This is a genomic window from Dactylosporangium sp. NPDC049742 (assembly GCF_040674675.1).
Taxonomy (GTDB): Bacteria; Actinomycetota; Actinomycetes; order Mycobacteriales; family Micromonosporaceae; genus Dactylosporangium; species Dactylosporangium maewongense.
In genome coordinates this window covers 114858-170610 of sequence record NZ_JBFANF010000022.1, presented here as the reverse complement: position 1 = coordinate 170610, position 55753 = coordinate 114858, and the positions used below count along the sequence as shown (strand labels likewise).

Here is a 55753-nt window from a genome sequence, read left to right as displayed (position 1 = left end):
GGTTGCCGGAGGCGTGCATGACGATGTCGTGGAAGGCGCGGTCGTGCTCCTCGTACGTGACGTGGTCGTCGACGAGCTCGTCCATGCGGTCCAGCAGCGGGGCGGCCGCGGCGAGCGGCAACCCGTCGGCCGCCTCCCAGCCGGACAGGGTCGACACCAGCATGCCACCGTCCGTACACCGCTGCGCAACCTCCTGCGCCAGCCGGGACTTGCCGACGCCGGCCTCGCCGATGAGCAGGACGCCCGCCTCGTCGGTGGTGCAGAGCAGCGCGGACAGGTGCTGTACCTCGGTCGATCGGCCCACGAGCGGCCAGTGCACCGCCGTGGTGGCAAGCGTCGTCGCAGTCACGGTGGCTCCCACGCGTGTCGGCGGCGACGCGCGGTGTGCGACACCATCGGTGCGGTGCCAGAATGTCGCCGCGCCTCATGCTCGCCGCCGGAATTGATCCGCGCAACCGCAGGGACGGATTCACTCTGAGCAATGGATACTCATGCGCGGTGCCCGAGGCCGGGCCTACGGTCCGCTCATGAGGCCCACCACGCGGCGACGCCCGGCGCACTGCTGCCGGCCGCCACCGGCCTCCTGCTGACCCTCGCCGCGCCGCCGGCCTCCCCGCGCCGTCGGCGTTCACCCCGGTCGCGGCCCAGGTCAGCGTCGTCGCCGAGGACGTCGCGCAGATCGCCGGGGTCCGGGCGAGCGCCACCACCCGCCGCCCGACGTTGCCCGTCGCACCGGTGACCAGGATCATGATGTCCTCCGTGAGCATCCTCGTGAACCCGACCGGCTGACCGTAGGACCTCAACACCGCTCGAGGTCAAGATCGAGTCTCTGGTCGCGGGAGCGTCCCCCTGTCCAGGACGTTGTCGTAGATGTGCTCGAGCGCCTCACTGAACGGGGCGAGCAGGTGCGCTGGCAGGCCGTCGAAGAACAGGCCGTGGACCAGGTCGACGTGGCCCGGCGCGGCCGCCTCGAGGGCGTGCCGGCCTGCGGTGGTGAGCGACACCTCGGTCACCCGCCGGTCGGCGAGCGCGGGGTCGAGGCTGACCAGGCCCCGCGCGGCCATCCGCCTGGCATGGTGCGACAGCCGGCTGCGCTCCCAGCCGAGCTGCGTCGCCAGCGTACTGACGGCCAGGCAGGATGCCGGCGCGACGCTCAACGCGGTGAGCACATCGTAGTCGGACAGCGAAAGCTCGTGGTCCGCCTGCAGCTGGCGGTTGATCTCGTACGAGAGCCGTAGCTGCAGGCGGATGTACGCGAGCCAGGCACGCTGCTGGTCCTGGTCGAGCCAGCCTCGGGCCGGACGTCTGGCGGTCATACCACCATCGTGCCAGTTACGTGAACTGTCACGGATGTCAGATCTGCTCCGCGCCGCCGTCGACGAAGAGCTCCGCGCCGGTCATGAAGCTGCTGTCGTCGGACGCCAGGAACGCCGCGGCGGCCGCGATCTCCTCCGGCGCGCCCAGGCGGCCGAGCGGTACATCAGCGGCCAGCGACGCAAACATTGGCTCGACGCCCGCGGGGTCGCCGGCCAGCCCGGCGAGCCCCGGTGTCCGCACCGGACCCGGGACCAGCGTGTTGACCCGGATGTTCCGGCCGGCAAGCTCGGCGGCCCAGGTGCGTCCGAACGACCGGATCGCCGCCTTCGTCGCCGCGTAGAGCCCGAACGCCGCCGTGCCGTTGGAGGCGGCGGTGGAACCGGTCAGGATGATCGACGAACCCGGCTTGAGCAACGGCAACGCCTTCTGCACGGTGAAGAGCGTGCCGCCGACGTTGCGGTCGAACGTCGCGCGGTAGTCCTCGGCGGTGATCGCCTCCAGCGGGGCGAAGGAGCCGCCCCCGGCATTGGCCATCAGCACATCGAGGCCGGCGCCGCGCTGTTCGACGGCCGCGAAGAGCCGGTCCAGATCGTGCGGGTCGCCGACGTCGCCGGCGACGCCGGTGGCGGACGAGCCGATCAGGGCGACCGCTTCGTCGACGGCCTCCTTCCTGCGTCCGGTCACGAAGACGTGCGCGCCCTCGTCGGCGAAGCGCCGCGCGGCCGCCAGCCCGATCCCCGAGGTGCCGCCCGTCACCAGTGCCGTCCTGCCCTGCAGTCGGTTCATGTCTCTGCTCCTTCGCCCGTGAACGACTTACCGCCCTCGTCAACTCACGTGACATGTCACGTATTCCGATCGTGAGCGTCGCCACATGCCCCAGGGGCCGCACACGGCCGAGCCCGACGCGCCTTCTACCCGCCGGCACGGGGAGTACACCCGCCCAGGCGCGCCGCACGATCCCCCGCCACGGCCCCTACCGCATCCAGCGGCGCGGCAAGTCAAGATCACCGGCAGTTTGCGAAAGATGCAGAGCCGGCTTTCCAGCCGTCTGCGGCAAACCTGCTGGTCAGCGACCTACGTCAGTCCGACGAACATGTTCGTCGAAGCGCTTCGATTGACCTCTCGCACACCTGTGGCGAAACTCCTCGCCAGGTTCGGACCGGAGACGCCGCCGCATCCGGCGCTCGCAACCACAGGAGAGGAAACTCATGAGTTCGACAGTCAGGAGGGCCGGGCTCGCAGTCGTTGCCGCCACCCTGGTCCTCGCCGGAGCCGTGTACGGCGTGACGAGGTCAACCGTGGCCAACGCCGCGGTGCAGCTGACCGGTCCTCAACTGGTCGCCGACATGGGCGCCGGGTGGAACCTCGGCAACCAGCTGGAGGCCAGCGCCAACGGCATTCCCAGCGAGACGGCCTGGGGCAACCCGGTCATCACCCAGGCCCTCATCGACCGGGTCAAGGCATCGGGCTTCAAGACGATCCGCATCCCCATCTCGTACCTCGGCAAGATCGGGGCCGCCCCGAACTACACCGTCGACGCGGCCTGGCTGAGCCGGATCCAGGAGGTCGTCAACTACGCCTACAACTCCGGCCTGTACGTGCTGATCAACATGCACGGCGACGGCTTCAAAAGCGTGACCGGCTCCTGGCTGGTCTGCGACGCGTCGGACCAGACCACGATCAAGGCCAAGTACCAGAAGGTCTGGCAGCAGGTCGCGACGAAGTTCGCGAGCTACAACGACCACCTGATCTTCGAGTCGATGAACGAGGAGTTCGACGGGCAGTACGGCAACCCCACCCAGCCGTGCTACTCGAACATCGTCGCCTACAACCAGATCTTCGTCGACACCGTCCGGCGGACCGGCGGCACCAACGCCTCGCGCTGGCTGCTCATCCCGGGCTGGAACACCAACATCGAGTACACGACCGGCAGCTACGGCTTCTCGCTGCCCACCGACACCTACCGGTCGTCCTCCATCCCCAGCGGGGAGCAGCGGCTCATGATCTCCGTGCACTACTACGACCCGTGGGACTTCGCGGGCCAGGAGGACGGCAACATCACGCAGTGGGGTGCGGCCGCGACCAACCCGGCCAAGAAGTCGACCTGGGGTCAGGAAGACTACATGGACCAGATGCTGAAGAAGATGCGCGACACCTTCGTCACCAAGGGCTATCCGTTCTTCGTCGGTGAGTACGGCTCGATCGACAAGACGTCGGCCGACCCGGCGAACAACACCTACCGCGCGAACTTCGCCAAAGCACTGGTCAGCACCGCGAAGAAGTACGGCGGGGCGACCGCCTACTGGGACAACGGATACAACGGCCAGTACGGCTTCGGCCTGTTCAACCGCAGCTCCAACACCGTGACCCAGCAGGGCATCATCAGCGCCATCATCACCGCCGCCGGCGGCACGTCCCCCACCACCCCGCCCGTCTCGCCGTCGCCGTCCAAGACACCCGGCAGCCCGTCGCCCACGCCCTCGACGAGCAGCCCAACCGGCACCGGCACCTGCCAGGTCGTCAACGCGGTCAACGCCTGGAACACCGGCCTGACCAACAGCATCACCATCACCAACACCGGCAAGACCGCCATCAACGGCTGGAGCCTCGTCTTCAACCTGCCCGCCGGGCAGACCATCACCGGCGGCTGGAGCGCCACCTACTCCCCGACCAGCGGCACGGTGACCGCGACCAACGTCAGCTACAACGGCAACCTCGCCCCGGGCGGCTCCACCACCATCGGCTACCAGGCCAACCACACCGGCAACGCCGGCGCCCCCACCGGCTTCAAGCTCAACGGCTCCACCTGCAGCTGAACCCCCGCGTCGGAACAGTTCTGCGCGCCCCGAGGGGCTGTAAGAAGTCCGGCTCTGACGCAAGGACGGTGGTTGCTTTCCGTCGCTCATGCGAGCGGGATTCTGTGTCGTAGCGACGGGAATCCCGCTCGCCGCACATCTGGCGCTTCCGCTGTTAGCGCCCGCTCGCGGCGGCGGGCCCGTGATCGACAACACCGCGCGGAGTGAATGTGCCTGACTGATCCGCGGCCCGGCTGTCGTCGCCGGTGGCACGGGTCGCGCGGGCGAACGTGACCGCTCCGCTGATGAGCGTGCGTCGCCACATGGTGACGAGGACCGACTGACAGGCCGGGAAACGCCTGGGGCCGGTTGCGTGACTGCGGCGGGTGGGGATAATCGGCGAACTCATGGCGGCCGCTGCCCGAAGGAGACCCGGTGAACCGCGACTCGGCCTCGACTCAGTATGAGCGGCTGCGCGGCGACATCGTCGCCGGTCGGATCGCGCCGGGCACGGTGCTGCTCGAAACCGTGCTCGCGGAACGGCTCGGGGTGTCGCGGACGCCGGTACGTGAGGCGCTCGCGATGCTGGAGCGGGACGCGTTGCTGGAGCGGGACCGGCGTGGGTACCGGGTGCGGACGCGGAGTCCGGAGGAGCTGCTGGAGATCTACGAGGCCCGTATCGCGCTCGAGTCGACGTGCGCGGCCGCGGCGGCCGGGCGACGCTCGGCGTTCGATCTGGCCCGGCTGCGCCACCTGACCGGCGAGGCCGCCACGGCCGGCGATCCGGCGCAGCTGCGCGAGTCGCACGCGGCCTGGCACAGGGCGCTGCGCGCCGCGGCGGGCAACGCCACGATCATCGAGCTGCTGGAGCGGCTCGACACGCTGCTGGCCGTGTACGACGACGCGGAGCCGACGCTGACCGACCGGGATGAAGCCGCGGCCGAGCACCGGCGGGTGGTCGACGCGATCGAGGCCGGTGACGCCGAAGCGGCGCGGCGCACCCTGGCCGCCCACCTGGACCGGTCCCGCGAGGCCCGCCTGGCGCGGCTCGCCGCCGGGTCGTAGTCCGGCCGAGCAAGAAACGTCACAGGTCAAAGCCTCTTGCCCGAGCGTCGACGCGTGTATACGCTCGCGCTAATTTCCTAGCAAACAAGTCTGAATAATGGAGTTAACATGTTCCGCAGGCTGGTCGTGGCGGTGGCGTCGGCGACGCTGCTGGCCGCATGCAGCAGCACCGGCTCGCCCGGCGACGGCGCGGCGTCCGGCGCCCCCGTGCGCGGCGGCACGGTCGTATTCGCCACCGACGTCGAACCCACCTGCCTCGACCCGGCGGCACCGAGCCAGATCGCCACCCAGATCCTGCAGCGCAACGTGTACGACTCGCTGATCCAGCAGGACGCGAAGGGTGCCTTCCACCCCTGGCTGGCCAGCTCCTGGGACGTCTCGGCCGACGGCACGACGTACACCTTCCACCTGCGCGACGGCGTGACGTTCCACGACGGCACGAAGTTCGACGCGACCGCCGCCAAGGCGACCTTCGACCACTTCACCGACCCTGCGACCAAGGCGCCGCTGGCCGGCTCGCTGCCGTTCGCCTCGGCGACCGCGACCGACCCGAGCACGCTGGTGGTCAAGCTCAAGTCGCCATTCGCCCCGTTCCTGCAGCTGGTGTCGTTCTCCGTGCTCGGCATCCAGTCTCCGGCGGCTCTCGCGAAGGGGCAGGCTGCCCTGTGCGCCGGCGGGCCGGGAGCGGCCGTGGGCACCGGGCCGTTCACCACGGCCGCGTACTCCAAGGGGCAGAGCCTCACCTTCGCGCGGTACGACGCCTACAACTGGCCGCCCGAGGGCTCGCCGCACCAGGGCGCCGCGTACCTGGACAAGGTCGAGGTCCGGTTCCTGCCGGAGAACGCCATCCGGGTCGGCGCGGTCAGCAGCGGCCAGGCCCAGCTCGCCGCGAACGTGCCGCCGGTGACCGCGGCCGCGTTCGAGGCCGGTGGCGGGGTGCGGGTGCTCAGCGCGGCCGCGGCCGGCACGCCGTTCACCGCGTACCTCAACACCAAGCGGGCACCGTTCGACGACGTCAAGGTGCGCCAGGCGTTCCAGCGTGGCATCGACATCGAGAACATCGTCAAGTCGGTCTACGCGGGCCGCTTCCCGCGCGCCTGGAGCCCGCTCACGCCGAGCACGCCGAACTCGTACGACAGCACGCTGGAGAACAGCTGGCCACAGGACCTGACGCTGGCCAACCGGCTGCTCGACGAGGCCGGCTGGAACCAGAAGGACGCGCAGGGGTACCGCATCAAGGACGGCAAGCGCCTGAGCACCGTCTGGGTCCAGAACAGCACCGTCATGCGCGAGCAGCGCGACGTCGTCGCCCAGGCCGTCGCCGACAACGCCAAGAAGCTCGGCTTCGAGGTGACCGTGCAGGGCCTCGACGCCGGCACCTTCTCGGCCCGGACGAAGGCCGGCGACTACGACATCACCGACCAGAGCAACCAGCGGGCCGACCCGGACATGCTCTACAACGTGTGGTCGTCGAAGTTCGCGGCGACCAGCGGTGGTGCCAACTACGCCAACGTCACGGACCCGCAGGTCGACCAGTGGCTCAGCCAGGGCACCACGGCGCTGCGGCAGGAGGACCGGCCGGCGGCCTACAAGCCGCTGCAGAAGTGGGTCGTCGACAACGCCGCGGCGGTGCCGATCTACGTCCCGCAGTACCTCCTCGGCGCCTCCAACGCCGTGCAGGGCGTGCAGTTCACCGTCTCCGGGTACCCGGACTCCTTCTACACCGTGTGGCGGACCAAGTGAGCGACGACGACTTCGAGGCCTGGCTGGCCGCGCGCGCCGAGGAGGTGGCCGGCCCGGCCGGCCACACCGCCCTGACCGGCACGTACCCGGTCGACGAGCCGCTCGTCGTCGACGGCGTGCCCGGCACCTGGAGGGTCCAGGACGGCCGGCTCGCCGTCACCGTCGAGCCGGGCGCGCCGCTGACCAAGGACGGCGTGCCGGTGACCGGTACCGCCTTCGTCGAGGGCGACCTCGAGGCGCCCGGCGTGACGATCCGGACGTTCGTGCGGGAGGACGGGCCGGTGGTGCGCACGTACGAACACGCCGCGCCCGGCCGGACGGGTTTCGCCGGCATCGACCGGTACCCGTACGACGAGCGCTTCCAGGTCCCGGCGACGTTCGAGCCGTTCGCCGTGCCCGAGGCCACCCCGATCCCCTACCAGCGCGACGACGTCCGGCGCGCGCACGTCGTGCCGGGTGAACTGGCGTTCGCCGTCGACGGCACCGAGCACCGGGTGCGGGCGTTCGAGGGCCACGGCGGCCTGTGGTTCGTGTTCGCCGACGCGACGACCGGCGTGAGCACGTACCGGCCCGGTCGCTTCGTCGAGGCCCGGGCGGCACCGGAGGGGTACGTGGTGGACTTCAACCGCGCGTACCTGCCGCCGTGCGCGTTCTCGGACTGGTACAACTGCCCGCTGCCGCCCCGGGAGAACGTGCTGACGACCGCGGTCGAGGCGGGCGAGCGGTCGGTGCGGCGCCGTGCGCACCCGGCCTGACGGCGGCCACCTCGCCCGCCGGGCGGCGATCGCGGTCGTGCAGCTGTGGGGCGCCGCCACGCTGTGCTTCGCGATGCTGCACCTGATCCCGGGCGACCCGGTCGACATCATCATGGGCAACCAGGCGCTGGTGTCGCCGGAGCTCAAGGCTCAGGTGCGCGCCGGGTACGGGCTGGACGACCCGGTGGCGGTGCAGTACCTGCGGCTGCTGGGCGAGCTGGTCCGCGGCGATCTCGGCACCTCCTACCAGCTGCAGCGGCCGGTGTGGGGCGCCCTTGCCGAGCAGGTGCTGCCCACCGCCGAGCTCGCGGGGGCGGCGCTGCTGCTCGCGGTCCTGCTGGCGGTGGGCGCGGCGGTGCTGGTCCCGGAGCGCAGCCGGGTCGCCCGGGCGGTGTTCTCCGGGCTGGAGATGGTCGCCGTGTCGCTGCCGCAGTACTGGCTGGGCATCCTGCTCATCACGTTCCTGTCGCTGCGCTGGCACCTGTTCCCGGTCATCGAGGCCGGCACCTGGCGCAGTCTCGTGCTGCCGGCCGTCGCGGTCGCCCTGCCGATCGCCGGCACCCTCGCCCAGGTGCTGCGCGAGGAGATGGACACCGCCCTCGCCCAGCCGTTCGTGACCGCGGCCAGGGCCCGCGGGGCCGGCGCGCTGGCCGCACGGACCGGCCACGCGCTGCGGCACTGCCTGGTCCCGGCCACGACGCTCACCGGCTGGTTCATCGGCAGCCTCCTCGGCGGGTCGGTCCTCATCGAGCAGGTGTTCGGCCGACCCGGGCTCGGGCAGGTCGCGCTGACCGCGGTGACGAACAAGGACCTGCCGATGGTCACCGGCGTCGTCATGCTGGCGGCCGCCGTGTTCGTGGTCGTCAACCTGCTCGTCGAGGTCTCCTACCTCGTCATCGACCCGAGGGTGCGTCGCGATGGGACGTAGGCTCACCGTCGCCGCGGCGGCAGTGCTCGTGCTGGCCGCCGTGGCCGCCGCGCTGTGGCCGCAGCTGTTCACCGGCCACGATCCGAACGCGACCGATCCCCTGGCCTCGTTCCGGCCGCCCGGCGCCGGGCACTGGTTCGGCACCGACCAGCTCGGCCGGGACCTGTTCGCCCGGGCCGTCTACGGCGCCCGGCACTCGCTGCGGATCGCCGCCGGTGCGACCCTCGTCGCGCTGCTCGTGGCCGTGCCGGTCAGCGTCCTGGCCGCACTCGGCGGCCGGTTCGCCGACAGCGTCATCAGCCGCGTCCTCGACGTGCTGCTGTCGTTCCCGGCGCTGCTGCTGGCCCTCGTCGTCGTCACCATCGTCGGCCGCGGCGAGCTGAGCCTGCTCCTGGCGATCGGCCTGGCCGACATGCCCGGCTACGCCCGCCTGCTCCGATCCCGGCTGCTCGTGGTCCGGACCGCCGGCTACGTCGAGGCGGCCACCGGACTCGGCGTCGGCCCGTGGACGTCGCTGTGGCGGCACATCCTGCCCAACGCGGCAGGCCCGCTGCTGGTGACCGCCACCCTCGGCCTGGGCGTGGCCGTCATCTTCGCCTCCGGGCTGAGCTTCCTCGGCCTCGGCACCCAGCCACCGACCCCGGAGTGGGGCGCGATGCTCGCCGAGGGCCGCTCGACGCTCGCCGTCGCCTGGTGGGCCGGGGTCTTCCCGGGTCTGCTCATCACCGTCACCGCGGTCGCCGTCACCATCCTCGGCCGCGATCTGCGCAACCGCTTCGGCGTCGGCTCGATCCGGCCGTGAACGAACCTGGAGGTACCCCCGTGCAGACCGACCGCTACGGGCAGCGCGTGTCCACAGTGGACGCGAAGGCCGCCGCGGCCTACTTCGACGCCGTCGACGCGTACCTGGCCCTCGACGACACCGCCGTCGAGGGCTTCGCCCAGGCGATCGCGCTCGACCCCGGACTCGCCGTCGCGCACCTCGGGCTCGGGCTGAGCCTGGCCTCGGCCGGCCGCGACGCCGAGGCCCGGGAGGCGCTCACCGCCGCCATCCGGCTGCGCCGCGAGCGTCCCGACCAGCTGGGCCCGCGCGAGGCCCGCCAGATCGACCTCGTCACCGCGCCGCCCGCCAACCTGGCCGCCTACGCCGAGCATCTGGAGGCGCACCCCGGCGACCTGCTGGTGCTCGGGTTCGCCGCCGGGCTGCTCAGCGGCCGGCGCATCGCCGCGGGCACCGGCCGCGACGGCGTGCTCGCGCTGGCTGCGCCGTCGGCGGCCGCGTTCCCGGACGACTGGGCGCTGGCCGGGATCTGTGCGCTGGAGCTGGAGGAGGCCTGGCAGTTCGCGGAGGCCGAGGCGGCGGCCGAGCGCTCGCTGCTGGGCCGGCCGGACAACCGCGCCGCCTGCCACGGGTACGTCCACGTCCTGCACGAGACCGGGCGCATCGCCACCGTGGAGTCGTTCCTCGACGGCTGGTTCGACACCCGGCATCCACGTTCGCCGCTGCAGACGCACCTGCGCTGGCATCACGCGCTCGTGGCGCTGGAGAACGACGACGCCGAGCTCGGCCTGCGGCGCTACCACGACGCCATCGACCCCCGCGTCTCCACCCGCCGCACCACGCTCGTCGACGCCGCCGCCGTGCTGTGGCGGCTGCGGATCGACGGCCACACCGGCCTGCCGTGGCACCCGGTCGCCGAGCTTGCCCGCGCCCAGCTCGCGGCCGCGCGCGGCGCGCTGTTCGACGTGCACGCCGCCCTCGCCCTGGCCGCCGCCGACCGGGGAGGCCTCGTCACCCTCCGCGCCGCCTGGGCCGCCGAGACCACCCGGCCCAACCGCGACGTCGTCCTCGCCGTCCTCGACGGCATCACCGCGCACGCCGACGGCCGCTACGACGTGGCCGCGCAGCACCTCGGCGGCGTGGTGGCGGCGATGGCGCTGGTCGGCGGGAGCCGCCTGCAGCAGGACATCGTCGTGGACACGCTGTGCGACGCGCTGGCCCGCAGCGGGGACCCCGCCCGGGCCGCCGACATCCTGGCGGACCGCAAGCACCGGCGCCGGTCGCGGCGGGACGAGCGCTGGATCGCCGACCTGCGCCGCAATTCCGCGGCGGTACCGCGATGAGCCCCGACCCGGTCCTGGCCGCCGACGACCTGCGCGTCACGTTCCGCACTGCTCGCGGTTCCGTCGAAGCGGTCCGGGGCATCTCCTTCACCCTCCACAAGGGACAGTTCCTGGCCGTCGTCGGCGAGTCCGGGTCCGGCAAGAGCGCCACCGCCCGTGCCCTGCTCGGCCTGGCCGGCCCGGCCGCCACCGTCACCGCCGCCGCGCTGCGGCTCTCCGGCCGGGACCTGACCACGCTGACCGAAGCCCAGTGGCGACACCTGCGCGGCCGCGACATCGGGCTCGTCCCGCAGGACGCGCTCGGCTCGCTCAACCCGCTGCACCGGGTCCGCCGCGACGTCGGGGAGCCGCTGCGCCGGCACCGGCTGGTCCCGCGTGCGCTGCGGCCTGCCCGGGTGGTCGAGGCACTCGCCGGCGCCGGGGTGCCAGAGGCGGCCGTGCGGGCGCAGCAGTACCCCCACCAGCTCTCCGGCGGTCTGCGCCAGCGGGCCCTGATCGCCTCGGCCACCATCGCCGGCCCGCCGGTCCTCGTCATCGACGAACCGACCACGGCCCTCGACGTCACCGTGCAGGCCCAAGTGCTCCTCGAGCTGGAGGGCCTGAAGGCCAGGGGCACCGCGCTGCTCATGATCAGCCACGACCTGGCCGTGGTGGCCCGGATGGCCGACCACATCCTGGTGATGCGCGAGGGCGTCGTCGTGGAGTCGGGACCGCCGGCAGCGGTGCTCGGGGCAGCTCGCCACCCGTACACGCGCCAGCTCCTCGCCGCGGTCCCCACCGGCCGGCCCCACCGCACCCCGGGCGCGGAAGCCGGTCCGGCCCTGCTGGAGGTGCGGGCGGTCAGCAAACGGTACCGCCGCCCCGACGGCACCGACCACGCCGCCGTGCGCGACGTCTCGTTCACCGTCACCGCCGGGCGAACGCTCGGCGTCGTCGGCGAGTCCGGCTCCGGCAAGAGCACCGTGGCCCGCATCGCCCTCGGCCTGCTGCGCCCTGACGAGGGCGACGTCCGCTTCGCCGGTGCCCAGTGGAGCTCGCTGCCGGAGCGGCTCCGCCGCCCGCAGCGCGGCCGAATCCAGCTCATCCAGCAGGACCCGCTCGGCGCGTTCGACCCCCGCTTCACCGCCGGCCGGGTCATCGCCGAAGCGCTGCGGTCCGAGCGCGACCGGACCGCCCGGCGCCGGCGCGTCGGCGAGCTGCTGGAGGCCGTCGGCCTGCCCGCGTCACTGGCCGCCCGCAGCCCCGCCGAGATGTCCGGGGGGCAGCGCCAGCGCGTCGCGATCGCCCGGGCCCTGGCCACCGGCCCCGAGCTGCTGGTCTGCGACGAGCCGGTGTCCGCCCTGGACGTCTCCATCCAGGCTCAGATCCTCGCGCTGCTGGCGGACCTGCAAGCGCAGCGCGGCCTGGCGATCCTGTTCATCTCGCACGACCTGGCCGTGATCCGGCAGCTCAGCGACGAGGTGCTGGTGATGAAGGACGGCACTGTGGTGGAACGCGGCCCGGCCGACGACGTTTTCGACCGCCCCGTCGAGCCTTACACCCGCGAACTGCTCGCCGCCGTTCCCACACTCCCGGTGTACCCGTAGCGTCGTCGGGGGAACCGCCGGCCACGGCGTCATTCCACGACGGTCCGGGTGTCGTAGGCCGCACGGGATCGCTCCACTCGGGCCACGTTCTCGCTGCCCCAGGCAATCATCGGCTTGACCGATTCGTGGAGAGTGACGCCCATCTCGGTGAGCTGGTACTCGACGTGCGGGGGCATGACCTCGAGCACGGTACGGACGAGGATGCCGTCGCGTTCAAGATTCCGCAGGGTGACGGTCAACATCCGCTGACTGATGCCGTCCAGGCCGCGCTTGAGCTCACTGAACCGCTTCGGCCCCGCGTCCAGCATCGAGATGACGAGCAGTGACCACTTGTCCTCAATCAGCGATCGGCATCCGCTGCGCATGGTTACCTCCAGAGAACCGAGGCACCGGAATGTGCCTGATTGCCGGGTGCGTGGCATCCGTCAGAACATGAGGGAGCTTCCAGCGAACACCCTCACACGAAGGATAGGCATGTCCACTTACGTCCTCATCCATGGCGCGTGGCACAGCGGGGCGGCCTGGGACCGCGTCGTGCCGCTGCTGAGCGACGCCGGCCACCGGGTTCTCGCACCGACCCTGACCGGCTACGGCGACCGCATCCACCTCCTCAGCCCCGAGGTCGGCCTCGACACACACATCGACGACGTCGTGCGCCTGCTCGACGACCAGGACGACGTCATCCTCGTCGGCCACAGCTACGCCGGCATGGTCATCACCGGAACAGCGAACCGCACGCCAGACAAGATCGCCCACCTCGTCTTCCTCGATGCCATGGTTCCCCACGACGGCGAAAGCGCCGTCGACGTGATGCCGGCCACCCAACACCTCATCGACCGGGCGGCACAGACCGACACCCCATGGCGCCTGCCACCGATGTCCCGCTCCTTCGGCGTCACGGAGCCGGCCGACCTCGCCTGGCTGGACACGATGCTGTCCGACCAACCGGTCCGCTGTCTGCAACAGCCGGTCGCCTTCGACAACCCGGCCGCACACACGATCCCACGCACCCACATCCACTGCACCACCGACGCTCCACCCCGGCGCCCCGTTCCCCCGCAGGACGAGGTGTGGGAGCTGCCGACCGGCCACGACTGCATGATCACCATGCCCATCGAACTCACCGAACTCCTCCTCAAAGTGCGTTGACGGACCGCGGTCTGGTCGGGGGGCACGGTCGGGGGGCAGCGAGTCGTTTGCGGATCTGTACCTCTGGTTCGCCGGTTTCCTGCCGGGTTTCTGCCTCCTCGCAGCAGGTGACGGCACCGACCTTTGTGTCCTCCAGCTTCTGCGCCGCGTTGCGCAGGTAGGCGGCCGGACCGTCGGCGGCCTCGAACTTCTTGGGCACGCCACGAATCGCGTCGATGTCGACCTTCTTCTCCGCCACGCTACGCCCCTGCGTCGCGTGTTGAAGACCGAATCCAGGTCGACGCCGAACCGTTGAACCGGTCCTGTGGCGTGATCGACCCGGCGGCCGCGTCGCGAACCAGCGCCTCATCACCGACGATGTCGCCCGTCAGCTCGGCAACGTACTGCTCCCACTCGGCGTACCGGCGTTGAGCGCTTCCTGAAGCGACTCGGCCAGCCGGTAGCTGGTCATCCGCATCGCCTGGCTGTCGATCTCGATGCCGGCCACCTTCATGGCGTGGTCCAGGGTGACGCTCACCAAACGGTCCGCGCTGTGCCCGGTCACCTGGACGGCAGCCAGGCTCTTCTGCACATCGCCGATTCGACGTTGCTGCTCTTCCAGTTGCCGGAGGACCTGTTCGATCCCTCCGGTGGCTCCATCCGTGAGAACGGGGTTCTGACGCGCTTTCCGTGAAGCCTGGACGGTCAAGTGGGCTTGAGGAATGTCGGGTGAGGTCTGCTCGCCGCACCGTTTGAGGCCGAGTGCTCAGGACGCCAGCAACTCTGTAACCAACTGCCGCTCGGCCACTGAGAGCGCGAACGGGCTGGCCGGGTTGCGCGGTGCGTAGTCCATGTCGGGCACGCCTGCTACCCACGGCACGTGTCCCCAGAACACAACCTCGTCGGAGACGGCCAGCGTGGCCAGCTTCGCGGTGTCGCCCGTGGCTCCCAGCGTCCGCATCGCATCCGAGAGCACCGACACCGCGTCCGGCGTGTCGGCCGCCTCGTCACCGAACGCCGGCGCGAGCAGCAGCAAGGTCTGCGCTCGCCGGACCCGGTCGGGCTGCCGGCCGGCGACGGCGACCAGCTCCGGCCAGGACAGCCCAGGTCCGCGCTGATGCCCCTCCAAACCGGCGATCTCGATGAACTGCTCCCGCCAGTGCGCCGCCCAGAAGCCGGGCCGCTCGGCGAGGTGCCACCCGTCGACGGCGAGCGCCGCGACGTCCACCTCGTCCGGGAACGTGTCCGCGTAACCAGGAAGGATCATCGGAGCACGATAGCCGAAGGGGGCCGCGGCCACAGGTGACGCGTCTTTCCCGCACGTTCGTGGGCGAAGCGACGTCAGTGGCTCAGGTGGACAGCAGTACACGCTTGCGGAGCAGGTCAAGCCAGCCCGGCCGTACATCTGCCGCTTGATCATCTTGATGCGGTTGACGTTGCCCTCGACCGGCCCGGAGCTGAAAGGCAGGCTGAGGCCGGCAGTGACGGCGTCCAGGTCTGCGGTCAGACCCTTGGCGAACTTTGTGATGCCGGGCAACGCCGCCTCTTCGGCCGCGGCGATCCAGGCACCGAGCCGCTGACCGCGCAGGCGAGTGAGCATTTCGGCGAACGAACGCACCAGCTCGGCGCCCGCACGCAGTTCCGGACACCGGTGACCGAGGGTGGGCGGCGTACCGGTGTCAGGTCGGGTTTGCTGCGGTACTGCTCGACGAATTTGCGGACGATCGCGTAGCTGCCGACAAAGCCCTGGGCACGGATTTCGCGGTGCAGTGTGGTGGCCTTGAGGCACCCCTCGTTGATGCGCTGGGTCAGATAGGACTTGAACGGGTCGACCAGGCTCGGCCGGATCTTCTGGCCGACCATCATGTCCTGCCACGTCTCGGCATTGGCATATCGCGACACCGTGTGGTGGCTCCAGCCCAGATGCCGGGCGATCTGCCGGAACCCGGCGCCTTGTGCCAGCAGCTTGTGGACGAGGGCGTGGTGGGCACGGCGGCGTTCGGCCATCACCCCGGTAGGCTCGTTCGTCGGGCCGGGTCCGGCTTCCTCAGCAGAAGGTTCGCAGGGCTCGGTAGGCTCGTTGAGGCAGGACTTGTGCACGGTGCCGTAGTGGTGGCCACGCCTGATCGCGAAGTCATCAACCCCGAGCACCGCGACCACACCGACCGGTGGATCTGGCAGTGCCCGCACCAGTCGGATCAGGCGGTGACGACTGGCCGGCATGCCCAGCGCTGCGGCAAGCCGAGCGCCGGCTCGGCCGGCCAGCGCGAGCCCGACCGTGGTGAGCATCTGCCGCAGCCCTTCACTGACCCGCGACCACCGGCGTGTCATCCCATCGACCTGCGTGGTGAACGTCTTCGCCCGGCAATCCGTGTTGCCGCAGAAGAATCGGCGCACCCACAACAAGATCCGGAAAGGTCGGCCGGCGACCGGAGCGTCCGCCAACGTCCGGCGATACCGCGAATGCACCCGAGACGACGGCACCGCACACGCCTGACAACCGGCCTCACTGCCGCGGACCCGAGCCACGATGACCAACCCGGACTCGGCATCTACGACCTCGTCGATCACGATGCCATTCAGATGAGGGAGTAGTAGTCCGACAGCATCGCGCACCCGGGCAACGTTTCATCGTCCGACGTCCATCACAGTTCGCACCAGAGCCGAGAACGGGGCCCAGTTGTGTGCGACTTCCATGCCCAGATGGGCCAGTCTCCCTTGATCAATATCTGCGACTTTCGGACCCACCCCGCAGCGGCGGGCGCCGATCAGAACGGCAGGTCGGAGCTTAGTCTTCCGGGCAACCGGCAGCAGTTACGTTAAGTAACGGCGACCAGGTCTCAGGCGGCTACCGGATCTGCCGATGTGCGGATGCGCAGGTCGGGCCGGGGTCGGTCACAACGGGCCGAGCGCGCGTAGGGAGGCGAGCCGGTCGGGCGGCAGGCAGTCGGTCAGGTTCCGTTCTAGGTCGACCAGTTCAAGGTCGACCGCGTACACCACGAAGTCGTCGGTGACTGGCAGCGTGTCCGACCAGTCGCGGAGGTTGAGCCGAGCGGCCGCCGAACACAACAGTCGACGCCCGATCTCGGATCCGGCGCCGGGGTCGGCCGCATCGAGCAGGGCGAGCTCCTGCCACACCAGCCGCACCGGTCCCGCCTCGGCAAGGTCGAGGCCGGCACCGGTCTCGAAGTCGGCTGGCGACCATGCGGCATGCGGGTCGATCGCCGCCAGGGCGGCGCGCTCGTCCGCGGTGCACGCGTGGACCTCGACGGACAGCGCGCGCGATTGGTGATAGCTCAGCGCGACGCAGGCAGCGGGGCCGTCGACCGTCAGGCGCGCCACGGCGTCCGGGATCAACGCGACCAGGGCGTCCTCGATTGCCCGGCATGCCACGTCGAGGTCGAACCCGGCCGGCGGCCGCTCGTAGCACACTTCGGACCAGTGGCCCATGACCTCGACGAGGCGGACCAGGCCGTCGTCGTCGTGTTCGGCCATCAGCGTTGAACGTGGCCGACCGTCGTGCTCGATCTCGACACGGCTGATCCGCCCATGGGTGTACGTATACGACTCTCGCCCCGAGCCGCGCCGCGCGACGGTGTCAGCCGAGCGCATCAGCCCACCCACGAAACGGTACTCGTGTAGGTAGATGGGCCCGTCCGTGTCGAAATGCGCCACCTCCACCACGTCGCTGCCGTGGCGGACGAACGTCTCGTAGTACAGGCGGCCGCGCAGGAAGCCGCAGTACTCCTCGGTCACCACCGCTCGGCCCTCGGCGTCGAAACCGATCCGCAGGACATCCCGGTCCGCCGGCGGTGGCGTATCCAGCCTGCGGCCAGGCCTGAGCAGGTCCCGTTCGAAGTGCAACGGACGCAGATCCAGGCCCGGCCAGCTGTACCAGTCCCAGCGCTCGACGAGCGCGGTCGCCGCCCGCTTGCGGGCGCCGTATTCGCCAGCGAGCTGGGCAAACCGCGAAGCAAGATCGGACACGTCCTGGATCCTACGAGTCGCCTCGCCGGCCCGGCGCCGGCACATCCGGATCTGGCAGGTCGCGTCGAGCCGGCCCGTGATCGCCGCTTCCAGCCTGTCGTCGGCCCGTTCAGCGAAGCGGGCGTATCGGCGGCAGGTCGAGCAGGGCGAGTAAACGGTCCGTCTTGACCTCGACGAACACCTCCGCATCATCGAGGTCTTCCTCGTCGTCGTCCTCGTCGGGTTCGATGTCGTCTCCGGCAAGGTACGGCAGCAGGCGGCCCGTCATGGCGTCACGGTCCACGTCCGCCACACCGCCCTGCCGATCAGCCCACCAGGTCGCCAGACCCGCAGCTTCCCGGTGCGTATCTGTCGGAAGCGACGCGTTCGGATCCTCGAAGTAGGTGCGGGGCGTGAAGCCGAGGAAGGCCACGCCACTGCCCGGCCCGGTCGGGTGATAGGTGATCGTGGCGATGTCGCTGTCGTGGATGTCCACGTGGAGCCAGAACTCGACATCCGGCTGGACGCTGTTGTCAGCCTCTACCTCCGTCCAAAACTGTCCATCGAACAGAAACGCACCGAAGTAGCCCATGCCATCGCTCCAACCCCGCCACAGGACCGATACCGCCATGATCATACAGTCGCTACGCTCGCATGATCTGGTGCACGCTCATAGCCGCTGATCGTGCTCCGATCCGCAGCGCGGGTCGTGAATAGCCGCCCGCCATACAGTGCCCACCGGGGTGGAAGATGATCGCGTGGAACTGAGACCCGAGCTGCGCGAGCCGGAGGTCCCGCCAGAGCTGCTGACCGAGCTCTGTGCCGCGATCGAACAGATCGAGGACCTGCACTGGTGCGGCGAACCGACCGAAGCAGCGATCGCCGCCTTCAATGCGCGCACGGGCAGCACGCTCGAGCTCTACGACTTCCTCAGCTACCACGGGTCGATCTCCACGCAGGACTTCGCTCGGATGGCGACTTGGCCGGCATGGCCCAAGCTCATTGACATCACTCGCGAAGAGCTGACCGAGATCGTGCGGCGGGTGCTGGAGTCAGATCGTGAACACGAGTACTACCTCTATCTCTTGGAGGTCAACGTTGTGCATCCAGCGCCGTCTGACGTCATCCATCACCCACCGCCACACCTGGGAGACGACGCTGCACCGGAGGCGATCGTCGACGAGATCCTGAAGTACCGGCCGATCGCGCTGTAGCCATCCTGTGCCACCGAAATGTCCACGCCACGGCCGAGAGCAGTCTTCTGCCGCGTCTGGCGCGTGAAGGCCAGCTTGAGTTCGTCACATGGGTGACCAGCGCATCCGCCGCTGGTGGCCTGACATGGCCGATGAGCGCACATCCGATCACGAGACGTCTGCCGTGTCCGCACCCGGTGGGCCACGGCGGCATGGCAGGATCGCGGCATGGCGATCATGGATCAGGACGAGTTCTGGGCAATCGTCGAGCGCGCCCGTGAGGGCATCGATGACACCCGAACCGCCGAGGGTGCCAAGCAGGCGGCCGAGAATGTCGGGCAACGCCTCGCCGAGCTCGGCCGCGGGGCGGCCGTCGCGTTCGACCTGCGCTACGCCGCGCTCGGTGCGGAGTCCTACGACTGGAACCTATGGGGCGCCGCCTACCTCATGAGAGGTGGCTGCTCCGACGATGCCTTCGACTACTTCCGCGGCTGGCTCGTCACGCAGGGCCGCAGCATCTGGGAGCGCGCCCTGCGGGAGCCGGACACGCTCGCCGAACTGGGCATCGACCCGGACGACGACTTCCTGCTGTGCGAGAGCATGCTCAGCGTCGGGCGCGCGGCGTTCGACGAGGACGCCGACTTCTACGCCGCCGTCGACGCGGCCCGGGCCGAGCTGCCCGCGGACACGTTCAACGGACCGTTACTCGGCGACGACTTCGACCACGAAGACGACGACGCGGTGCACGCCCGATACCCCCGCCTGGCCGAGATCTACCTGTAGTCCGAAGACGTACCGGGCCTACCGGCATCAGTGCCGAACGCGCAGTCCTGCCAGCGAGCGCACGGATGCACGCTCATGGCCGCTGTCATCGCTCGGCGACCGGTCGTAGGTGGTCACGTGAGGTGATTGGCCCGGCGGCAGCGAGGGTGCCCTGAACCGCCGATGAACGGATATGCATGTTGAGGTCGGAGATCAGAATTGGCGGCCGTCGTCGAACCACTCAGTGACGCGGGCCGGGGGGATTCGAAGGCGGTCGGCCAGGTCTTGGAAGGCGTCCCAGGCCCGTTCGCGGTTGTGGGTGTCGATCATTGCTGTCGATGGTGTTGAGATCTGTCACGAGGCCGCGCAGCGCTCGCTCGCCGGCGGCAAGGCGGTCCGGCGTGTCCGGTCCGATGGCTTCGATCGCTCGCCGGGCTCGGGTGTATGCCTTGCAGGCGGCTTGAGCGAACGGTTTGGAGTCCTCTGCCCAGTCCCGGAACGGGTTGTCCATGTTCGCGGCCAGCCAAGCCTCCGACTTCGCGCCGCTGATTGACAGTTCGACCGGACCATGTTTGAACCGTTGGCGCAGTGTGGTGGCGGTGGTCCGCCGGGCGCCGTTGAGCTCGAGTTGACGAAGCTGCGGCAGTTCCGGCAGGGCATCCGGGTCCAGGCCGTACGCGTCATCCAACTGCAGCGTGCGCAACCGTGCGTGCTGCCGCAGATCAGGCAGGTCGGTGAGGGTTCCCGGCGAGGCGTCGAAGGTGAGCCTCAGCTGTTCGAGGTCGTGCAGTGCCGTCAGCAACGTTGCGGAGAACGTGCCGCCGACCCAGAGCCAGACCGTCCGCGTACGCCGCAAGCCGGTGGGTATCACGACGTCCGGACCGTACTGGAACAGCCGCAGATCCACGTGCCGGCCCTCGCCGGGTGCCTCGATTCGCAGGCCAGCCGGTGGTCTGATCAACAGCACAGTCTCGATCAGTCGCGGCAGCCTGACACTGCTGAGCCCGGTGCCGTCCAGCCGTACGGTGCCCAGATGCGTCCGCCGGAGGTCGAGATCGCCGACTGCGTCGCTCCAGTACAGGAAGCGGATGCCGAGGCGAGCGGCGACGGCATCCACGATGCCGCGATCCGGTCCGGACCAATTCACCGTCCGGCAATCCGGTAGCAGATCCAGTTGCGACCAATCGACAGGGCCCTCCGACGGCACGAGGCCACCGGCCGGCGTCAGGTCAATCACTCGCGTAGCCGGCGACAGCCACCGCGGCCCGGCGCCGAAGTCGACCTCCACACCGCCGACCGGCCGCTGAACGTCACCCCGAGACCGGAAACGGCCACCATCTGCTGGCACACCACCATGCTACGCAGGCCGGATTCACTTGATCGGCGACGCGCACACGCCGCCGAGAGCGAGCGCCTACGTACGCCATGAAGGCTTGAACTGGTGCGCGCTTATGCCGCTGACGGCGCGTGCCGCCCAGCCGTTGCCCGCCACAGCCGGTAACCGCCTCGTCGAGATCAAGGCGCGCTGTCCTGCCGATGACAGTGAACGAGATCATGGCTTCGCCGCACAGGGATCTGAGTCCTGGCCGTTCAGGGACGTGGCGATGACGATCCCAGCTGGACCGCTCCTCGTCCGCATCCAGCGCGGCGGGTAACACTCAGCCGGCGCGGGTGAATGCGACGTCCAGCACGGCGTCGAGGACGAGATATCCACCGAATCCGGCGACGGCAGCCGGTACCAGACCTATGAGACCGTACAGCCGATCGCGGGTGCCGCGGCCCAGGACGGGCGGGACGAGTGCGCCGGCCACCGAGACCAGCAAGGCTTCGCCCAGCGGCCGGTGGCTGGCCAGCAGGTACGCCCCCTCCGCGACGAAGACACCGCCCAACAGGCACAGTGCGGCCACCCGCCGGGCGCGCCGTTCGTCACGCCACCATGCCCCCGCGGTGGCGAACAGTGGTCCCGCGGCCAAGCCGACCAGCGCCCACCCGGCCGGTCCGGTGACAACGGCCGGACTCACGGCGCGGTGCTCGAACACCACCAGCGAGCCGTAGAATCCGGCGACCGCGCCGACGAGGACCGCTGTACCGGCGAGCCAGGTCCGCCAACCGCCGTCGCGCAGCACGGCACCGGCGGCGAACGCACCGACGACCCAGATCGCGCCGGAGTTGACCAGGCGGCTGGAGTCGCCGGGCAGGACACCGTTCAGCAGCAGCGACACTGAGCCCAAGGCCACGCCGCCGAGGGCCGCCAACAGGAAGCTACTTCTGAACGCCATGGGAGTGGATGCTGGCATACCGTTACCCGGCAGTGCGCGTGGAAGACGACACACTCGCACATGCCGCGATGTGCTCGACACACGCACCGGCGCGCTTCCACCGCGTGCGGCCTCAGCCGGCCCTGCTGACGGCAAAGGTTCGACGTCCGGACATGCCGCTGGTCCGGCGCGGCGCCGGCGCCGTGGTCGTCGCAGCGAGCGACGCGCCTCGGCGACGCTGCCGACGCTTTCCTGCCGTGCCGATGAGCAGCACTTGGCCACGCGAGCATCGACCGATCGCGCTTGCCCAAGGCGGTCCAACAGGCATGGTCAGGGATCATCGACGGGTGGAAGGCATCTCGAACGCAGTGGAGCTGCAGATCTGTGAAGTTCGGGCCTGCGACCGGACCGAGGCAACCGCGACCGTGCGAAACCTCCGCGGCTCGGTTTTCCGCAGCGCGCGGTTCCGCCGGGTCAGCGACTCGCCAGATCCGATCGACCTCGAGCTGACCGGAATCATCTGGTACGGCAGAGCGGTCGACGAGATCCTCGCCGGTCACACAGCCCTGGTCACGCTTCGCGGAGCAGCCGCGCCCATCCTCCGATCTGGCAACCTGTCCGACGGATGGCAGAGCATCGAGGGCTGCAACGCTTGATCGACAATGTGATCAACCGAGGGCCGGCGCCGACATCCTCATCTGCTGCCGATCGGTCGGCGGGTGACCGTCACGCTGCGTACGCCGCCTGGGCGGCGGTCACTGCAGAGCCGCTGATCGCTTGTGGCCGATATGAGGGGATGTCTCTGCCATCCGGAGTCCGCCTGTCCGGAGGGGTGCTGCTCGTGGCGGTCAACTCCGGTCGCGGGGGTGTGGGTTATGGAGGTGTTCGGTGCCGTCCGGCTGCGCCAGAAGCCTTAGCATGTGGGCCGCCTCCTCGACTGTGACGTGCCGTCCGTGCGACGGAGGGCTTGCAGGGTTGAGGACCTCCAGCCAGAGTCGTTGACCTTCTTCGCACTTGATGCTGGCGGCGACGCCGGTACGGGCGGTGAAGACCGCGGAGTTGCCGGCGGTGCGCGTGATGTGCGGACAGGCGGGCGACGCAGTCGTCGAGCGGACGCAACATTGGCAGGCTGGCGTATCCGCGGTCAGCGCTGGAGTACGTCAGTTCCAGCATGTCGGTCTCCGGGGCCGTCTCGGCCGTGGCCGCGCCCAGCGTCGTGAGGTCGACTGTTTCACCGAGGAACAACGGTCGCCACGTGTCCCAGGCTTTGATCCGGGCGATGTCGACGTCGGCAGTGGCGGCCCGGTGCGGTGCGGTGATCGTGCCGACGATGCGGTCCCACCGGCGTTCCAGCAGCAGTTCGAAGCCCCGGACATCACACACGGACAGCCGCACACCGCGGGGAAGGTCCGGCACGTAATGCGTCATGAGACGCTCGGCCGACCATGGCGCCGGGCGGCGGAGCCGGCGCATGGCGCCACCCGGCCAGTCGTCGAGCAGCCGGACGTCAGCTCGTGGTTTCGGCGCGCGATGCCACTCGGCGATGGGAACTCCCAGGCCCCTGTTGTTGATCGCCGAAAAGAAGGCAGCACCGTCTTCGCCTTCGACGAATTCACTTCGATGCAGCGCGAAGATACCGATCGTGCGCCCCGCGAGTTCAGGCGTCTCGGCGAACCACCGGTGGCCACCAGGACCCAGCACAACCGCCCGATCCAACGGGCACCCGGGCACCTCCATGGGCCGGACGTGGACCGCGGCGCCCGGCCAAGCGACACCGACCTGCTCCGCAGCGTCGAGCAGGGCGACGGCGACATCCTCGCGGTACGAATGCTTGTTCGCCAGCAGCACCGTGACGATGCCGGCGCGAACCTCGTAGACGCTGGTCACGTCAACGGGGCCGTACGGCGCAACGTCGAGGTGCACCCGATGAGACCCGAGGATGGACACCTCGTCCGCCACAGGCCGCGTACGGCGAATGAGCTCCAGCGTCTCGTTCAGTGCAAACTCACCGCCGTTGTGCACCGTAGAAGTCTTTCATACCACGTGAGTGCCTGGCCCAACTACGCGCGCACATCTGCCGCCGGTCGGGCACGTCGCTCCGTAGTGATCATCACGCTGCGTACGCCGTCTCGGCGGAGCCGCTGCGCGCTCGTGTTTGATATGTAGGTGATCGTGAGGCTCCTCTTGGTGGGCACGCAGTGCCTCGATCACGCTACATATCACGCATTATGCGGCCCGCCAGGGCGCAGGTAATCTTCGATTACCCGCATAATGCCGATGAGCGCGCACGTGACCATGGCGGCTCCTCGAACCCCTCGCCTGATTAGCAGCTCCAGCGCCGTGTCGCAGTCACCGGCGATGTCGGCCGCAATCGGCTCCGGTCGCAGCCTGTGGCGGATGGCTTCCGGCCCCGATCTGCAGGCCCGCCGCGGGCTCGGCCATCACCCCGCGATCCGTGACGCACCTTCCGGCCCGGCCCGGTGTCGGACGATGGCGGCGGGCCCGTCGAGCCGATCACTGTCAAGCGATCCTGTGGCGACGCCTGACCCTGAAGCAGCCCGGGATGTTCCCGTATACGGTCGCGTCGGCAGGCCCAAGGCGGGTGGGGCGCCGTGCCAACGCCCGACGGGGGCGCCGTCGCGGCGTTGTCATGCCGGTGGTTCCGGCAGGCCGAACAGGTCGGCGAGGCCGCTGACCTGGAACCGTTGGTGCATCGCGGGGGTCAGCGCTTCGAGGCTCAGGCTGCAGCCGGCGTCGTCGCACCAGCGTTTGGCGGCCACGATCGCGCCGAGACCTGACGAGTCCATGAACGTGATCAGTGCGAGATCCACCGCCAGCACGGTCGGCTCCAGCTGCAGTGCTGCACGGACCGTCGTGCGGAACTGATCAGCGGTCTGTTGTTCCAGCTCGCCACTGAGGACGATCGTGACCTTGCCGGCCGACGGTATGCCGATCTCGGTCAAGAGCGGCATCGTTCACCTCGATCCCTTTCGGTGCTCGGGCTCGACGATACCTACCCATTTGTCCCCCGCAACTCGATGCGACAGGAGATGGATGCGACTGTACGGCCGGGGATTCCCGGGCCGGGGGCGGTGGCCCCGGGGGCGGCGGGCGTGACTGCTCACAGAGGGGCGGGCAGGTGACGCCGCCCCCGAGACGCCGGCGACCCGCCGAGAAAATCTATGGCTGAGAAGCTAGACATGCTCACTGCCATCGGATAACGTTCCTCGGGTCGAGAGCAGAGAACGCAAAGACGCTGACGAACCGCCCCACCCGTTGGGCGCAGGAGCAGAGCCGGCAGCAACACCGCAGGTTCGCTCGGCACAGCAGGACGAGATGGGTGAGCCAGAGATGGTGTTGGTGGCATCGCCCGTAGAACGGTTTCATCCGCAGGTGAGGGTCATGAAGTTGCGTGGACCCGCAGCACCGGCGGAGTTCGGCACGCGGTAAGACTCAGAGAAGCAGAGGAAAGGGAGGGCCGTACACCGTTGGATCGCCCGCACCGGCAGCAGTTCCGTCGGGGTGGACACCGCAGTCTCCATCGAACGAGAGGTGGTCTTCGGTCACGCTTATGCGATCCTCGCACCCGACGCTGTCTGTGGCGTCCGGTGCGGACACGACAAGCCGGCGAACGTGCCGGTAGATGGTGTTTGACCCATAAACCCTTGGGCCCCGGCGCTGCTGCGCCGGGGCCCTCGACCTGGAGGCTCCATGGCCCAACCCGATGACATGTTCGGTGACGAGGACTACCCGGCCTACACCATGGGCCGTGCCGCGGAAATCGTCGGTACCTCGCAGGGCTTCCTGCGCCGCCTCGACGAGCTGAAACTCATCACCCCGCACCGCTCCGGCGGCGGACACCGCCGCTACTCCCGCTATCAGCTCCGCCTCGCCGCCCGCGCGCGGGACATGGTCGATGAGGGCACCGCCGTCGAGGCCGCCTGCCGGATCATCATCCTCGAAGACCAGCTCGAAGAAGCGCTGCGCATCAACGCGGCCCGCGACACCACCTGACTGGTCGGCCCCGCCCAGGCCGGTACGGGCGTCAAACGGACGCCGTGCCAGCATCCGCGGTCGCCCAGCCGTTCAGTGTGCCGGCTGTGCGATGCCCGGCCAAGGTCGCAGCGCTCGCGGCGGAGATCATTGCATGGCGACGTATGGGTGCTCGGCGCCTTCTCGTGCGATGCGGACGTTCCAGTAGTACTCGGCGATGGTGTCGGGCTGGGTTTCGGATCGGTCGAATACCGGATCAGGTTGTCGATCATGGCATCCGGACATGCCGCCGATCGCGCGCTGCGGCTCATCAGCGATCGTGACGCTCCGGTACCCCGCTGGGGCCAGCGTGACCCTCGGGCCTATGCGCGCTCGTGCCGATGAGAGTGCGGAGGACGACGAGCGCAGCTCTCACCCAGTCCTTTGAGGTCGGCGTCGGTCGCTTCTGATGGTGCCGTCTCGGGATCTGCCAGACGTCGGCATCGCCCCGCTCGTCGGTGGCCGGCAACAGGCTCGTGGGAATCCGGCTCGGAATGGCTCACCCGGGGCCGGCCGGACCATTGTCGACAGCAGTCGACCGCCGAACAGCGAGCGCGGTGAGAGCGAGCGCGAAACCGGCGATGAGTACACCGCCCACCTGGTCGTTCATCGACCTCGGACCGGTCTCCGGTTCCATAGTCAGGCCCAACCAGGCGTACGTCAGTACCCCGCCGGCGACCAGCCCAAGTCGGTGGCGCTCGCCGAACCCGGGACGGCTTGACCAACGGAGCACCGCGACGGCGAAGACGACCATGAGCAGGAGAGCGGCCGCCACCTCAAGCCAGCCGGGCAACGTCTCGGTGAGCATGAACAGGCTCGACATCGCAAACGCGGACAGGCCGGCGATCCACACCCTTGGCGCGGGCCTGCCTGACGGCGGCGGTCCGCCGACCCGCTGCGGCACCAGGAACGCAGCGACGACCAGCCCCGCCACCACGAGCGACGCGCCGGTCACCTGTGCCTCTGAGGCAAGGAACCCGGTCTCGCGATAGGTCTCCCAGCCCAGCCATGCCGACCCTCCGGCGAACACCGACGCCGTGACAGCTATGCCGACCGGGCCCAGCCACGGCCGGGCCCGCCTGTCCGGCACGAGCGACTCCACGATGGTGATGGGGATGTAGGTACTCCAGATGGCGTGCATCGCCACGACGATGATTGTCAGCGAGGCGTCGACACCGAACGCACCGATGTACGTGTCGCTGCCCTCCGACTGGCCGACGAAGTAGTGCTGATTGAACAGCATCTGGTCGATTAGTCCCTCCTCGACCAGTGCGTAGGCGACGCCGAGGATGAGCATCGTGGCCGATCCGCGCCCGGACCGGCGCGCCGTCTCCCTGATCAACAGCGCACCCGCACCGTACATCAGGGCCAGGAACGGCAGCAGCGCAAGATCCGAGACCTTCAGATTGCCCAACAGATACTCGCCGAACAGCGGTGACAGCAGGAAGAGGCCCACCGCCGGCAAACCGCGACGCCGGCCAGCCCGATCGGGAACCGCATCTTCGGCTGTATCCGTCATGTCTTCATGCTCGGCGGCCGTTACCGGCACGGCTACCGACTTTGGTCGACACAGCAACAACCAAGGACTACAGATCGAGCAGCAGCAGATCTCTCGGTGCTGAAGGAGAAGGAGCCAGAGTTCAGAACGAGTGCTGCCGAGTTCCGACCCAACGGGAATCCTCCGACGGCGCGCCTTACTACTCTGCAGCGAGTCACGCGCCGGCGTCCGGCCGCCACGTCACGCTTGGTGAAGTCGAGTGCTGACGGCCCGGCGCTCACTCGTGCCGAATACAGTGCACCCGATCTTGCCGTGCGCCGTGGAGATTGCACTGCCGCGCTGCTGACGGCTTCACACCCGCGGACGAGCCGCGTCGATGCCCGAGTTCGCGTAGTCTGGCCGGCATGCATCGTAGTCGATTGGCGAGTGTCGTCTTCGACACGCCGGTCGCGCAGGTCGGCCCGGAGGTGGATTTCTGGTCCGCGGCGCTGGGCACCCCGACCTACTCGCCTCCCAGCGAGGAGCAGTTCACCGCTCTCGTCGGCGCCGTCCCCGACTTCTTCACCGTCGTCCAGGCGGTCGGCGACGACCCGCCGCGCTACCACGTCGACATCGAGACCGACAACCTGGCGGCAGAGGTAGCTCGCCTGACGGCGCTCGGTGCGGAGTCACTGACCCGCTGGAAGGACGCCTTCGTGATGCGCTCGCCAGGTGGGCACCTGCTCTGTGTGGTGCCCGTGCACAGCGATCCCGAGACGTTCGCCAGAACAGCGCACACCTGGCCGTGACCCAGCCGCGCGACTCGAAGCCGGCGCGGTGCACGGCCGGGTGGCCCACGATGGCCACGTGGTCACTTCCCGATCCACGACGTCGACCCGGTCGGCCGTCGCCGGACGAGGTGTCCGCTCCCGCATCTGCCGCTGCGCGCTTCGTGCCGGAACGGGTTCGTTGCCAACGGCAATTGGCACGGCGCGCTGAGTTCTCCGGTCGTGCCGAACGTTGCGCGCCTGATCATCAAGAACGGCGATCGTCGAGAGCGCGGCGTTCCATGACGCGATCGGCAGGACTCTTCAGCCCTTCTTCGGCGATGAACTCCAGGAAGTCCGCGGCCACCGGCTCGTGATCGTCCTGGTCGTGGAAATGGAACCAGACCTGCTCGTGACAGCGCCCTTCGGTGACCGGGAACCCCCAGTAGTCGCCGGTGCCCACCGCCGCCACGGCGACGAAGTCACCCTCGGGGAACCATTGCTCGTTCTCCGACCAGACATCGCCGTACCTGGCTGGTTTGCCCGGCTCAACGAGCGGGAACAACTCGACGAAACCGAACACGCCACCGCCGTATCGCGTCATGAACACCTTGTATCTGTCCGGAAGGACGATGCCCATCCGGCCCTCAACGAGCGCGATCACCTCAGGTGTGGAGACGAGCCCATCGACCAGCGCAAAACCATGCCAGGCCTGCTCCCGGGCCGACCTCTGCCGCAACGGCTCGGCCAGCATGTCGAACTCCGCAAAATCCACGTGCGAACCCTAACTCCGCCCTGCAGACAGCCAGCGCGCCGAGCATCGACCCGCGTGCGCACATCTGCTGCGGATCGGGCTCGTTGAACCACGACGCGTCGCCCGGATGCACGATGACGCCACCATCAACGGTACGGCCGCCTGGACCGATCAGGCGCTGGCGCCGACGCAGCGGAGCCCGAGCAGACCGGCGGCTGTGAGCCGGGCTGCCAGGACCGCCATCTCCGCTGGCGACCCGGTCAGCGTCGTCGTCGCTCACGAACCAGGAGGCTACGACGGCCGTCCGCCGGTGACCACGACGAACCACCTGCTGCCGGCACAAAACGCTCCACCGAGAGAAGTGCCAGAGCGAAAATCCGCTTACGATCTTGGTGTCCGCTCATGCCGCTGTCACGGCGCGTGCCGCCCAGCCGTTGCCCGCCACAGACGGTAACCGCCTTGTCGAGATCAAGACGCGCTGTCCTGCCGAGATGCGTGCACATGATCTTGCGGTGGGGTTCGATGCGGGGGCTGCGCGACGCCGGACCGCTGACCGTCGGCAGCGGGCCCGCACCGCTGGCGCGACAGCTATTCTCCGCGCGTGAGCACCCACCACTCGATCATCGTCGCCAGATCCGCGACCTCGTTGCCGTTGCTGCCGGAGGTTTGTAGCGCGTTCGGCACGGGCTGCTTCAATCTCGTGCTGTACGGCGACGGCTGGCAGATGGCCGAGATGACCGTCTGGCCCCACCAGTGGCCCACCGTCGGGGCTGGTCCAGGGCCGATCGCCGCCGCGACCGGCGCGCCGGTCCTGGCTGCCTGGATCTCCGACACCGCCTGTGCGCAGATGGCAGCCGATGTCCCCGTCGCTCCTTCGTGGACCGCGCACCTGGTCAGCGGAGCCCGGCAGGACTGCGGCTACGACCACGAGATCATGAACACGCTGCGGTCGCCCGGCCCCGAGCAGCCGCCGGCCGACCACCACCGACTCGCCGCCGATCTCGCCGCCTGGTCCGCGGCGGCCGGCCGCACCACCACGGTGGAGCGCATCGAGGCAGTGCTGCGGAACAAGAACATGCTGCTGCAGCACCGGTACCGCGCGATGGTCGGCGAGTTGGGCCTCGGCGCCGGCGTCGCGTTCGAACGCTCGTCCTGGACCGACGACCGCATTCGCACGGCGTGGTCGGAAGGGTTCGCCGCCAGTTACGAGATCCCGACGCCGTGGAACCGGCGGTCGAAGGCGTCACCGCGCTCCACCGCACTGGTCGCGTTCCTGGAACTGCACGACGCGGCCAAGTTCGATCCGACCATCACCGAGGCCGACCTCATCATGCATGCCAAGAAGGCACTCGCTACGAATGAGTGAAGCCGACACCACTGCGTGCTCGGTCATGCCGCTGCCATTGTGCGGAGCTCGGGCAACTGTTCGTCTTCTGTGTTCGTCGCCGCTCGGCGGGGTCCACGACGTTGCGATGTACGGGGAGTCGGCGCGCTCAGCCAGCGCCAGACCTCGTCGTCCCGGCCGCCCGCTGCGAACAGGGCGGGGACATGAGACAGAACAAGGGGCTCGAGACGTACGAAGAGGCCTTCAAGGACCGTCAATCGTCGTGACAGATCGACGACGACGGTCCCCCGTTGGGATGACACAGCAGACCGGCGTCTGCCATATCATGCCGACTCTCATCCTGTGGACGCCGCCAGTCGCGACACACTTCAGGTGTGCCAGCAATGACCGAGGACGAAGCGATCGCCTTCCTGGCGGAGGAAACCCACACTGGCAAACTCGCCACGGCCGGGCCGACGGGCGACCCGCACGTGGCGCCGATCTGGTTCATCGTCGACGGCCCTGACATCGTCTTCAGTACCGGCCGTGACTCTGTGAAAGGGCGTCACCTGCGCGCCAATCCCAGAGCCGCGCTCACCGTCGACGTCGAGCGGTTCCCGTACGCCTTCGTTGCGGTGCGCGGCGGCGTCTCCATCGCCGAGGATCCGTCGGACCTGACCACGTGGGCCACCCGGATCGCCGAGCGCTACGTCCCGGCCGGGAAGGCGGAGACGTACGGTCAGCTCAACAGCCAGTCCGGCAACGTGTTGTGCCGGCTACGCATGAACCGGGTCGTCGGGATCCGCGACATCGCAGCGATCTAGAGCCCTGCCGACGGGACGGTTCAGTCCGAGGAACTCGCGTTCCTCGCCTCGACACCGGCCACACCCCGTCGTAAGGCTCGCGGATCTCGATCCGGTCGCGTTCCATCAGGTCGGCCACGACCTGGGCAAGTGCGGGATCAACGACCGTACGGCCGCCTCCGATATCGGCGGCGCGGAAGCAGCGCCATCCCGGATGACGCCTCGGCGGTGAGCTGCCAGGCTGCTAGGCGACGGTCGAGCGGAGGTGTGCGATCACGGTCAGCAGCTCGGCCTGGTTGTCGCGGGTCATCATCCAATCGGGCAGGGAGGTCTCGCCTGGAACCGGCCCATAGCCGGTGCCGTCGGTGCCGAGGCGGACTCGTGCCCGTAGGTAACGGTCCATCCGGTCGAGATCCTCGAGATTGTCGGCCTTCAGCAAGTTATCTCCGCAGCAGCGGGCCTGTAGCCACAGCGGGTGGCCGAAGATAGGTCCATATGCCTCACCTCCGGCCGGGCGTCGGATGGCCGTCCATCCGCTACGGTGCTCGGAATAGCCGCAGGCTGCGCATGCGGCATGCCACGTGGCGTCTGTCGCCAACCCCTCATGTTCGTCTGGGCTCACCGTGGCCTGGGCGACGCAGTGTGGGCAGCGAACGAGTACTACATGCTGGTACTGGAACCACGCCGGAGTTCTCCGGCCCCGCACACGGGTATGCTCTCCACGGCCGTGCTGCTCGCGCAGGTAGCGTTGCCACTGCGAGAACTTGGGCTGGGGCCGTCGAGGGTCGTCAAGAAGCCACAGCAGGTAGCCAGCCCGCTCGCGTACGACTGCGTCCCCAGCCGCGAGTAGGCCCTGCAGCTGTCCGGACAGCGGCTCGCGGGGCAGCACCCGGGCCAGCTTGGCGTACCACTCGTCGCCTAGGCGCTGTGGCCGGGAGGCCGCCTGCACAACCAGGTCGGCCAGCAGCCCCACGTAGCGGTCGGGTATCTCGCCCGCTCTGCGCGTCAACAGGCGCAGCATGCTTGTCTTGCTGCTCCATTCTTTGGCGTGCCAGGTCCACTCATTCGGGAATCGGGCTTCCCACTGCAGGTACAGCAGCATGTAGGGCAGACCTGGCCAGCTGCGCAGATCCTCGTCGGGTCGCCATGATGCCCAAATCGCGTCAGGCAGCAGCCGGAGACGTGTCTGCCGGTGTTGCTCGTGAAGCGCCTCGTTGCCGGGCTCGTTCCTTACCGCGTTGGAACGTCGCCACGCCTCATAGCGATCCAGCCTGACCTGCTCCAGCATGAGATGGGCCCTCTCGCGGCAGGACGGATCGTCGCTGATCAGGCCCAACGCCCAGCCCAGCCGCTCATCCCAGCCTTCGCGCACCAGCGCAGTGGATCATTGCCATTCACCCTTCGGCAACCATCTTTCGTCGCCGTTAGCGGCGCCCGCCAACTCACCGCCTGGATCACTCAAGATCAGACACGTAGCCGCCGGTGGTGCGCGGCGGGCGGTCAGCTCTTGTCACTGCGGGTAGCAGGCGCGGCGAAGCCGTCGCTTCCTGTCCTGCCGATGAGCGAGCGGTAGGGGGCTGGCGAATCAAGCAGCCCGGATGTCGAGCAGTTCGGGCGAGGAAAGTTCATCTGGATCCGTCTTTTCGACGCCGACCCACTCGATGCCGCCGAGAACCTCCCCCCGCTGAGGGTCCTGGATCGTGTAAAGAATCAGGCCGTCGTGGGAGCCTCGAACGCCCGCATTGACTCGTATGCCCATCCCGAGGCCGCGACCACGCTGGAAATCGATGGACGGGCATCCGCAGCCGCATGTGCCGACGACGACCGCTTCCGCCGCCTGGTCCCGCAGGGGTTCGACGTTCTGGACATCAACCGCCAGCAGCGCCTCAAGCACCGCCCGCTCTCGCTGAGTCAGTGGTCTCGTGCCCATGTCAATGATCGTCTCACCAGTGCCGGAGGCCGACATCCGCTATTGCCGCTGGTCTGGCGCAGTGGCTCGGCGGTGACCATCACGCTTCGTGCACCACGCCCGGAGCATCCGTGCGCACTCGTGCCGATGTCCGGACGCTTCCTCCGGACGCACAACGAGGGCAAGCGAACGGACTTCCCGAGCCAACAGGCTCAGTGCAGCGAGACACCGCCGAGCATCGCAGCTGCCAATGCCCGCGCGGCCTCCTCGGCCTGCCCGGCGCCGACACCCCCGTCATACCGCAAGATATCGACCGTGACGACCACGTTGGCGCGGCGGGCGAAAATCCTGACCCCGGTGCCGAAGGCCGACACGAACGCCTCGTCGCCGATGCCACGCAGTGTCCGCGGTTCGGGCAACCCTATGCGGTCGCTTGCGAAGCGGTCGACCGCCACCGCGATGCTGGACCGGGTCGCCTCCCCGTCATAGCGCGTCACGCTACCCGTCAGCCCGAGGAACGGCGCCACCGGCCCGCCCGGCTCGTCGTCACGGCGGAACCAATCGCATCTCGTACGCACGCCGTGGCTCATCGGGTCGGATTCCTGGTGCAGCAACCGGCGCGAGTTGGCCGGCCAGTACGGGTCCAACCCAGCGGCGTCGAGGGCGGAGCATGCGCTGTCAGTCCGGGTCGCGGTCGGTGTCCACGGCCAGACCACACCGCGGCTCCCCACCACCGCCACACCGACGATCACCGACCAAAGCGCCGCCACGACCACCCACGTCCGGTTGACCGCTCGCGGTATCCGCCGCTGGCGTAGCCGCAACAGCATGAGCAGCGCCGCCAGAGCCACGGCGAACAGCAAAACCATTGCGTGGAACCGGAAATCGAACGGCCCGGGCCGGACCACGAATGCGACCAGCAACGCCACGCTCGGGACCAACATCGCGACGATGAACACGATCGTCGCCCGCGGCCGCCGCGCATCCGGAGGCGACGGCTCACCAGGCTCCACATCCGACGCCGAAACTGTATCGGTATCCATTCCGATCCCTTCAGCCGAACCGCACCCGAGCGTCAATCCAGGTGACCAGCACCCGCACGACCTCGCCGCCTCGGTCGTCCGCGATCAGACCCGGTCCGGATCCAGATCGGCGTTGAGCACCACGTCAGCGCGGGGCCACCCTCACCACGCCGCCCACGAACCGGTGATCCAACGATGCGTAACAGCCCGGCACAAGTTCCCACCACGATGTGCGCGTCACCGTCATCTCAACCCAGTCATCCAGACCGCCCACGCCACCGTACCGGCGCCACACCAGTTTCGTCGTCCTGGATCTCACCGGAAACCGGGTCGTCCTGACATGGGCTCCGTTGCGTTGGCCGACGGCAAGATCCGGCAGCACGGTCCGGTGATCCTGCACCCGTGGTCGCGCACCGTCGCCCGTGCCGTCCGCGTTCGTCGGGTTCCGCTTCCCAGCCGAGATAGTCGCAGGACTGAGCTCAGGCTTAAGTTTTCCGATCTCTTGACCCAGCCAACCGGCATCGAAATTGCAAGATCACGAGCACTGATCTGCCGCGATCCGAGCGCGGATCTTGTCCATGAGCTGGTGTTGTCACGCTTGCAATGACAGAGGTCCTCGCATGGCTCGAGCGCGAGGGCGCGGCCGAACGCTGCTCGTTCCGTTCATCCCATCGGGTCCGGCCACTCGTGGTAGGGCAGCAGGTCCCTCAATTCGACAGACCGGTCCGGCCCGAGGACCACCGCTGTGCCAATGTTGGCGTCGTCGATCTGGCGAATGAACTCCCGGCACCGTCCGCAGGGCGGCAGAACGTACAGTCGTCCCGATTCGTCCCGCCACACCGCGACGATGCGTGCGACGCGGTATTCGCCAGCAGTGACCATCGCGGCCACGGCCGCATGCTCAGCACAGAATCCGTGCCCGAACCGGTGTCGATACAGACCCCGAGGTACTGATTGCCATACGAGGTCACCAATGCAGCCGCGACGTTGCCGAACAATCGATCGCGCACAATGCGTGGGTTGAGTGCCGCGACAGCGGCCCGGATCAGCTCCAGGTGCGGCCCGTCGGACACCAACGCAACCTACCAGCTGATCCCAGCGGACGCGATCGGGAAAGAGCACCTCACCACCACGTTGCATGGACCAGCATGAACCCTGTCCGATCTGCTTGATCGGCTGCGCGCTCATGGCCGCTGGTCTGGCGCTGCGGCTCGGCGGTGACCGTCACGCTTCGTACACAACGCCGGGAGCCTCCGTGCGCACTCGTGCCGAATACAGTGCACCCGATCTTGCCGTGCGCCGTGGAGATTGCACTGCCGCGCCGCTGACGGCTTCGCACCCACGGACGGGCCGCGTCGGTGCCCGAGTGAGCGTAGTCTGGCCGGCATGCATCGTAGTCGATTGGCGAGTGTCGTCTTCGACACGCCGGTCGCGCAGGTCGGCCCGGAGGTGGATTTCTGGTCCGCGGCGCTGGGCACCCCGACCTACTCGCCTCCCAGCGAGGAGCAGTTCATCGCTCTCGTCGGCGCCGTCCCCGACTTCTTCACCGTCGTCCAGGCGGTCGGCGACGACCCGCCGCGCTACCACGTCGACATCGAGACCGACAACCTGGCGGCAGAGGTAGCTCGCCTGACGGCGCTCGGTGCGGAGTCGCTGACCCGCTGGAAGGACGCCTTCGTGATGCGCTCGCCAGGTGGGCACCTGCTCTGTGTGGTGCCCGTGCACAGCGATCCCGAGACGTTCGCCAGAACAGCGCACACCTGGCCGTGACCCAGCCGCGCGACTCGAAGCCGGCGCGGTGCACGGCGGGGTAGCCCACGATGGCCACGTGGTCACTTCCCGATCCACGACGTCGACCCGGTCGGCCGTCGCCCGACGAGGTGTCCGCTCCCGCCGGTGCAGCCCGGAGCGTTGCACATCGTCGAGAGAGATCAGGTCAGCTGACAACGACCAGCCGCCCGACTATCTCGGTTTCCGCATCTACCGCCGAGGGTGAGCGCGAGTTCGACCGTGTCCGTCACGCCGCGTGATGAGGTCACGCGGCGACCGGCGCGCTGAACTGCCGATGAGCGCGTCTCGTACGACATAATGCGGCACGTGGATCTTGCCGGATTCTGGGCGCTCATCGAGCGCTCGGCGCAGGAAACCGCCGATCCGGTCGAGCGAGGCGACTGGCTCGCAGAGGCACTGACCGGGCTCACGGACGAAGAATTGATCGACTTCCAGGACCATCTCGACGCCCAGATGGATCGGGTGGGCTCCTGGTCGATGTGGCACGCGGCCAGCCTGATCCAGGATGGGTGCAGCGATGATGGTTTCAGCGGGTTCCGCGCGTGGCTGGTCGGCCTTGGTCCCGTCGTGGTCGACGGTGTCGCTGACGACCCTGACGGGCTCGCTGACCAGCCAGAGGTACAGCGCCTGGCCGGCCGGCACCCGCGCACCTGGGCTGAAGCGGAATGGCCCTACTGGGAGGAATTGGAGTTCGTTGCCGTCCATGAATACGAACGCCGTCACGGTGGCTGCGCGAGTATCCACCACGCGCTGACGTCCCGGCTGACCACCGCCGAGCCAGTGCCGCAGCCCGTCGAGGAAGGACGCTGGGATCACCACGACCTGGCAGAGTCCCGTCGGCGGCTGCCGCGACTCGCCGCGATGTTTCCCCAGGCCGGACCATCCCAGGCCACGGCCGAGGCCGCGCAAGCCTCCCTCATGCAAGCGCAGGAGCGCCTCGAACGACAGCTCGCAGGATCCGGCCGAACGTTGGCCGAGTTCTTCCGCGGGATGCCGCCCAGGACTCCATGACCAACGAGTACTCATGCCGCAGTTCGTGCGGTTGAGCTGGGGGTGTCGGTGTCGTGGACGGCTGGTCAGGTATGCCATGGCAGTAGGTCCGTCGGGTCGGTCAATTGGGGATCGATGGACTGCACGAACGCTGCGTCGAACGGCCATCCTCGTTCGCCTGTTTCGCGGGCGAGCAGGAATCGAAGGAAGTGCCAAAGGTCGCTGGCGACCCGCCAAGCGTACTTGCGACCGCCGGATGCATGTCGGTTCCGAGCCACGCTCTCATGGCCGCGGTTCGTGCGCGCTCGCCAAAGCCGCGGACACACCGAGGTCAGCGCGTGTTGCGCGCCGGTTCGTCTGGCCAGTCCGCCAGGATGATCAACGGCAACGAGTCCGGCGACCGATACTGATCGCCCCGGTAGTACTCGATGTGCTGATGGCGATTGACACCTCGGTGATCCGCTGTCTCGACCTCCTCGGCCACACCGTCGAGTGCGTCCCAGACGATGTCGAGGTACGTACGGCCGCCGGTAAGACGCAGTGTGGTGTCGTTGAGGCCGACAAGGAGCGGGCCGTCGGTGATCTCCTGCGCGACGGTTCCGCCCTCTGTCGGAACCTCGACGGGCTCCACCTCGCATCGAAGGAGTTCGCTGAGGGCTCGCAGAGCAGCCGGTGGACCGGCAAGCTCCAACTCGCCTCCACTGACCGAAAGCCGGCAATGCTGCTGATCATCCACGGCGGCACTGTCGCTCGCGTCTCGCCCTGGCCCAACCGCGGCATCCGCTCATGGCCGCAGTTCTCGCGCGTCGGCGGGCTTGAAGGTCGTCACGCTTCGTGGTGAGCGCCCGTGCGCGTCGAACCGTGCAGCTGTGCACACTCGTGCCGATGTGCGTACGGCTCGCCCGCCTCTGGTTCACCGGTGCACCATGCCGGAGGATGTGTGAGTGCCGCATATCGTTGATGTGCCAGGTTCGCTGAGCGATCGAGCGCGGGCATTCCTTGCCACACATGCGCGGACGGTCCCAGTTGATACCGGTCCGAGCGATGAGGACTGCCGGGCAGCAATGCTCACGGCGCTCGGGCGAAGCGACGAAGTCGCGCTGGCCACCCTACGGCGGCTCCAACGCCGCTACTCCGGGCTCACCTACCGCAGCCCATCTCGAGACGACGAGATCGTCTTCGAGCCGGTGCTGGAGGTGGACTCCGACACGGTAGGAGTCACGTTTGACTACGCCATCATGGATCGGTCGCCGGACGGGTGCCGCAGCGGCTTCGTGCTTCCTGACCTGACGGTCTGGTTCCGTCTTCTTGACGTCGATGTGCGGACGTTCCCCTCGCTCGACCACTTCATTGAGTGTGACGCGCTGCTCCACGACCTCGGCCACCAGCGCCCAGCAGCCGTGGAAACCCCGCCGGATGCCAACGCATACCTGGAAGGTCTACGCGAACGTCACCCACAGTTGCGCCGAATGACGGCGCAGAGCGGGTTCTGCATCGAATGGTGGGGCGACGACCACAGGCTCGTGTACTTCAACGGGCTGGATGCCCAACTGTGGGCAGGAAATGGCGACGGTTCGGTGCCGACCGTGGTAAGGACCTGGCTCGTCGATGGTTCCACGTAGTGCCACAGCTGGCCCTGCACGGGCATCCGCTTCTGCCGCAGGTTTCGCGGACGCCGACATGAAGACCGTCACGCTTCGTGGCGGCGTTCTGCGGGTCGAACCACCGCCACGGTGTTCGCTCGTGCCGAGAAGCGTGCGTCTCTGCGGCGGGGTCATGGCGCGCGGCGGACTGTGTGCGCGATGGCCTCTGCGATTTGGCGTCTTGGACAGGTACGGGCTCAGCCGATCAGCGGGCGGCTGACGACGCTGTCGGTGCGGCCGCTCAGTTCCCGGTCCAGGGTCTCCTGGGCGTCGCGCATCGCCTCGGCGTACGGCGGTTCGGCGAGCCGCCGCATTCCTACCTCGGGTGCGACGTCCTCGACCACCGCGCTGATCCACCAGATGTTGCCGAACGGGTCACGTATCCGACCGCCCCTCTGGCCGAAGGCCTGGGTCGCCGGTGCGGTGACCACGCGGGCTCCGGCGGCGACCGCGCGCTCGATCGTGGCGTCGGCATCGGCGACGAAGACCCGCAGTAGCGACGGCATGGCCGGCCAGTCCGGTAGCCGGTCGAAAGCGAGCAGGACGGTGTCGCCGACGCGGATCTCGGCGTGGCCGATGGTCCCGTCCTCCAGCCGTACCCGCCCCAGCTCGACCCCGTCGAACACTGCGGTGAGGAAGTCCAGCAACTGCCCGGTGTCCGGCGTGACGATCCACGGCGCGACAGTCGTGTACCCGGCGGGCGGGGTGCTGCTCATGACGATCTCCCTCGTGTCCTGGCGGGCCTGCGCCCCACGGTAGATCTCGTATAGGTCATCTCCCGTCCTAAATCGAGCGGCACACTGGCAGCCATGTCCGACGCGCGTGCCCGATTGCAGACCCCTTGGCTGTGGCCGGGCAGCGAGCTGGCGCAGCGGCTCGGGTATCCGGCAAGACCGTGCGGCACAACATCGACCGGTCGCGCGAGCACATCGACACAATCGCCTCTCCACCAGCAAAGCCCGTCAAGGTGGGGTGCACGGACATGCCGTTGCGACACGAAGTCACACCTTGCCGATCGAGGCGTGCAGCAGCAGCGGCGTCACCGCGCGCCGCGCCGCATGACCCAGTCTGCCGGCGGATGGACTGGGGGACGACCGGCATTTGTGGGCGGTCGTCCAATTTAGGTCCCTTCGGTGGTTGTCCGAAGTAGTTGACTGTCGCGTGTGCCCGTGCGGGCCGGCGTTGCGGCCGTAACGAAGGCGAGCAGGTGTTGCGGGTTGGCCAGTAGTGGGGCAAAGCCGAGTTCGGCGGCGCCGACAAGGGTCGCGTCGTCGCCCAGACCCGAGGTGCGCAGTCGTACCCGCTCGCGGGCCACCGGCAGAACGTTGGTCGCGATCCGGGCACGCACCTGCGCCGACGCGGCTGGGTAGACGTCGCGGAGCATCCCGCCGAAGATCACCATGGCCGGGTTGAACAAGTTGATGAGATTGGCCACGCCGATGCCGAGCCAGTCCCCGATGCGCCGCACCGATTCCAGCGCGGCCGGATCGCCCCGGTCGGCGTCATCGACCACAGCCCGTACGGCATCGCGGCCGAACTGCGTGGCGGGCCTGCCCGCGGTGTCGAGCAGGGCTCGTTCGCCCACCTCAGCCTCGAAACAACCCCGCGAGCCGCAACCACACGCTCGCCCGTCGTACGGGTTGATCACCATGTGGCCCACCTCGCAGCCGTAGCCGCCGTCTCCGTCGAGCAACTTGCCCCCGACGATGATCCCGCCCCCCACGCCCACATCACCGTGCAGATAGATCAGGTTCTGCAGGCCGATGCCGACACCGCGCTGCTGTTCGGCTAGGGCGCCCAGGTGTGCCTCGTTACCCACGGCCACCGGCAGGCCCAGTCCGAGCCGCCGGGAGAGTTCGGCGCCGAATGCCTGGTCCACCCAACCCAGGTCAGGGCCGAAGCGCACCATGCCGTCATCGGGCCGGATCATGCCGCAGTACGATGCGCCGATCCCGACGCAGGCCGAACTGGCCGGCGCAGAGCGGTGCAACCGACGACCGAAGCGGGCCAACACGTCCACGACCCAGTCAAGATCAGCACCGGCCCGTGGTCGTACCGCCTCGAGCCGGTCGAGTACGGTCCCGCCCAGATCCACCCTGGCCGCGGTCACCCGGTCCACGGCGACATCGAAAGCCAGCACGTGTACCCGGTTGGGCTCGGGGCGCACCACCAACGACGGGCGCCCACGCCGACCGGCGCCGGCCGGCGCCTCCTCTCGGACCAGGCCGACAGCGATCAGCTCGGCAGTCAGCGCCATAATGGTGCTGCGGTTCAGGCCCATCCTCTCGGCCAACGCTGCACGGGAGACCGCACCGTCCAGATGGACGTGCCGCAACAGAATGCCGAGGTTGGGCGATGGATCCTGCAGAACCACGCGAACCTCCGACATCGGCTCGGATGCGCCAACAGCCGAGCCCGGAAACAGGACCGGCGGGCGCCGCAGTCCAAGGCCACAGCGTACCGAGAACCCCACCCCGCGTTTACGCTCGGCCAATGCGCCCATCTCGGTGTCGCCTCCACCAACACCGCAAGCCGTAACCGGCTCTGTTGCGTTGACGGTGGGCATGATCGAGGCAGGCTTGAGCGATGAAGGTCGCTGCCCACCAACGCCCGATGATGCCGCCGGGGTCAGCGTTCGCCGGGTACCGATTTCCGCCCGAGGTGATCGTGGTCGCGGTCCGCTGGTATCTGCGGTTCGGCCTGTCCTACCGTGACGTTGAGGAGCTGCTGCTCGAGCGCGGTGTCGAGGTCGACCACGTGACGGTGTTCCGGTGGGTGCAGCGGCCAGCTGGTTCTTCCGCCGAGCGTTGGCCACGTTGAAGGTGACACCGAGCGAGGTGATCACCGACGCGGCACCGGTGTACCCGGCCGTGCTCGATGAACTGGTCCCGTCGGCGCGGCACCACGTTGAACGCTATGTCAACACCCGATCGAGGCCGATCACGGCCAGCTCAAGCACCGGCTCAGACCAATGCGCGGCATCGTGGGACTGATTGTCGTCGCCCTGCTGCTGCCGATCACCCACGTGGCGAGATACCGTGATGCCAGGCAGCCTCCGGCCGTAGCAACGTTTCCCTCAGCATGGAACGGCGCGTCCAGAACAGTGACGTGGCAGGCTTCGACGAACGGTCGGGTCTTCATGTCCGTGCAGGCAGGCATGCCATCCAGCAACCCGAGCCGGGCGAGCACCAGCGCGCCGGAGCACTGCGCACCGATCAGCTGTCGTGAAGGGTCGAGCGGCAGCCTCGAGAGCATCCGATCATCGGCGACCACGTCACGCGCCTTCACCCCGCTACCGATCAGCACGAGGTCAGCTTCGGTCACGAACTCCATCGGACGCTGCCCAGTCACCTCGACGCCGTTCATTGACATGACCACCGGAGCCGGCGTCGTGATGAAGGCTTCCAAACCGTCACTCCGGCACCGGTTGATCAGAGCGGAAGCGATGAAGCTGTCGAGCTCGTTGAACCCGTCGAAAGTGACTACGGCTACCTGCAACACAGCTCTTTCGGTGCGGCACTAGAGTTCCACGCTCCCGGCACACCCGCTCCAGGTCGAGAGCCAATCACAGCAGGCGGGATGCGCCTGGCGAGTAGATGACACGGCGCCAGTTCCCGTGTTGCCGGTGTCTGGGCGCCACCACGGATGGGTGGCATGGCGACATCCCGCACCGCGACAGGTAGACCGTCTCTTCTCGAGGTCGCCGAACTGCTCCGCCGGCGCGTGCCGAGGGTTCGTCGGTGACCTGCGGGTAGGTGCCAGGTAACCAGCGACGCAAGGAGACGACAAGGAGTTGTGCCATGGCCGAGTCTCATACCCCTGCCGATGACATCGTCTACGACCTCGTAAGCATCCAGTACCACGCCCTCAAAGGCAGCCAGGTGTGCGCGAAGTACGCTGCCGACGCCAAGGGCCACGACGACGTCGAGGCGTTCATCGAACAGGTCCGCCGCGAGGACGCCGACCGCGCCGTGCGCGCCCACCAGCTGCTGGGCAGGCTCACCGCCGCGCGCGCCGGCATCGGCTGAACAAGGAAACATCGGCGGCCACGGCCAAGGTTCGGCCTTTGTCCGCCGCCTCCACTGACCGGGCGTTCCTCCATGTGCGTCTGCAAATGGTAGAGCAGACGTAGCGACACGGGTAACGATGATGCCCGACGGTTTGGCCCAGCGCGGTACACCAGTCCAGGTCAACCACGATGACTGGGTTCTGGAACCCCACAAGATCCGGGACTGCAGGTGCCGCCCGGAGTTCCGGGCGGCACCTCCGGTGTATCACGCGAGCGTGGCCGCCGCCCGCTTGATCAGATCGGCGACGACACCGGGTCGTGACACGTAGATCGCGTGGCTTCCGGGCGTCTCCGCGACTGTTGCCCCGATGCGCTCGGCCATCGAGGCCTGCGCGGCCGGGGGGATCATCCGGTCCTCCGTGACGTGCAGGTACCAGCTGGGCTTCGTGTGCCATGCGGCCTTGGTCACGATCCCGCCGAGCGCCTCGAGGCCCCAGGGCACCTGCGAGTCGGCCATGAACGCCGCTTCCTGCGCGGACACGTCGGCGGCGAACGACTCGGCGTACCTCGTACGGTCGAGGAAGAGGTAGCCGTTGACGGGCGGCAGGATGGGCGGCTGGGGCCCGTCGGCGGGGAAGGTGCCGAGAAGGGTGTTGACCGACTCGCCCTGGTCGGGCGCGAACGCGGTGACGTAGACGAGGGCTTCAACCTTGTCGTGATTGCCGGCTTCGGTAATCACCGCGCCGCCGTACGAGTGGCCGACGAGCACGACAGGACCGTCGACGGCGTCGAGCACGTCGCGGGTGGTGGCGGCGTCGTCGGCGAGCGACTTCGTCGGGTTCTGCACGATGCGGACGGCGAAGCCGTCCGCTTTCAGCTCGTCGTAGACCCGGCGCCATCCGGCACCGTCGACGAAACCGCCGTGCACGAGCACGATGGTGGCACTCATGTTGGCTCCTTCCAGAATCTGGTGGACAGGAGCGAACCTAGAGATGACGCGGCTTCGAGCGGATCTGTCAGATGACCTAATTCGTCTCCGAGCCATCGACACGCAGTGCGCAGTAGAGTCTGAGCCGTGCCGGGTCGGTTCTCCACCATGCGGCTCGTCGGCCGTGAGCGCGAGCTGGTGCTGCTGCACGAGTTCGTCGACGACGCGGCTTCCGATGGCGGCGCCCTCCTCATCGTCGGTGAGGCGGGTGTCGGTAAGACCGCGCTTCTCGACGCCGCGGCCGCCCATGCCGCCACACTTGGGGCACGCGTACTGCGCGCGTCCGGGGTCGAGTTCGAGGCCGAGGTGAGCTTCGCCGGGCTCCACCAACTGCTCTCCCCGCTCATTGCCGAACTCGCTGCCCTCAAGCCGGAGTACCGGCGCGCGATCGGCGTGGCGCTGGGACTCGAGGCAGGGCCGCCGCCAGATCCGTTGACACTTGTGAACGCGCTGCTCACGCTCCTGGCCGGCGACGCATCCGTCCTGATGGTTGTCGATGACCTGCAGTGGCTCGACCGTGCGAGTGCCGCCCTCTTCGGAATCCTCGCCCGACGATTGCCCGGCACCGGGGTCGGCCTGCTCGGCGTCGTACGGACGGGGGAAAGCAGTGTGTTCGAGGACGCCGGACTTGGCGAGATCGCGGTCGGACCCCTCGACGAGGCCGCCGCAGCAGCGCTCCTCGCCGAAGCGTTCCCCGGGCTCGTACCTCGAGCGGCCCAGCGCGTGCTCACCGAAGCACAGGGGAACCCACTGGCGCTGATCGAGCTTCCGACACACCTCGGTTCGGGCGTGCCCGAGCCCTCCTTGGGCCGCACCCCCGTGGGCCGGCGGCTGCAGCTGCACTTCGCACGCCAGATAAACGGGCTGCCCGGCGAGACACGCGCGCAGCTGCTGCTGGCCGCGCTCGACGGCACGGGCGACCTGTTCCCGACGTTGTCGGTCAGCGACCTCGAACCAGCCGAGCGGGTCCGACTGATCCGCGTGCATCCCATCACGCACGGCATTCAGTTCCGCCATCCGCTCACCCGGTCCGCCGTCGTCCAGCTGTCGACCGACGAGGAACGCCGTCAGGCGCATCGACAACTGGCGAGCCGTCATCAGGCCGAGTCGGAGCGCCGCGCATGGCACCTGGCAGAGGCCGCGTCCGGGCCGGACGAGCAGATCGCGCGACTGCTCGAGGAGGCCGCGCTGAAGACGAAGGGCCGCGGCGACCCGGTCGGGGCGATCGGCCTGCTGCTACGGGCCGCGGACCTGAGCCCCGGACCCGACGACCATCACCGTCGCGCCATGTTCGCGACATACCTCGGCGCGGATGTCACCGGCGATCTCACAGACCCGCACGTGCTGGCGGCCCAACCGAGCGGCGGACAGAGTCATCCGATCGCGGCCGCCGTCGCCGCGGCGGCATACATGGTCAACAGCGGCGGCGACATCGACACCATCCACCGGGTGCTCCTCGCAGCGCTGCGCAACGCCGGCCATCCGGTGCCGGTCTGGGACCCACCGCTGCAGGAGATCGTGTACGTCCTGCAGGCAAACTGCTCGTTCGGCTCCCGCGCCGACTTGGTGGCCGACTATCGAGCGGCGCTCGACCGGCTCGGCCTCGATCCCCCGGAGATCCTCGGACTGCTCGGCAGCACGTTCCTCGAGCCGGCACGCCTCGCATTACCGTCGCTCGCGCGGCTGGACGAGGCGATCGCTGGAATCGGTGATCAGGCCGATCACGCTCACGCCGTTCGACTGGGCATCGCCGCGATGTACGTCGACCGGTTGGCGGGATGCCGCAATGCGCTGTGGCGGGTCGTCGATCACGGCCGCGCCGGCGGCGCCATCGCATCAGCGATCAAGGCGTTCGTGCTGCTGGGCTTCGATGGGCTTCTCAGTGGCGACTGGGACCGGGTGCTGAGTCTGGCCGAGGAGGGGCTCGCCTTCACGGAGCGGCACCACTATCGGCTGCTCGGCGGGTTTCTGCAGTACGACCAAGCCATGGTCGCGGCTGCCCGCGGCGACCGCGGCGCCGTACGCAGGATCACCGACGATCTGGTCAACTGGGGAGCGCCGAACCGGATCGGCTTCGTGCTGCAACTCGCTTCGCACGCGAAGTCGCTGGCCGCGCTGAGCCATGGGGAGTTCGAGACCGCGTACCACCGTGCGGCCGAGATCTGCTCGCCCGAAACGGTGCCCGTCTACAAACCGGCCGCGCTCTGGGTTCTGCTCGACCTGGTTGAGGCCGCCGTCCGGGCCGGGCGGATGACCGAGGCGAGGACGCACGTCGCCGACATCGAAGCCGCAGGTGTTGCCGCGATCTCGCCTCGACTGGCCCTCATCGCCGCCGGGGCCGCTGCGATGACGGCGTCGGGCGATGCCTACCGCGATGCCTTCGAGGCTGCGCTCGCGACGACGGGGGCGAGCCGTTGGCCGTTCCCGCAGGCACGGATCCAACTCGCATACGGGGAGCGACTCCGACGCGCCAAGGCCACGACCGAGGCTCGCAGACAGCTGGCCGACGCACTCGACACCTTCGAGCGACTCGGCGCCGCCCCGTGGGCGGCACGCGCGCGCAATGAACTGCGCGCAAGCGGGCTCGCTGGCAACCAGGCGCCCGCTCCCGCAACAATGGACGCGCTGACCCCACAGGAACGGAAGATCGCCGAGCTCGCCGCCGCCGGCCTGACCAACAAGCAGATCGGGGAACGGCTGTACCTGTCCCCCCGCACGGTCAGCGCCCATCTGTACAAATTGTTCCCCAAGCTCGGCATCACCTCGCGAGCCGCGATGCGCGACGCACTCGGCGACGCTCCGCTCACCGGGTCGATGTAGCTGCACCAGCCGACGGTGGCGCCGCAACACTCGCATCGAACTGGGCCACGCTGAAGGGATGAGCGACGGGCGTTGCATCGCCGACGCGGTGCGCTTCCGGTCGCAGCGCTGGACGCGTGGCGCCGGCTCATTGATCTCGACGTCTTCGGGGCGCGGCCGACGATGCAACGCTGTTGCCGCTCGATCGGTGGCCGTAGGCAGTGGCCGTTACGCATACTGGCCAAGCTGCGCTACGGGTTGCTGACCATCGCCGAGCCCAGCGCCGCCAGCAGTGCCGTTTGGTCTGAGCGCAGACTGTCACCCTGTGTGCGGCTGACCGTTGGTCGCCTCATCAAGCTGTCGGCGCAGGTCTGCTACCTCGTCAGCGCGGCCGAGTCCGTCGAGGACATCGGCGAGTGTCCGCCGATGCGCGGGCTACGGACTGACCGGACAGCACTGCCCTCGAACACCAGCTCACCAGCACAAACCCACCCTTGCCCCCGCAGCGGCGACCTGAGCGCCGGGAATTCGCAGAACTGCCTGATGTGCGAGCGGCCCCTGCCCGCGAGCGGCTGGGCGCCCTGACTTTGAGCCGGCGCTCATGTCGACGCCACCCCCGGCGAGGTGTGATCGGGAGTGCTGGCCACCTCGGCGAGCCGGTCGACCGCCGCGTCAAGGGCATCGTCGGTGGCGGTGACGGCGATGCGGAGGTGAGAGTTCCAGGAGTCGGTCGGGGTGAGAGTACGCCCGGCGGTGACGCCGACGTGGACGCCGGCGGCGGCGTGCACGATCGGGTCGGCGTCGGTGAGGTGGGTGCGGACCCAGAGGAACGGGCCGTTGTCGCCGCCCGCGTCGGACCAGCTGGGGAGGTCCTGGTGCAGCCGGTGCCTGAGGTGACTTCGTTGGTGTGCGAGTTGTCGGCGGCGGTGCGCGGCGAGGGTGTCGATGTGCGGCAGGCAGTGCAGGACGAGTGCCTGGTCGAGGGCGGGCGTGGCGAGGTCGAGCGCGGCCTTGCGGGCGCTGAGCCGGGCGATGGTCGGCGCCGGCGCGCGGAGCCAGCCGACCCGCAGCGCCGACCAGAGCACCTTGCTGAACGTACCGATCGTGATGATGTCGGCGTGGGGGTCGTGCGTGGCGAGAAAGGGCGGTGGCTCGTCGGCGAGGAAGCGCAGGGCTTCGTCGTCGACGAGGGTGGCTCCCCAGCGCCCGGCCAGCTCGACGAGGCGTCTGCCGGTCGATGCGTCGAGTTGCCGGCCGGTCGGGTTGTGCACGGCAGAGGTGACATGGACGAGATCGACACGTCGTTCGCTGGCGGCGAGTGCGGTGGCCCGCTCGAGGCGCTCGACGCCGAAGGGCAGGAGTCTGGCACGGCGGTGCAGGTAGGCGTGCAGCGCACCGAAGTAGGTGGGATCCTCGACCATGACCCGGTCGTTGCGTTCGAGGTCGGAGGCAATGAGGGTCAGCGCCTGCTGCGAGCCGGTGGTGATCAACAGCTGGGCCGGCTGGGTGTGCAGACCGCGACTGGTGAGATGGTCGGCGAGCGCGGATCGCAGTTCCGGCAGGCCCGCCGTGTCGTGGCCGTTGCCGATCAGGTCGAGCAGCACGTCGGTGCGGTGGGCGAGGGTCTCGGCCAGGAGTGTGGGTGGGTCGAACCGGCAGACCGTGAGGTCGATGTAGTCGGTCGCCTGCCGTGGGTGGGCAGTGCGGATGAACGGGTTGGCCGCCAGGGCCGCGATGGCTGGATCGTGTCGTGCGGTTCGTACGCCGGTCACGGTCGTGCCGCTGCCGCGGACGCTGTGCAGTGCTCCGCGTTGACGGAGCAGGTCGTAGGCGCCGGCGACCGTAGTGCGGCTGATGCCGAGCCGCCGGGCGAGGGCCCGCTCGGATGGGAGTCGGTCGCCCGGGCGGAGCAGCCTGGCGTCGATGAGCGATGCCACGGCGAGCGCGAGGCATCGGTGGAGGGGACCGCCGCGGTTCCGCCAGCCGGTGAGGAGGGGTACGAGGTCAGGTGCGCTCACCTGGACCACTTTGCCGCCGATTGGCCCTTGAGGCGACGGCCAATCGGCGGGACGGTGGCCTGCATGCGCGAAATCGTGACCAGCCCGCAGATCGCCCCTCCGGCCGGACCGTACTCACACGCCGTCGTCGGCACAGGCGACCTCGTCTACATTTCAGGACAGACAGGACAGGACCCATCGACCGGCGGGATTGTCGCCGGTGGTATCGCGGCCGAGACCCGTCAGGTGTTCGCCAACCTGTCGCAGGTGCTGAACGCCGCCGGCCTGGACTTCGCTTCGGTGGTGAAGTGCAACGTGTTCCTCGTCGACATGGCCGACTTCGGGTCGATGAACACGGTCTTCGCCGAGGTGATGCCCGGCCCGTATCCGGCCCGCAGCACGGTCGCGGTCGCGGCGCTGCCGCTGGGCGCCCGGGTCGAGATCGAATGCGTCGCGACGCGATGAACTCCTGGCAGGTGGACACCGTCGCCGCTCAGCGACGGCCCGTCGACGGTCTCGTGGGCGTCGACGTGGCACCCATGATCCATCCGACCGCCGCGTTCGCCGCGCCGACCGCTGCCGCGTTCGCCGAGCTGGCGGTCCGGCCACGGGCTGATGACTTCTACACCCGCTACGGCAACCCCAACCACGCCGAGACCGCTGCCGTCATCGCCGCGCTCGAGGGTGGCGAGACCGCGCTGCTGTACGCCTCGGGCATGGCCGCGATCACCGCGACGATCGTCGCCTTCGGCGCCGGCTCGCGGGTCGTCGCCCAGCGCGAACTGTACGGGGGGACCGTCGGCTTCCTGGAGAGGATCGCTCCGCGACTCGGCATCGACGTCGACTTCGTCCACCACGCCGACCTGGCGGGATTCGACCAGGCACTGCGCACCCCGGCGGCACTGGTACTGCTTGAGACGCCGACGAACCCGCTGCTGCGGATCACCGACGTCGCGGCGGTCTCGGCACTGGCCCGACGCGCCGGGGCGGTTGTGGCCGTCGACGCCACGCTCGCCTCGCCGATCAACCAGCAGCTACTCGGCCTCGGCGCGGACATCGTCCTGCACAGCGCCACCAAGTACCTCGGCGGACACGGCGACCTCACCGCCGGCGTCTCGGTCACCTCGAACGCGCTCGCCGAACGGCTCTGGAGCGACGCATACCTGTTCGGTGCAACGCTGTCCGCTCATGACGCGTGGATGCTGCAGCGCGGGCTGCGTACTCTGCCGGTGCGGATCCGGCAGCACAACCGGTCGGCTGCCGCAGTCGCGGCCTACCTGACCGGGCATCCCGCGGTGGTCCGGGTGCACCACCCCAGCCTCGCCGGCCACCCGCAAGCGGAGCTGATCGCCCGCCAGATGTCCGGCCCCGGCGGTGTGCTCAGCTTCGAGGTCCGCGGCGGGTTCGAGGCGGCCGAACTCGTGACCTCCCGCCTGCACCTCGCCGCCCGGGCCGCGAGCTTCGGCGGACCGACCCCTGCGGTCGTCCTCCCGGCCTCGATGTGGTCCGGCATGGCCAGCTCGGCCGTGCAGGACCTGGTGCCGGCCGGACTGATCCGGCTCGCCGTCGGCCTGGAGGACCCGGCCGACCTGATCGCCGACCTGGACCAGGCACTACACACCCAAGGACAGCCGCAGTGAGAACAGCATGAGACTTGTTCGCCACGGACCGCCGGGCGCCGAACGACCCGGGATCCTCGACACCGCCGGGACGGTTCGAGACCTGTCCGCGCACATCGCCGACCTCGGCCCCGACGCGGTGCAACCCCAGCAGCTCGCCCGGCTCGCCCGGCTCGACGTCGACCAACTGCCGACCGTGGCACACGCGACCCGCATCGGACCATGTCTCGCGCACGTCGGCAAGATCGTCGGCGTGGGCCTCAACTACCGTTCGCACGCAAACGAAGCACAGATGACCCTGCCCGACGAGCCCCTGCTGTTCCTGAAGCCGGCCTCGGCCATCAGCGGCCCGAACGACCCGCTGCTCCTGCCACCGCTGAGCGCGACCACCGACTACGAGATCGAACTGGGCGTCGTCATCGGCCGCACGGCATATGGAGTCAGCACGTCCGAGGCGATGGACCACGTCGCCGGATACTGCATCGTCAACGACATCACCGAACGCACCTGGCAGCTGCACCGCGGCGGCACCTGGGACAAAGGCAAGGCACACGACACCTTCGCACCCATCGGGCCCTGGCTCGTCACGACCGACGAGATCCCCGACCCGCACCGCCTCGCCATGCACCTCTGCATCGACAACGAGACCCGACAGCAAGCCAGCACGAACGACATGCACCACCGAATCTACCAGCTCATCGCCTACATCAGCCAATTCATGACCCTGCACCCCGGCGACATCATCACCACCGGCACGCCCGCCGGAACCGCACTCGGCTCCCACAGCAAGCACTACCTCAAACCCGGCCAGACCATGACCACCACCATCGAAGGACTCGGCACCCAACACACCCCCATCACCGCCGCCATCCGGCCCGTTCCAGTCGATGTGGCTGCCGGCAGCTGACCACGCACCAGCCCAACAGCTTCGCCGTAGTCGGGCCGACTGCCGCAACGGGAAGCGCGGCAGCCGCTCTGGCAGGGCCATGTGCTCGTCAATGTCAAGTACGAGGCTTCCGGGCGCCTGCTGGCGGAGTTCGGAACTCGGCTCGAGGAGGTTCCGGACGACGAGATCCGAGTCGAAGTCATGCAGATCGTGCCTCGCCCGACTGGCTACTCTCGGCCCGCGCTGCGCACGCTGGCCCGCCGCTCCGCCGTCCCGGTGGAGCGCGACGCCCAGGTCGACGGCGGCAGCCGGAGCCGATCGAGGTCGCGGCCTACTACGTGGTGGCGAAGGCGCTGACGAACTCCACCAAGTACGCTCAGGCCACGCTCGTCCACGTCTGCGCGCAGGTGCGGGGTGAGAACCTAGGAAGTCATGTTCATCTCTTTGGCGAGACGACATGATCACCGAAGGCCGTCCGTATGTCCACTCAGGACACCGCACACCGTCAGGCCAGAGCCCGAAGGTTAAAACAAGCCTAGCCAGTGTTCGGTAAGTCGTTGTGGGGTGCTGGCTGCTCGTCGGTGTGGCGGTGATCAACAAACAGCGAGGTCTCCGGTAGTTGGCTCGTTGTCGATGAGCTGGACACCCCGCGGCGGGCGCTCGCGGCTGAGCGACTTCTGATGGACACCGCTGCGTATTGAACTGCCGCCCGAAGGGCGGGTGCCGTCGAGGCGAGGAATGCCGCCCCGGCGATCACCTCATGTGGTCGCCGTAGGAGAGCGACGGCTCTGCAGCGCCGCCGAGAAGGTCGAGCGTGGACCGCAGTTGCCGCGAGCAGTGCACGATCAGTCCGCCCGGCACGGTTCGCGCGGACTGCAGCATCAGATTGGCGGTGGCACCGTCGGCGAACCGCAGCGCCGACGCGTCGATCATCATCGGCACGCCCGACACGGCGCAGTCGTCGCGGAGTTCTGCAACGCAGAAGTGCAGCGCGAGGCGGTTGGACAGATCGCTGTCACCGATCAGCCGTAGCACGGGACCGTCGCGAAGGATTCGCAGCAGCGACCGTTCCGTGTCCGATGGTGGCCACTGGTAGATGGTGCCCGGATGCGCCATGGTGATCGGCCGCAGCTGTCGGTGGCGGAGCAGTCTGCGGTCGTACTGGCAGGCAAGGGTCACGAAACCGCCGATGACCGCGCGGTTGAGCAGCAACTCGTAGCGGGCGAGCGCGTCAGCGCTGACTCCGGCCCGGTGTGCCCAGGACATGTCTGCGATCGCCCACAGGCCCGAGTAGCCGGCGGCGCGGGCGTCGGCAACCTCCGACGCCAACTTCCGCACGACCGCCTCCGCGATCAGCTGGCCGTCCTCGAGGTACCAGTCCGCAGGTGAAGGCAGCGACAATTGGCCAGCGTCGAGGGCTGCCGCTACCGCGACGCCGAGTTCGCGCAGCCCGGCGATCGCGGCCAGCGGGGCGGCGGTGCACCACACCACCCTGTCTCCCGTGCCCAAGCCGGCCGCCACGAACGCCGCAGCCATGTCGAGCCGTGACACCGGGTCGTCAATGCACCAGCACACATGATCGCCCAGCTCGAAGCCAGCGGCCGAAGCGCGCGACACCCACACCACTCCCTGTCCTCCACGCCGCGCGCGCCATCCGCAGAACGGCCACTTCCAACGGACTCGCCCCTCACGGCGGTGGAACGCCCGCCGGCGGAGCGGGACACGCTGACCGGCCGAACCGACCATTCCGACATGTGCCATGCCGGTGCCTGATTCACACCTGTCAACTTGCATAACTCTACAACTGAAGAACCCATCAACAAGTGACGACAGGGCAAGGTCGCCAGTTCGGACCAGCAAGGTCGAGCCGCTGCGGCGACGCACGAGTCGGCGAACAGCCACTGCCCCCTCGCCAAGCAGTCGGCGCTGCCGCACAACGGTTGCCGTCAGGTGGCAGCACGAAGGGCACTGCACACCCTTTGGCACGGGCTGCCGGGGCGGTCGCGCGTCGCAGTCGGCCCGGCAGATCCGATTTCCTGTCCGCCTCGTGGCGCTGAGGCCACCCGACGTGCACTGCGATATCGCAGGCTTGGGGTTCGCGTCGTGATGGTGTCGTCGGCACTCCGGAACCGGCCGCTAGCGAGGTCGGGTTCAGCGGCCGACACACACGCCGGCGGCTCAGGCAGGCGAGGCGGCGGCCGCGCTGTGGAGGTCATGTCGAACCTTGGACTGCAACGGATGGCGTGCCGCGCTATACCGGCCTGGCCGCCTACGAACGCTTCGACGACCACTCACCCGGACCTCGGCCGTGCCCGCCTGGCGAGACCGGCGCCGCTCCTGGTCGGTCCGACCGCCAGCGCCGCGACGACCTCTGCGAGCAACTCGGCTTCGGTGAACGGCTTTGCGACCAGGGTGACCGACGGGTCCAGTGTGCCCTGCGAGGCCAGCACCGGCTGGGCATATCCGGACATGAACAGCACTCTGATGTCTGGGCGCAGCGCGCGGACCCGCTCGGCGAGCTCCTTGCCGACCATCTCCGGCATGATCACGTCAGTGAGGAGCAGCTCGAGTTGCGTCGCCTCGGCAACCAGGGCAAGCGCCTCGGCGCCGTTGGCGGCGGTGATGACCTTGTAGCCGTTGCGGGTGAGGATACGGCGGGTAACCTCACGCAACGCGTCTTCGTCCTCGACGAGCAGCACGGTCTGTCCGGCGCCGCGGTGGACGGACATCGGGCCGGGGGCCGGTGCGGGTTCCGGTAGCTGGTCGGTGACCGGCAGCATGACCGAGATCGTGGTGCCGTTCCCCGGGTCGGAATTGATGGCGATGGCGCCGGCTGCCTGCACCACGATGCCGTAGACGGTGGCCAGGCCGAGGCCGGAGCCCTGGCCTTTCGGTTTGGTGGTGAAGAACGGTTCGAAGGCGCGATCCACGACGGCCTGGGTCATGCCGGTGCCCGAGTCGGTGACCCGGACAAGGGTGTAGGCACCGGCGGGGACGTCCCAACTGCTGTCGTGTCCGGACGGCAGCATGACGTCGTCGGTCTCGATGCTCAGGACGCCGCCGGTGGGCATCGCGTCGCGGGCGTTGACGGCGAGATTGAGCAGGATCTGCTCGACGTGGCCGGGGTCGGCGAGAATCGGCCCGATCGTCGGGCTCAGGCTGGTCGTCAGTGTGATGTGCTCGCCGAGGGTGCGCTGCAGGAGCTGCCGGACGTCCTCGACGATGTGGTTGAGGTCGATCACCCGCGGCCGGGCGACCTCGCGCCGGGCGAAGGCCAACAGCTGATGGGTCAGTCCGGCGGCGCGTTCCGCAGCCCGGCGGATCTGGGTCACGTCCGCGCGGGCGCTGTCCCGGGCCGCCCGGTCCGGTTCGTCGGTCTCCAGGACCTCCTCGACGAAGGCGAGATAGTTGAGGATCACGCCGAGCAGGTTGTTGAAGTCGTGCGCGACACCGCCGGCGAGCTGCCCCAGGGACTCCAGCCGTTGTGCCTGGTGCAGCTGCCGCTCCAGCCGTTCCCGTTCCGCCTGCGCCTTGAGCTTCTCCCGCTCGGCCCGCGCCTCCAGCCGTTCGCTGACGTCCCGCACTGCAGCCGAAACCAGCAGACCGTCCTCGGTCTCCAAGGCCGAAAGGCTGATCTCGGCAGGGAACTCCGTGCCGTCCTTGCGCCGACCAGCCAGCTGCATGCCGGCGCCCATCGGGCGGGCCTTCGGGTCGGCGAAGTAGCCATCGCGGTGGTGCGGATGGACACCCCGGGCGGCCTCCGGCACAAGCATCTCGACCGGCCGGCCGATCAGCTCACTGCGGGCGTACCCGAACAACCGCTCCGCCTGCGCATTCGCCAGGACGATCGTGCCGGAGCTGTCGACGCCGAGGATCGCATCCGGTGCGGCCTCCAGCAGCCCACGGAACTTCACCTCCGCTCGTTGCCGCTCCGACGCGTCGCGGGAGATCGACGCGACGCCGACAATGGCGCCTGCGGTGTCGCGGATCGGCGACATCTCCAGCGACACGGTGATGACCCGGCGGTCACTGCGGACCCGCTCGGTCAGATGCTGCTCGACCTGTTCACCACCGGCGATTCGAGCCAGCAGCAGGTCTTCCTCCCCGGCCCGGTCCGGTGCGCAGAGCACGTCGACCCGCCGGCCGATCATCTGGCGGGCGGAATAGCCGTAGAGGCGTTCTGCTCCGGGATTCCACGTGGTGACCACACCGTCGAGGGTCTTGCCGACGATGGCGTCATGGGACGACTGCACGATCGCGGCCAGCTGCGCCTGGGCCTCGGATGCCCGTTTCCACGCCGTCACGTCCCTCACCGCCGCGACGACCAGCGACTCGCCCTCGACCTGCAGGATGGACAGGGAGATCTCGGCGGGGAACGTGGCACCGTCCCGGCGCCGGCCGGCAAGCTCCATCCCGGCGCCCATCGCTCGCGGATGTGGATCGGCGAGATAGTTCCGCCGGTGAGCCGGGTGCACACTGCGCGCCGCCTCCGGCACCAGCATCTCCACCGACGCGCCGACCAAGTCCCACCGGTCATAGCCGAACAACCGCTCGGCCTGGGCGTTCACCAGCACGATCACGCCGGCGGAGTCGACCCCGATGATCGCGTCCGGGGACGCCTCCACCAACCCAGCAGCCTGCGCCGACCACTCCACCGCCATGGCAAGCCTCCACCTCGCCGACAAGCGCGCCATGATCATCCAACCACGTTTCGCGGGACACCCACGCTGAAATGCTGCAACCAGCGTCGAAGGCGGATCAGCACTACCGACCGAGGACAGAACGCCGACTTGGTTGGTCGTCATGAACCACAGCGCGCTCACCCCGCGTCAGGGCCCGGGAAGACCAGCGCCTCGTGACCGTTGTCGAGCCGGCGCACCGTGCACGGCGGTGTGTGATCGGCGTGGCCGATGCCGGTGATGGCACCGATCCGCTGGCCGCCGCCGCCCGCGGTGCCACCGCACCGAAGCTCGGGGCGTTCGGTCCGGCTCTGCCGGGACCAACGCCCTGCCCGCGGCGCCTGTGGGAGTGCTGTGCTGGGACAGAAGGAAGAGGAGGAGATCACCATGCTGGCGACCAGACTGCGCGCCGCTCCGCTCATGCCGTTCGACCTCACCGGTCCGTCCTGGTTCCCGTTCACGGAGCCCGCGATCCGGATCGAGGAGGACCTGCAGGAGGACCGGTACACGCTGCGGGCGGAGCTTCCGGGCATCGACCCTGCGAAGGACCTCGACATCACCTACGCCGACGGCACCTTGCGGCTCGCCGTCGTCCGGACCGAGTCCCAGCGCGACAAGGGCCACTCCGAGTTCCGGTACGGCAC

Annotated in this window: 56 protein-coding genes and 1 pseudogene (1 of these 57 running past the window's edge); 27 read left to right on the top strand and 30 right to left on the bottom strand. The window is 68.8% G+C overall.

Annotation, left to right across the window (positions count from 1 at the left end; translation table 11 throughout):
• From AB0J72_RS26345 to AB0J72_RS26335, 3 genes are all read right to left on the bottom strand, one after another.
• A partial coding sequence (locus tag AB0J72_RS26345; RefSeq protein ID WP_363403040.1) for an ATP-binding protein occupies positions 1-349 on the bottom strand: 349 nt, incomplete at its 3' end.
• A gap of 466 nt (positions 350-815) precedes the next feature.
• Positions 816-1316, bottom strand: a complete 501-nt coding sequence (locus tag AB0J72_RS26340) for a MarR family transcriptional regulator (protein ID WP_363403038.1) — start codon at positions 1314-1316, stop codon at positions 816-818.
• Between the two features lie 37 nt (positions 1317-1353).
• Positions 1354-2103: an SDR family oxidoreductase gene (locus AB0J72_RS26335; protein ID WP_363403036.1), complete on the bottom strand. Its 750-nt coding sequence runs from the start codon at positions 2101-2103 to the stop codon at positions 1354-1356.
• 422 nt (positions 2104-2525) lie between these two features.
• On the opposite strand from AB0J72_RS26335, the gene AB0J72_RS26330 reads away from it, so the two are divergent.
• The 8 genes from AB0J72_RS26330 (at position 2526) to AB0J72_RS26295 (ending at position 12313) form a co-directional block, all read left to right on the top strand.
• Positions 2526-4133: a cellulase family glycosylhydrolase gene (locus AB0J72_RS26330; protein ID WP_363403034.1), complete on the top strand. Its 1608-nt coding sequence runs from the start codon at positions 2526-2528 to the stop codon at positions 4131-4133.
• Between the two features lie 414 nt (positions 4134-4547).
• Positions 4548-5177 carry a GntR family transcriptional regulator gene (locus AB0J72_RS26325; RefSeq protein WP_363403032.1) on the top strand — a complete coding sequence of 210 codons (630 nt, stop codon included), beginning with the start codon at positions 4548-4550 and terminating at the stop codon, positions 5175-5177.
• 108 nt (positions 5178-5285) lie between these two features.
• On the top strand, positions 5286-6920 hold the full coding sequence (locus AB0J72_RS26320) for an ABC transporter substrate-binding protein (protein ID WP_363403030.1): 1635 nt from the start codon (positions 5286-5288) through the stop codon (positions 6918-6920).
• The gene (locus tag AB0J72_RS26315) at positions 6917-7675 is read left to right on the top strand and encodes a DUF1684 domain-containing protein (protein WP_363403028.1); all 759 of its coding nucleotides are present in this window, start codon (positions 6917-6919) and stop codon (positions 7673-7675) included. The genes AB0J72_RS26320 and AB0J72_RS26315 overlap by 4 nt, the downstream gene beginning before the upstream one ends.
• Positions 7659-8603 (top strand): ABC transporter permease, encoded by a 945-nt coding sequence (locus AB0J72_RS26310; protein WP_363403026.1) that lies wholly within the window; start codon positions 7659-7661, stop codon positions 8601-8603. Before AB0J72_RS26315 ends, AB0J72_RS26310 begins: the two co-directional genes overlap by 17 nt.
• Positions 8593-9405 (top strand): ABC transporter permease, encoded by an 813-nt coding sequence (locus tag AB0J72_RS26305; protein WP_363403024.1) that lies wholly within the window; start codon positions 8593-8595, stop codon positions 9403-9405. Before AB0J72_RS26310 ends, AB0J72_RS26305 begins: the two co-directional genes overlap by 11 nt.
• On the top strand, positions 9402-10727 hold the full coding sequence (locus AB0J72_RS26300) for a hypothetical protein (protein ID WP_363403022.1): 1326 nt from the start codon (positions 9402-9404) through the stop codon (positions 10725-10727). The genes AB0J72_RS26305 and AB0J72_RS26300 overlap by 4 nt, the downstream gene beginning before the upstream one ends.
• On the top strand, positions 10724-12313 hold the full coding sequence (locus AB0J72_RS26295) for an ABC transporter ATP-binding protein (RefSeq protein WP_363403020.1): 1590 nt from the start codon (positions 10724-10726) through the stop codon (positions 12311-12313). Before AB0J72_RS26300 ends, AB0J72_RS26295 begins: the two co-directional genes overlap by 4 nt.
• A gap of 29 nt (positions 12314-12342) precedes the next feature.
• Here AB0J72_RS26295 and AB0J72_RS26290 read toward each other — a convergent pair whose 3' ends face one another.
• Complete coding sequence (locus AB0J72_RS26290) at positions 12343-12678, bottom strand: helix-turn-helix domain-containing protein (RefSeq protein ID WP_363403019.1); 336 nt, start codon at positions 12676-12678, stop codon at positions 12343-12345.
• Positions 12679-12787: 109 nt separating this feature from the next.
• Between AB0J72_RS26290 and AB0J72_RS26285 the strand changes: the two genes are divergently transcribed.
• On the top strand, positions 12788-13462 hold the full coding sequence (locus tag AB0J72_RS26285; RefSeq protein ID WP_363403017.1) for an alpha/beta fold hydrolase: 675 nt from the start codon (positions 12788-12790) through the stop codon (positions 13460-13462).
• Here the strand turns inward: AB0J72_RS26285 and AB0J72_RS26280 are convergent.
• The 7 genes and pseudogenes from AB0J72_RS26280 to AB0J72_RS26250 all read right to left on the bottom strand — a co-directional run bounded on the left by AB0J72_RS26280 (position 13449) and on the right by AB0J72_RS26250 (position 17999).
• The gene (locus AB0J72_RS26280; protein WP_363403015.1) at positions 13449-13700 is read right to left on the bottom strand and encodes a hypothetical protein; all 252 of its coding nucleotides are present in this window, start codon (positions 13698-13700) and stop codon (positions 13449-13451) included. The two genes, AB0J72_RS26285 and AB0J72_RS26280, sit on opposite strands and share 14 nt — an antisense overlap.
• A 129-nt stretch (positions 13701-13829) precedes the next feature.
• Positions 13830-14150, bottom strand: coding sequence for a YbaB/EbfC family nucleoid-associated protein (locus AB0J72_RS26275; RefSeq protein WP_363403013.1), 321 nt, complete (start codon positions 14148-14150; stop codon positions 13830-13832).
• Positions 14151-14207: 57 nt separating this feature from the next.
• Positions 14208-14708, bottom strand: coding sequence for a hypothetical protein (locus tag AB0J72_RS26270; RefSeq protein WP_363403052.1), 501 nt, complete (start codon positions 14706-14708; stop codon positions 14208-14210).
• A 189-nt stretch (positions 14709-14897) separates the two neighbouring features.
• Positions 14898-14978: pseudogene (locus AB0J72_RS26265) on the bottom strand (hypothetical protein); the annotation flags it as partial.
• Positions 14945-16012, bottom strand: coding sequence for a transposase family protein (locus AB0J72_RS26260; protein WP_363403011.1), 1068 nt, complete (start codon positions 16010-16012; stop codon positions 14945-14947). The pseudogene AB0J72_RS26265 and the gene AB0J72_RS26260, both read right to left, overlap by 34 nt.
• A 324-nt stretch (positions 16013-16336) precedes the next feature.
• On the bottom strand, positions 16337-17428 hold the full coding sequence (locus AB0J72_RS26255; protein WP_363403009.1) for a hypothetical protein: 1092 nt from the start codon (positions 17426-17428) through the stop codon (positions 16337-16339).
• A gap of 109 nt (positions 17429-17537) precedes the next feature.
• Positions 17538-17999, bottom strand: coding sequence for a hypothetical protein (locus AB0J72_RS26250; RefSeq protein WP_363403007.1), 462 nt, complete (start codon positions 17997-17999; stop codon positions 17538-17540).
• A gap of 166 nt (positions 18000-18165) precedes the next feature.
• Between AB0J72_RS26250 and AB0J72_RS26245 the strand changes: the two genes are divergently transcribed.
• Together AB0J72_RS26245 and AB0J72_RS26240 are read left to right on the top strand one after the other, a co-directional pair.
• On the top strand, positions 18166-18621 hold the full coding sequence (locus AB0J72_RS26245) for a bacteriocin immunity protein (protein WP_363403005.1): 456 nt from the start codon (positions 18166-18168) through the stop codon (positions 18619-18621).
• A gap of 207 nt (positions 18622-18828) precedes the next feature.
• Positions 18829-19383 (top strand): DUF4240 domain-containing protein, encoded by a 555-nt coding sequence (locus AB0J72_RS26240; RefSeq protein ID WP_363403003.1) that lies wholly within the window; start codon positions 18829-18831, stop codon positions 19381-19383.
• Between the two features lie 220 nt (positions 19384-19603).
• Here AB0J72_RS26240 and AB0J72_RS26235 read toward each other — a convergent pair whose 3' ends face one another.
• A complete protein-coding gene (locus tag AB0J72_RS26235; RefSeq protein ID WP_363403001.1) occupies positions 19604-20650 on the bottom strand; it encodes a hypothetical protein in 1047 nt (348 codons plus the stop codon).
• A gap of 370 nt (positions 20651-21020) precedes the next feature.
• Positions 21021-21641 (bottom strand): DUF6518 family protein, encoded by a 621-nt coding sequence (locus tag AB0J72_RS26230; protein ID WP_363402999.1) that lies wholly within the window; start codon positions 21639-21641, stop codon positions 21021-21023.
• A gap of 326 nt (positions 21642-21967) precedes the next feature.
• Here AB0J72_RS26230 and AB0J72_RS26225 point away from each other — a divergent pair, with 326 nt between their 5' ends.
• Positions 21968-22276, top strand: coding sequence for a hypothetical protein (locus tag AB0J72_RS26225; protein WP_363402998.1), 309 nt, complete (start codon positions 21968-21970; stop codon positions 22274-22276).
• A gap of 217 nt (positions 22277-22493) precedes the next feature.
• Here AB0J72_RS26225 and AB0J72_RS26220 read toward each other — a convergent pair whose 3' ends face one another.
• Complete coding sequence (locus AB0J72_RS26220) at positions 22494-23642, bottom strand: hypothetical protein (RefSeq protein WP_363402996.1); 1149 nt, start codon at positions 23640-23642, stop codon at positions 22494-22496.
• 626 nt (positions 23643-24268) lie between these two features.
• Positions 24269-24592 carry an STAS domain-containing protein gene (locus AB0J72_RS26215; protein ID WP_363402994.1) on the bottom strand — a complete coding sequence of 108 codons (324 nt, stop codon included), beginning with the start codon at positions 24590-24592 and terminating at the stop codon, positions 24269-24271.
• Between the two features lie 739 nt (positions 24593-25331).
• Between AB0J72_RS26215 and AB0J72_RS26210 the strand changes: the two genes are divergently transcribed.
• On the top strand, positions 25332-25634 hold the full coding sequence (locus AB0J72_RS26210; protein ID WP_363402992.1) for a MerR family transcriptional regulator: 303 nt from the start codon (positions 25332-25334) through the stop codon (positions 25632-25634).
• 517 nt (positions 25635-26151) lie between these two features.
• On the opposite strand, the gene AB0J72_RS26205 is transcribed toward AB0J72_RS26210, so the two are convergent.
• Positions 26152-27201 carry a hypothetical protein gene (locus AB0J72_RS26205; RefSeq protein ID WP_363402990.1) on the bottom strand — a complete coding sequence of 350 codons (1050 nt, stop codon included), beginning with the start codon at positions 27199-27201 and terminating at the stop codon, positions 26152-26154.
• A gap of 353 nt (positions 27202-27554) precedes the next feature.
• Between AB0J72_RS26205 and AB0J72_RS26200 the strand changes: the two genes are divergently transcribed.
• Complete coding sequence (locus AB0J72_RS26200) at positions 27555-27938, top strand: VOC family protein (RefSeq protein WP_363402988.1); 384 nt, start codon at positions 27555-27557, stop codon at positions 27936-27938.
• A 226-nt stretch (positions 27939-28164) separates the two neighbouring features.
• Here AB0J72_RS26200 and AB0J72_RS26195 read toward each other — a convergent pair whose 3' ends face one another.
• On the bottom strand, positions 28165-28671 hold the full coding sequence (locus tag AB0J72_RS26195; RefSeq protein WP_363402986.1) for an SMI1/KNR4 family protein: 507 nt from the start codon (positions 28669-28671) through the stop codon (positions 28165-28167).
• A gap of 580 nt (positions 28672-29251) precedes the next feature.
• Between AB0J72_RS26195 and AB0J72_RS26190 the strand changes: the two genes are divergently transcribed.
• Complete coding sequence (locus AB0J72_RS26190; protein WP_363402984.1) at positions 29252-30016, top strand: hypothetical protein; 765 nt, start codon at positions 29252-29254, stop codon at positions 30014-30016.
• Positions 30017-30378: 362 nt separating this feature from the next.
• Complete coding sequence (locus AB0J72_RS26185) at positions 30379-30798, top strand: PPOX class F420-dependent oxidoreductase (RefSeq protein ID WP_363402982.1); 420 nt, start codon at positions 30379-30381, stop codon at positions 30796-30798.
• Between the two features lie 223 nt (positions 30799-31021).
• On the opposite strand, the gene AB0J72_RS26180 is transcribed toward AB0J72_RS26185, so the two are convergent.
• From AB0J72_RS26180 to AB0J72_RS26165, 4 genes are all read right to left on the bottom strand, one after another.
• On the bottom strand, positions 31022-32149 hold the full coding sequence (locus AB0J72_RS26180) for a hypothetical protein (RefSeq protein ID WP_363402980.1): 1128 nt from the start codon (positions 32147-32149) through the stop codon (positions 31022-31024).
• Between the two features lie 213 nt (positions 32150-32362).
• Complete coding sequence (locus tag AB0J72_RS26175) at positions 32363-32707, bottom strand: hypothetical protein (RefSeq protein ID WP_363402978.1); 345 nt, start codon at positions 32705-32707, stop codon at positions 32363-32365.
• Positions 32708-32898: 191 nt separating this feature from the next.
• Positions 32899-33729 (bottom strand): hypothetical protein, encoded by an 831-nt coding sequence (locus AB0J72_RS26170; protein WP_363402976.1) that lies wholly within the window; start codon positions 33727-33729, stop codon positions 32899-32901.
• Between the two features lie 642 nt (positions 33730-34371).
• A complete protein-coding gene (locus AB0J72_RS26165) occupies positions 34372-34599 on the bottom strand; it encodes a hypothetical protein (protein WP_363402974.1) in 228 nt (75 codons plus the stop codon).
• Between the two features lie 495 nt (positions 34600-35094).
• On the opposite strand from AB0J72_RS26165, the gene AB0J72_RS26160 reads away from it, so the two are divergent.
• Positions 35095-35478, top strand: coding sequence for a VOC family protein (locus tag AB0J72_RS26160; RefSeq protein WP_363402972.1), 384 nt, complete (start codon positions 35095-35097; stop codon positions 35476-35478).
• A 327-nt stretch (positions 35479-35805) separates the two neighbouring features.
• On the top strand, positions 35806-36510 hold the full coding sequence (locus tag AB0J72_RS26155) for a DUF4240 domain-containing protein (protein WP_363402970.1): 705 nt from the start codon (positions 35806-35808) through the stop codon (positions 36508-36510).
• 310 nt (positions 36511-36820) lie between these two features.
• Here the strand turns inward: AB0J72_RS26155 and AB0J72_RS26150 are convergent, their stop codons facing one another.
• The gene (locus AB0J72_RS26150) at positions 36821-37225 is read right to left on the bottom strand and encodes a hypothetical protein (protein ID WP_363402968.1); all 405 of its coding nucleotides are present in this window, start codon (positions 37223-37225) and stop codon (positions 36821-36823) included.
• A 328-nt stretch (positions 37226-37553) separates the two neighbouring features.
• Here AB0J72_RS26150 and AB0J72_RS26145 point away from each other — a divergent pair, with 328 nt between their 5' ends.
• Positions 37554-38111 carry a hypothetical protein gene (locus AB0J72_RS26145; protein WP_363402966.1) on the top strand — a complete coding sequence of 186 codons (558 nt, stop codon included), beginning with the start codon at positions 37554-37556 and terminating at the stop codon, positions 38109-38111.
• A gap of 218 nt (positions 38112-38329) precedes the next feature.
• Here the strand turns inward: AB0J72_RS26145 and AB0J72_RS26140 are convergent, their stop codons facing one another.
• A complete protein-coding gene (locus AB0J72_RS26140) occupies positions 38330-38848 on the bottom strand; it encodes a VOC family protein (RefSeq protein ID WP_363402964.1) in 519 nt (172 codons plus the stop codon).
• Between the two features lie 404 nt (positions 38849-39252).
• A complete protein-coding gene (locus AB0J72_RS26135) occupies positions 39253-40506 on the bottom strand; it encodes an ROK family transcriptional regulator (RefSeq protein ID WP_363402962.1) in 1254 nt (417 codons plus the stop codon).
• 212 nt (positions 40507-40718) lie between these two features.
• On the opposite strand from AB0J72_RS26135, the gene AB0J72_RS26130 reads away from it, so the two are divergent.
• On the top strand, positions 40719-40952 hold the full coding sequence (locus AB0J72_RS26130) for a hypothetical protein (RefSeq protein WP_363403050.1): 234 nt from the start codon (positions 40719-40721) through the stop codon (positions 40950-40952).
• Between the two features lie 120 nt (positions 40953-41072).
• Here AB0J72_RS26130 and AB0J72_RS26125 read toward each other — a convergent pair whose 3' ends face one another.
• Positions 41073-41633, bottom strand: a complete 561-nt coding sequence (locus AB0J72_RS26125) for a DJ-1/PfpI family protein (protein ID WP_363402960.1) — start codon at positions 41631-41633, stop codon at positions 41073-41075.
• Positions 41634-41932: 299 nt separating this feature from the next.
• On the opposite strand from AB0J72_RS26125, the gene AB0J72_RS26120 reads away from it, so the two are divergent.
• Positions 41933-42160, top strand: a complete 228-nt coding sequence (locus AB0J72_RS26120) for a hypothetical protein (RefSeq protein ID WP_363402958.1) — start codon at positions 41933-41935, stop codon at positions 42158-42160.
• 246 nt (positions 42161-42406) lie between these two features.
• On the opposite strand, the gene AB0J72_RS26115 is transcribed toward AB0J72_RS26120, so the two are convergent.
• A complete protein-coding gene (locus tag AB0J72_RS26115; RefSeq protein WP_363402956.1) occupies positions 42407-43090 on the bottom strand; it encodes an alpha/beta hydrolase in 684 nt (227 codons plus the stop codon).
• Between the two features lie 126 nt (positions 43091-43216).
• On the opposite strand from AB0J72_RS26115, the gene AB0J72_RS26110 reads away from it, so the two are divergent.
• Both AB0J72_RS26110 and AB0J72_RS26105 read left to right on the top strand, forming a co-directional pair.
• Positions 43217-45949 (top strand): AAA family ATPase, encoded by a 2733-nt coding sequence (locus AB0J72_RS26110; protein WP_363402954.1) that lies wholly within the window; start codon positions 43217-43219, stop codon positions 45947-45949.
• 72 nt (positions 45950-46021) lie between these two features.
• Positions 46022-46513: a hypothetical protein gene (locus AB0J72_RS26105; RefSeq protein WP_363402952.1), complete on the top strand. Its 492-nt coding sequence runs from the start codon at positions 46022-46024 to the stop codon at positions 46511-46513.
• A gap of 14 nt (positions 46514-46527) precedes the next feature.
• Here AB0J72_RS26105 and AB0J72_RS26100 read toward each other — a convergent pair whose 3' ends face one another.
• Complete coding sequence (locus AB0J72_RS26100; protein WP_363402950.1) at positions 46528-47946, bottom strand: PLP-dependent aminotransferase family protein; 1419 nt, start codon at positions 47944-47946, stop codon at positions 46528-46530.
• 63 nt (positions 47947-48009) lie between these two features.
• Here AB0J72_RS26100 and AB0J72_RS26095 point away from each other — a divergent pair, with 63 nt between their 5' ends.
• From AB0J72_RS26095 to AB0J72_RS26085, 3 genes are all read left to right on the top strand, one after another.
• Complete coding sequence (locus AB0J72_RS26095; protein ID WP_363402948.1) at positions 48010-48390, top strand: Rid family detoxifying hydrolase; 381 nt, start codon at positions 48010-48012, stop codon at positions 48388-48390.
• Positions 48372-49565 (top strand): aminotransferase class I/II-fold pyridoxal phosphate-dependent enzyme, encoded by a 1194-nt coding sequence (locus AB0J72_RS26090; protein ID WP_363402946.1) that lies wholly within the window; start codon positions 48372-48374, stop codon positions 49563-49565. The genes AB0J72_RS26095 and AB0J72_RS26090 overlap by 19 nt, the downstream gene beginning before the upstream one ends.
• Before the next feature lie 232 nt (positions 49566-49797).
• Positions 49798-50451: a fumarylacetoacetate hydrolase family protein gene (locus tag AB0J72_RS26085; protein WP_363402944.1), complete on the top strand. Its 654-nt coding sequence runs from the start codon at positions 49798-49800 to the stop codon at positions 50449-50451.
• A gap of 732 nt (positions 50452-51183) precedes the next feature.
• Here AB0J72_RS26085 and AB0J72_RS26080 read toward each other — a convergent pair.
• The 3 genes from AB0J72_RS26080 to AB0J72_RS26070 form a co-directional block, all read right to left on the bottom strand.
• Positions 51184-52047 (bottom strand): MEDS domain-containing protein, encoded by an 864-nt coding sequence (locus AB0J72_RS26080; RefSeq protein ID WP_363402942.1) that lies wholly within the window; start codon positions 52045-52047, stop codon positions 51184-51186.
• Between the two features lie 674 nt (positions 52048-52721).
• Complete coding sequence (locus tag AB0J72_RS26075; protein ID WP_363402940.1) at positions 52722-55253, bottom strand: PAS domain S-box protein; 2532 nt, start codon at positions 55251-55253, stop codon at positions 52722-52724.
• Entirely contained in the window at positions 55250-55498 is a 249-nt protein-coding gene (locus tag AB0J72_RS26070; RefSeq protein ID WP_363402938.1) for a DUF1918 domain-containing protein, read from the bottom strand. Before AB0J72_RS26070 ends, AB0J72_RS26075 begins: the two co-directional genes overlap by 4 nt.
• Between AB0J72_RS26070 and AB0J72_RS26065 the strand changes: the two genes are divergently transcribed.
• On the top strand, positions 55497-55753 hold the 5' portion of the coding sequence (locus AB0J72_RS26065) for an Hsp20/alpha crystallin family protein (RefSeq protein ID WP_363402936.1). 172 nt of this gene lie beyond the right edge of the window; the window shows 257 of its 429 coding nt (coding positions 1-257); it begins with the start codon at positions 55497-55499; its stop codon lies beyond the right edge, outside the window. The genes AB0J72_RS26070 and AB0J72_RS26065 overlap by 2 nt on opposite strands.

Bases quoted from the DNA above. Each gene is read 5' to 3' on its own strand.
- AB0J72_RS26340 (WP_363403038.1), bottom strand. From the start codon at position 1,316: ATGACCGCCAGACGTCCGGCCCGAGGCTGGCTCGACCAGGACCAGCAG.
- AB0J72_RS26335 (WP_363403036.1), bottom strand. From the start codon at position 2,103: ATGAACCGACTGCAGGGCAGGACGGCACTGGTGACGGGCGGCACCTCG.
- AB0J72_RS26330 (WP_363403034.1), top strand. From the start codon at position 2,526: ATGAGTTCGACAGTCAGGAGGGCCGGGCTCGCAGTCGTTGCCGCCACC.
- AB0J72_RS26320 (WP_363403030.1), top strand. From the start codon at position 5,286: ATGTTCCGCAGGCTGGTCGTGGCGGTGGCGTCGGCGACGCTGCTGGCC.
- AB0J72_RS26305 (WP_363403024.1), top strand. From the start codon at position 8,593: ATGGGACGTAGGCTCACCGTCGCCGCGGCGGCAGTGCTCGTGCTGGCC.
- AB0J72_RS26295 (WP_363403020.1), top strand. From the start codon at position 10,724: ATGAGCCCCGACCCGGTCCTGGCCGCCGACGACCTGCGCGTCACGTTC.
- AB0J72_RS26290 (WP_363403019.1), bottom strand. From the start codon at position 12,678: ATGCGCAGCGGATGCCGATCGCTGATTGAGGACAAGTGGTCACTGCTC.
- AB0J72_RS26285 (WP_363403017.1), top strand. From the start codon at position 12,788: ATGTCCACTTACGTCCTCATCCATGGCGCGTGGCACAGCGGGGCGGCC.
- AB0J72_RS26270 (WP_363403052.1), bottom strand. From the start codon at position 14,708: ATGATCCTTCCTGGTTACGCGGACACGTTCCCGGACGAGGTGGACGTC.
- AB0J72_RS26250 (WP_363403007.1), bottom strand. From the start codon at position 17,999: ATGGGCTACTTCGGTGCGTTTCTGTTCGATGGACAGTTTTGGACGGAG.
- AB0J72_RS26240 (WP_363403003.1), top strand. From the start codon at position 18,829: ATGGCGATCATGGATCAGGACGAGTTCTGGGCAATCGTCGAGCGCGCC.
- AB0J72_RS26230 (WP_363402999.1), bottom strand. From the start codon at position 21,641: ATGGCGTTCAGAAGTAGCTTCCTGTTGGCGGCCCTCGGCGGCGTGGCC.
- AB0J72_RS26215 (WP_363402994.1), bottom strand. From the start codon at position 24,592: ATGCCGCTCTTGACCGAGATCGGCATACCGTCGGCCGGCAAGGTCACG.
- AB0J72_RS26210 (WP_363402992.1), top strand. From the start codon at position 25,332: ATGGCCCAACCCGATGACATGTTCGGTGACGAGGACTACCCGGCCTAC.
- AB0J72_RS26200 (WP_363402988.1), top strand. From the start codon at position 27,555: ATGCATCGTAGTCGATTGGCGAGTGTCGTCTTCGACACGCCGGTCGCG.
- AB0J72_RS26185 (WP_363402982.1), top strand. From the start codon at position 30,379: ATGACCGAGGACGAAGCGATCGCCTTCCTGGCGGAGGAAACCCACACT.
- AB0J72_RS26175 (WP_363402978.1), bottom strand. From the start codon at position 32,707: ATGGGCACGAGACCACTGACTCAGCGAGAGCGGGCGGTGCTTGAGGCG.
- AB0J72_RS26170 (WP_363402976.1), bottom strand. From the start codon at position 33,729: ATGGATACCGATACAGTTTCGGCGTCGGATGTGGAGCCTGGTGAGCCG.
- AB0J72_RS26160 (WP_363402972.1), top strand. From the start codon at position 35,095: ATGCATCGTAGTCGATTGGCGAGTGTCGTCTTCGACACGCCGGTCGCG.
- AB0J72_RS26145 (WP_363402966.1), top strand. From the start codon at position 37,554: ATGCTCACGGCGCTCGGGCGAAGCGACGAAGTCGCGCTGGCCACCCTA.
- AB0J72_RS26140 (WP_363402964.1), bottom strand. From the start codon at position 38,848: ATGAGCAGCACCCCGCCCGCCGGGTACACGACTGTCGCGCCGTGGATC.
- AB0J72_RS26130 (WP_363403050.1), top strand. From the start codon at position 40,719: ATGAAGGTCGCTGCCCACCAACGCCCGATGATGCCGCCGGGGTCAGCG.
- AB0J72_RS26120 (WP_363402958.1), top strand. From the start codon at position 41,933: ATGGCCGAGTCTCATACCCCTGCCGATGACATCGTCTACGACCTCGTA.
- AB0J72_RS26115 (WP_363402956.1), bottom strand. From the start codon at position 43,090: ATGAGTGCCACCATCGTGCTCGTGCACGGCGGTTTCGTCGACGGTGCC.
- AB0J72_RS26095 (WP_363402948.1), top strand. From the start codon at position 48,010: ATGCGCGAAATCGTGACCAGCCCGCAGATCGCCCCTCCGGCCGGACCG.
- AB0J72_RS26090 (WP_363402946.1), top strand. From the start codon at position 48,372: ATGCGTCGCGACGCGATGAACTCCTGGCAGGTGGACACCGTCGCCGCT.
- AB0J72_RS26070 (WP_363402938.1), bottom strand. From the start codon at position 55,498: ATGGTGATCTCCTCCTCTTCCTTCTGTCCCAGCACAGCACTCCCACAG.